This is a genomic window from Streptomyces sp. NPDC060064 (assembly GCF_042736455.1).
In the GTDB taxonomy this organism is placed as follows: domain Bacteria; phylum Actinomycetota; class Actinomycetes; order Streptomycetales; family Streptomycetaceae; genus Streptomyces.
In genome coordinates this window covers 209644-265736 of record NZ_JBHWWF010000001.1, presented here as the reverse complement: position 1 = coordinate 265736, position 56093 = coordinate 209644, and the positions used below count along the sequence as shown (strand labels likewise).

The following is a 56093-nucleotide window of genomic DNA, read 5'->3' as shown; positions in this document are numbered from 1 at the left end:
CTCCTTGGCCGTCGCTGCGGTCGTCTTCTTTTCCAGCTGGTTGCAGAAGCGCCGGACGTCGGTGACGGTCAACGACTCCAGCCTCTTCACCCCGAGCATGGGGGCGAGGTATAGCCGCACGTGTGCCTCGTACTTGTCGTACGTGCTGAGCTTGCGCCGAGGCTTGATGATGTTGTTGAGCCAGTAGGCCAGATACTCAGCGAGTTTGGCCGACCGGGTGGGCACCGGGGTTCCGCTCGCCACCTTGTCGAGCAGGTCGCGGCGCTTGGTGTCGCACTCGGCCCAGGTCTTGCCGTAGGCGAACTTCCGGGCGCGGGTGCCGTCCGGCTGGAGCACATAGACCGCAGCCTGATAGCGGCCATCCTTGCGCTTGGTGATCGTGCCCGCGCCGTTTGGGTTGCGCTTGCGCTGGGAGGCCATCAGGCAGCCTCCTCGATCTCGTGGGTGATGAAGTCCCGTACGGCGTCGGCGGGTACGCGCCGGGCCCGACCGATGGTGATCGACGTCAGGCGGCGCGAACGGATCAGGTCGTAGACCGTGGAGCGTCCGAGTTTGAGCCGCGCCATCACCTCGGGCACGGTCAGCAGTTCGGCGGTGGCGGTGGTCATGTTGCGGCTCCTTCCAGGGCGAGTTGGTCGTGCAGGGCTTCGCGGGCGGTTTCGCGGTTGAGCTGGAGATCGCGGGCGATGGTGGCGGCGAGGGCGGATTCGCCGGGGGTGTGGCCGTGTCCGGCGTATTGCCAGGAGGCGAGGACGAGCACGGTGTCCGGCTCGGCCAAGGCGTCGCGTTCTTGGGCGGCGCGGTAGTCGGCGCGGATCTGCCGTAGTGCGCCGAGGGTGGTGGAGTAGCGGCGGGATTTGGTGGAGAAGTGGCCGCGGAAGCCGAGCATGTGAGCCCAGGCCGTCAGCTTGCGGTCGGGGTAGAGCGGTGCGAGGTCGAGGCAGGCCTCGATGAGTCGGCGGGGGTGGTTGGGCACGCCGAGAAGGTCGAGGACTTCCCGGTTGCCGATGCGGCGGTCCAGGCTGCCGGTCGACTCGGCTGCCTTGGTGGCGTACTTGGCGACGTAGGAGGCGACCGCCTGCTCTGTGATGTCGGAGCCGTCGTCGAAGGCGTGCACGGGTCGGATGTCGAGCTGACTGCCCCAGCGGAAAGGCCGGCACGGCTGGTCCCCGGCGGCGGGCACGGTCACGGTGGTGTACGAGTGGGCGACGGCAGCGCGGATCGAGTCGGTGAGCACGGCGACCGTGGCCCAGGAGGGCGGCGGGGAGTCGGGCCCGTCCGGTCCGTCGAGCCGGATCACGGCATGGAAGTGGATCGCCCCACGCTTCTGAAACTCGGCGACCTTGCCGTACGACAGGCGCAGTTGGGCGGCCAGGGCACGTTGGGAGAGTCCGGCGCAGGCAGCGAGTTCGCGGCGCAGGCGGGTGGTGAAGCGCTGCCACAGTTCGCCCGCGTGGTTGTTGAAGAGGACGGCTCCGGCGTAGTCGTACGTGGACGGGGCAAGCGCGGTGCCGAGGGCGGGGTCGTCGTCCAGGTGGTGGGCGCCGCAGCGGCAGGAGCCGCGGTCGGGGCGGTTGTGCACGGGGCCGAAGGACGGGGCGGTGAGGGTGGCGAAGACGCGGGGGTGATCGCGGACGGTGGCCGGGATGTCCTTGGACTCGTCACCGGCCAGCCCGGCGCGGATCAGGTGATAGGTGTCTCCGGCGTAGGTGTAGGCGCAGGACGGGCAGCGGGAGGCGCGGCGGTTGCCGCAGGCCACGCGGAGCCGTCCGTCCGGTTCGGTGTCGGTCGAGTAGTGGCGCAGGGTCTCGCCGGTGGTCTTGTCCTTGGCGAGGGTCCAGCCGGTCAGGTGGATCGGGTCGGAGCAGCCGCCGGTGCGGCGCACTTGGTCTTGCCAGCGGTCGAAGCCGGTGGACCCGGCCACCCGCAGCGCGTCGCCGAGGGTGGCCGGGTCCAGGCCCGCCAGGGTGGCGGTGTCAGTCACGCGCTCACTCCGGCCAGGACGGGCAGCGGGCGGCGGGCGGCCGCGCGGTTGCCGGTGCCGTGGCAGGCCGGGCAGTGGACGGTGACGGTGCGGAGGTAGCCGCGGCGGTCGCGGCCGCCGAGCGTGACCCTCACGGCGGGGAAGCCGTCGCAGTGCGAGCAGACCCGCGCGGGGGCGGGAGCGTCGTCGGTCATGATGGGTGTTCCTTCCTGTCCTTCGGGATGGGTTGGGGCGCGGCTCCGGGGCGGTGGTGACTTGGCGGTTTCGGCCGCCCCGGGGCCGGTCAGGAGCGCTTGCGCGGGTTGTTGAGGAGCGAGCGGAGGACGACGGCGCAGACAGCGACCGAGGTCGCGGTGACGGCGACCGCGAGGAGCATGGAAACCAGGACCGCCCCGACGACGAGGACCACGGCAGCGCCACCGCCGACGAGGGCGAGGAGCGTGCCCGGGGTCAGCTGCATGGCGGGTCGAGCCGGAGCGGGGGCGGCGGGCGCGGATGCCGGTGCCGGGGTGTGGTGGCAGGTGCAGGCCGGTGCCGGGTGTTCCTGCTCGGCGAGGGTCGGGGCCTGGGTGACCAGCGGGGTGACGATGCCGGTGGGTGTGGGCATGGTGGGGATGCGCGGGCGGAGCATGAGGGTTCTCCTTTCGGTTACTTCTGGGTGCCGTTGACGACGTCGACGCCGGTCCGGGTGCCGGACTCGATGGCGGGGGCGAGGAAGGTGTCGGCGAGGAGGAAGCCGCCGAGGAGGAGCACGACGATCAGCCAGGTCGGCGGGCGCATGAGGCGGATGCCGAAGTAGCCGAAGATGGCGACGACGAGGATCAGGGGCAGTTCGACGTTCATCGGGTGCTCTCCTGTCAGGCGATGCGGCAGCGGTGGGTGCGGGCGGCGAGGGTGGCGGCGGAGCGGCTGGTGTAGTCCGAAGACCAGCCGCAGCGGTCGGCGGTGCAGACAGCGGCGTGCTTGGTACGGCCGTGCCGGTCGCGATGGGTGCCGACCTGGACGGGGCCGATGCTCATCACGGAGTGGAAGAAGTCGCGGGCAGGCATGGTCTGTTGTCCTTTCGGTCAGGTGAGCGGGGCGGTGTACTTCTCGACGGCGGCGGCGTATGCGGTGACGGCGGCCAGGAGCTCACGGGCGAACGTGCGCTGTTCGGCCGGGGGAAGGCAGTCGCGGGCGTGGAGCATCAGCGAGGCGTGCGCGTCCTGCACGGCGAGGATCGGAGTGCGCTCCGTGCCGTAGTCGTGGCACATCACAAACGGCTTCTCGGTCAGGTGAAAGCTGATCGAGGCGCCGATGAGGCTGGACATAAGGAACCTCCGCTAGACGAGTTGGGCGGCGATGGCCTCTGCCATCGGGGCGGGGACGCCGAGGCGGGCGCGCAGGGTGTCGGTGTCGATGGGGTTGCCTGTGGCCGCGTGGTGGGCGTCGGCGAGCTTGCGGGCGTGAGCGACCAGTGGCGGCGGGGCCGGAACGGCAGCCGGTGCGGGTGGCGCAGGCGCGGGCAGGGCGGGCACAGGCTCCGAGGCATCGACGGCGTCCGGCACCGGTTCGGGCTCCGATTCGGCCGGCACGTCGTCCGCCGGTTCCGACTGCTGGTCGGGCACGGGCGGGGAGTGGGCGAGGAGCGTGCCGCCGAGGAAGGCGAGCGCGGGCCATCCGGCGACGCCGAACCGCAGCCAGGCGGGAGGGTCAGCCAGGTCGAGGAAACCGGCGGTGGCGACGTTCGCGCCGAGCGAGGCGATCAGCGCGACAACGAACCAGCACCAGGCCAGCCGGGACGGACCGTCGTTGCGCAGCCGTCGCCAGGCGGCGACCAAGAGCAGGTCGACACTGACCGGGTAGGCCCACGCCTTCCAACCGGTCTGCCCGGCAGCGGCGGCAAGGTCGTGCAGGTGCGCGAAGGACAGGGCGCCAGCGATCACGGCCTGCACGAGGACGGCGTCGATGCGGAGCGAGGGGCGCATTCCTTCGCCTCCTTCCGAGGGGCGGGGAGGGGTCCCGGCCCCGCCGGGCATGGCGGGGGTAGGGACCTGGCGCGAGACGGTCGCGCCGACCGGGGTGCGGAGGTGGATCAGACCGAGGCGGGAGCCTCAGCGGCGGCCGGGATCTTGACCAGCGACACGGTGGGCGCCAGCGGCCGGAAGTCGGCCAGCTCCGGCAGTTGCGGCGTGCGGTAGGCATTCGCGTTGCAGACGTTCACGGCCTGGCGCAGCGACGTGAAGGGCGTACGCATGCGGACCCATCCGCCGGTCGAGTCACCGGCAACGGCGGTACCCGGCCGGTCAGTAGGGATCTGCGTCGCGGCGAGCACGGCATCCGGGGAGATGTCGCCGAACGCCATCTTGGCCGAGGCTTCATCGTTGACGCGGTGCGAGGTGCGGCCGGTCAACTGTGCGCGGAGCATGGTGATTCCATCGCCCAGTTCCGAGCCGAAACGCTGCCCGCAGATCTCTACGTAGATCCCGGCAGCCCGGCCGAGCTGGACGAGCCGGACCAGTGCGGTGATGATCCGCTCCCGGCGCTTCTTCTCCGCCGCGTTGGCGAACAGGGACAGCTCGGCCACCTCGTCGACCAAAAGCACGATGGGGACGGGCCGCAGGTGATCGGGCAGGCCCCAGATGTCGGCGGTGATCTCAGCGTCCGGGACGTCGGAGCTGATGCGCTGTTCGCGGCGGACGATCCGGTACGTCGCGGCCATCCGGTCCACGAGCACATCGAGCAGGTCGGCGGCGGCGCCGGGGTTGTCGGCCAGCGCCGAGAAGCGGCGTGCGAGCGGGTAGAGCTCTACTCCTTCCTTGCAGTCGATGCCGACGAGGGCGACGTGGAGCGCGGCGAGTTCCTTCACCAACTGCCGCTGGTATACGGACTTTCCGGATTCCGTCGCGCCCAGGTTGAGGGCGTGTGGAACCTGCCGGTAGTCGCGGTAGTGGACTTCTCCGTCCTCCCGCAGGGCGACGGGTATGCGCAGGCCTTCCCGCTCGATCTTCGCGGGCATCTGCACCCGCTTGAGCACGTCGTAGCCGGTCATCCGCAGCTCGACGACGCCGGACTTGATCTCACGCGAGTTGACGCCGTGCATGGTGAAGGAGTGCCGCAGGCGGTCGGTGGACGCGGCGAAGTCGAAGGCGTCCTGACCGGGCTGGAGCTTGACCCGCAGGACCAGGCCGGTGCGGGTGGGGCGGATGCTCAGGATGCGCGGCGGCCGGGGGTCGGGGATGGGCCGGTTGGCGATGTGGGCCCAGGTGAGCCGCAGCCGCGACGGGGGGACGGTCAGCCCGCAGGCCTCCATGACGGAGGCGTACCGGATCAGCACGCGCAGGACTGCGAGGGTGACCCCGAAGCCCAGCCAGTACCAGGCGGGGCGCTGCCACTTGAGCAGCAGCGCCAGCCCGACGACGACCAGGAGGCCGATCGTTGCCCCGGTCATGATCAGGCTGCCTTCGGCTTGGCGGCGTCAGCAGCCAGGGAGGTGACGGCCACGGCGCGGAAGCTGATGCCGTGCCGCTTCTGGCCGTTGAACTCGTTCTCCCAGGGCCGGGCCACGACGCCGGTCAGGCCGACCGGGGTACCGGTGGCCAGCTCGCCGGTGAACCCGGTCTCCGGGACGGTCAGGGACAGGATCTCGGCGTTGCCGTTCATGACGAACATGACGTCGATCGTCATCAGCGGCGCGCCGGTGTCGCGGTCGGTGGCGACCTCGCCGGTCTGACGGTTGGCGATCTTCGGCTGCGGAGGCTGGGCCACCATCACGACGGCGCCAGCGGTGTCGACGGGGATCACACGCACAGAGATCACTCCTCTAGAAGTGTTGGACTCTGTCACTCATGTACATGAGTGACATGAAGAAGAGTGCAGCACTCCTGTACATGAGTCAACCCGCCGCGAAGAAGAAATCACGGCGGGTTGTGGGGAGTTGAGTGAGCGTCAGTCGGCAGCCGGGATCCGGTAGCTGAAGACGAACTGGTCAGCGGCCATGAGCGTGTCGCAGACCTCGACGACTCGACCCTCTTCGGTCACCGCTTCGCGGATGAGATGTACGACGGGCGCACCGGGGCTCAGGGCGAGTTCGGAGGCTTCAGCCTTGGCGGCCGGGCGCGCCTGCAGCGTCTCGACAAACTCGGCGAAGACATGACCGTCGTCCTCCAGCCGGGCGTAGATGCCACCGGGGCCGGGGTTCTCGGCGAACAGTTCGGGGATGTCCTTGACCACGTCCCACGGGAGGTACGACGTAGCAGTCTCGACCGGAGTCCCGTTGCGGAAGTAGAGCCGCCTGCGGGCGAGCACTTGGGTGCCGGCCTCAACACCGAGCCGTTCGGCAATGTCCTCGGGGGCCTCCATCGGGCCGATGTAGAGGACGCTCACCTTGGCGGTGGCTCCGGACTGCGCGGACTCAGCGAGATAGGCGGCCTTGCCGCCCCGGCGATGCGATGCCCGGAAGCGGTCCGAGGAGCGCAGCCGTACGGGCGGCCGGTCCTTCACGATCGAGCCCTTGCCGTGGCGTGTGTCCACGAGCCCACTGGCCCGGACCTCCACCATTGCCTTGCGAATCGTTCCGCCAGAGACGCCGTAGCGCTCGACCAGCTCGGACTCACTCGGCATCATCTCACCAGGCTTGAGGACGCCCGCTCTGATCTGCTGAATGATCTCGTCGGCGATCTGCACGTACCGAGGTACGGCCCTCCCACCTCCTACGGCTGTTCCCATAGTCCTTCTCACTCTCCTATGCTCCTGTACATGAGTAACAGCGCCCGCGAAGGTCAGTCAACGCCACTGCACTCCGTGTCTGTAGCCGGGGCCGTAGTGCGTGAGGACGGGCGACTGCTGGCGATCCGCCGGGCGGACAACGGAACGTGGGAACTGCCGGGCGGAATCCTCGAACTTTCCGAGGCACCCGCAGAAGGTGTAGCCCGCGAGGTTTGGGAAGAGACCGGCATCCGCGTTGAAGTCGACGAACTGACCGGGGTCTACAAGAACACGACACGGGGCATCGTCGCCCTGGTCTTCCGCTGCAAGCCCTCGGGTGGCATCGAGCGAACCTCAGCCGAGTCGACGGCAGTTGATTGGCTCACGCCCGCCGAAGTCGCCGAGCGGATGTCCGAGGTCTACGCCGTGCGACTGCTCGATGCCCTGGACGGGGACGGGCCCCATGTCCGCAGCCACGACGGCCGCCGACTGATCACGGCACGGTGATCGTGGAGCCATACCGACGGATGAGCCGCGCCGAAGCGGTACCCCTCGTTCAGCGCCTCTTGGAAGCCGACACAGTCAACGAAGCGGAAGACGACGAGATCCTGGCCACCCTGGAGAGAGGGCTGGGGTGCCCCCACATCAGCGACTACATCTACTGGGACTTCGACCCGGAGTTGAGCGCCGAGAAGATCGTCGATCGAGCCCTGACGTACAAGCCGATCGCCCTCTGAACCCCAGCGGCGCGATAAGAGTTTCCCTACTTCATCAAGGCGGCTCGCTCCGCTCGCCGCGCGCTCCCCGGCTCATCGCCGGGGACCGACGCTCCTGTCTCCGCCCCGCTCCGTCCCCGGCTACGCCGGTCGCGCGGCTAGAGCGAGACGACTTGGCTGAGGAGAAAGGCCGGCGGGGGCGGGGGCGGTCGGCTCCACGGCTTTAGGCAGCCACCATGGGGCGAGCCTCGAAGATCGGGGCCCACATCGGGCTATTGCGGGCAGGTCCAGAGACTGCCCGAGTCGCGGAGAGCTTACGGGCCCCGATCTCTCGCCCCATGGCAGCTCCCGCCCAAAGCCGCTCCACCGACCTCGTGACAAGGCCACCGGCACACGGCGCCTACGTCAGTCAGCGGACCCAGTCGTCCTCACCACCAGGGCCGACCATGATCGAGTCGATTCCGTGTCCGGTCAGATGCCAGGACTCGAACTGTGGGTCCGGTCCCACCCAGAGTCCAGCGCCGTCGTGGAAGTCGATGACCAATGCCCCACGGTCACGCACATCGACCGAAGTGACCGACTGTCCGTAGAGCGCCAGAACAGGTGCGAGGCTCAAACCTGTGCCGGGGTCCAGCTCATGCCATTCACCAGCAGTGTCCCGGAACAGGAACGGCGTCTCGACGACCAACTCGGCATCCAGCCGGTAGCCCTCGTCCGGGTCGAGGGCACACAGGCTCAGCCGCACCTGCTGATCAAATGATGTGCGCTCCACCCGAGAGCCGATCAAGGCCAAGGGAACCCTCACGCCGCCTCCCCACATCCACGGCAAGCCGACAGCCTGACATGACCGACATCGCAAGTGCAGCCACATTCCCCGGCGGCGTGCCCCATGCGTGCCCGATCGTGCGGGGAACCCCGGGGAACGATGGTCGTGACCGGGCACCACACAGCACAACGGCCCCCGACTACTTCACCTGGTCAGGGGCCGTTCATCTGCGGTGGGTGTGGGATTTGAACCCACGGTGACATCGCTGCCACGACGGTTTTCAAGACTGCGTAGCTCAGACAACTGACACCGCGCTGGCCTGCACTTACCTCCGGGGCGTCTCCGCGGGCATATGGCCTGGCCCACACATGCCCACGCTTGGCCGTGTGACTGGCCCGCGCTGCCACTTCGCCAGACCTCCGTCTACACGTCCGCCCACAGCCGAGCCTCGGGAGACGGGAAGAGTGCCACGTCGTGCCCGCCGACGCATAGGGGCGGATGAGTCTTTACTCAAGGGGCATCTTGCCGGCAGCGGTGAATTCATTCCGGATGGATTTTAATCTCCGTCACATGTGACCATACTTCTTCGAGGATCTCATTTTCCCATAGCCCCGTTATGCGCGAATGCACACGAATAGTCCCCAAGGTAAGCGCGTCTTGGACAAGACACACGCCAATAAGCATGTCAATGTCGCCACCGATTGATGGAAATTCCTTTTTGTAGTCTTCTTGAAAGATGAGGGAGGCAGGCCCACCCCATGCAGTCTTGAAATACTTTCGCCAGGCGAAGTCCGCGACTCCCGTCTCGAATTTGAGCCGCCGCAAGGGAGGATCTTCAATGGCAAAGGAACCCGCCATACCGACTGAAGCCATGGCACCCACAAGGAATTGAAAGTGCACCATCATCCAGCGCAATGGGTCGTGACTGAGCTGATCCAACCACTCGTTCGTCAGCTGGTCATAATCGACCTTTTGGCACCTGATTCGGGCTGAGAGACGCCGGTAGGTGAGCGTGGCCTCGTCGCTAGGCAGGGCCGTGTCCTCCGGCACGAAATTCAACGGTGCCAGCTCCTGCACCTTCTGCTCGACCGAACCAAACTCAGATAGCAGTAAGTCCATTCGGGCGAATATCAGGAACTGTTGTGTGAGGTCGTAACGGCTCCAGACTGCAACCGTCAGCTCGGGGTGCCGTTCTTCAAATTCCTGAGCAAGGGCCAGTAAAGAAGGGTGCGCTCCGGGATAGTTGATCACGAAAGTCCACTGCTTCACCTGTTTCGGTATCTGCCAACACTCTTCAAGGCGAGCAAAGTCCGCCTTCATCTTGTTACGGGCTTCGGCGAGCCTGAAATATGGACTCGGCGAGTAGACGGCAAAGAAAACCTTCCGCGACTTCAGGAAGCCATCACAACCAAGGTCGCCCTCATTTCCATACGTAGCTGTGGCGATGTAATCGTCACCGTGGATTGATCGCATGATGCGATCAAATAGGAGCTGAAATGAGGTTCCGTGGGTCCGTCGGTATTCCACTTCTAGCTTGAGCCTGTAGGCGTTCTTTATCCAATCGGATCGGTCTTCCAGCCATTCAAAGTCACTTCTTTTCGGCATGGCGGCTCCCGCTAGTCCGGCCTACGACGTGCTCCCATATTGCCCAACCTGACAGGTGACCACACGGTCCGTTGAGCCGACCGACCCAGCCAACAGAGGACGCTTCCCACGTTCATGCCCGAAACTGCCGAGCACGCCGCCGGGCGTGGCCAGCCGCGGCGCAGACAGGAAGCAGGCCGCGCCGCAGAAGTGGCGCGCACCCGCGCCGCACGAGGGCCTTGACGAGGTGGGGGAAATACTGCCGCCGCTTATACGCTGGCCAAGACCGAACGATGACGAGGGTGACATGAATCTGAAGGGTCCGCCTGTGGCTGGGGCTGCTGTACAGCGGCGTCGTACCGCAACCACAGCAACTGTCTCCGCCCGCCACCGTCTTTCCGGGACATCGCAGCGGCCGGTATGGCCGTAGCTGACCGATCCGGCTAGAGCTACGGATCAGAAGTTCCCCGTGCCACAACCGCCTCGGATGGGGCGGGGACTTACGGGGAACTGCCGCTGTCAGCGGGGGCGTTGGCCAGCAAGCGCCTGCGCCAGCACGTCATGTCCGGGCCGCAGCCGAGCGCTTGGGGACGTACTCCGACTGGATACCGGTGTGCAGCACGAACGTGATCCCTCACAGCACCTGCTGATCCGGAACCGGCTTGCCGCCCGGGTGCTGGAACCGCGGTAGGCACGCGGACTCTGCCACGGCTTTAAGGTCTCTCAGGTGTCTTCCGTGAACTTCACACGCTGCCAACGCCCGGATCCTGAGGCTGAGCGGGGGGTTGTGGCGCCGAACCCAACGAGCGCGCGGTTCGGAAGGAAGCCTTGATCAGAGACAGCGTTCCCTTCTCGCTGATCCGGCCGTCTTGCCGAAGTTGGAGGGCACCAATTGTCACCAAACCAATGAGCGCGCCCAGGATCACTATCGGCAGTACCCATACAGGGACGATGCTGGCTGCGACGAGGAACACCGATGCGAGGACCGTGAGGGCCAGGAGATAAAACAGGCCAGCCCGCCAGGGCCCTCGGCTAGCCAGACGCTGCTTTTCAATCAGTTGGATTACGGTTGCCACTTCAGCGGCATTCGCTCCGCTGACTTCGACTGTCTTGTGGGTAAACGTGGCCTTGCACCATAAACAGAGGTAGCGTACGTCGCCGCTTTCGTCACCGACTACGATGCCTCTTCCGGTACACTGCGGGCACATTGTGCTTGACGGGCGACTGCTACTTGCTTCGCTCATGGGCGCCTCCTCGGGCTCCGCTTCTCACGGACGCAGGGGACGGCACTTGGAGCTCCAATGTGTGTCCCCCGATGCATTGTTGTCAGCAGACTCAAGCAGAAGCTAGACGGCCCGAGCTTAGCCGAGGCAGCGCGCGGCATCACAGCCATCGCGCAGTACCTCCCGCATGCGAGAGGCCAGCCCCGTCGCGCGCGGTCACGCCGAACGGATCGTCGTTTCGACGACCAGGAGCCAGTTCGGAGCGAGGCGGCACAATCGGATTCCGTTTCACTGGGCCCGAGTTTTTATGGTTCTCTATCGCTGATCCAGAGTGAATGGCGAGCGACCGGAGCTCATTTCAGCCCTGCGGAGACTTCTTGACATGAGAGGCGACCGTTTGCGTCGCGGACGACACCGACATCAGCACGCGACTGGACACCAGAGGGGTACCCACGGAAACTGAGCCGCCAGAGGTTGTCGCCGGCAGGGAGTGTCTTGAGCCCACTGTCAGACATGTCAATAACCGCGGAGGCGAGCATTTCATGCGTTCGTTTATCGACGTCGACGGCCGCAAGCGTATAGGCGGTTCCAGCCGGGTCTTCACCGCCCACGTTAAGATTGTCCGCACGCCACTTCCCGTTGCGCATGATCGCCTCACGTGCGAAGACAGTGCGAACTTTCCCAGACTTCTTTGGAAATTCCACAGAAATCCACAGGTGGTGTCCGTGTTGCAGCTTTCCACTCCCTCGCAGCACCTTCAGGCAACGGGGAATCGCTTCCCCCTTACTATCATTGAGGGAAGTGATGCGGATGTCGTCTCCGTGCTTCCAATCCTGGTAGGGAAACATATACGCCGGAATCAGACCCGCCACCCCAACTGCAAGCCCGATCAGTCCCCACTTAATACGATTCCTGAAAGCCACTTTGATTGATGCGACCAAGCTGAACCAGGATTGTCTCTGTAAGGCCCAGAAGCCGGGCGGAGTTGGCGGAGTCGGGCCGGGCGGAGGATTAGCGGCCATGGCGTCCCTGCAGGTTGATCTATCGCTACTCATGTTGCGGTGTCAGGAAAGCTAGCGGCTCAGCACAGCGCACACACCCTCTGTTACGCGTTGGTTACTAACCAAGCGCGTCGGCCTGCATATGTAGCACTTCACTGCCGTCACTGGGGACGCAACTAGCGCGACCTGACCCGCGACAAGACCACCGGTCAGGTCCACACCTACTCGACTCAGGATGAGCCCGTGGCCGACTGCGATGAGGCCGCGCAGGCCGTATGACCAGGGCGATCTCATCAGAGATGATCGCCAGGCTTACAAAGCTGCGGTACCCGGTCTGCCGCTGGGACTCACGGGGCAGCCAGTACTCTGCGGCCAACTGTCCGCCGAGTTTGGAGGTTCCGTGGCCCATGCCGCTCTCACCGCGCCGGACCGGCTGTGGTCGGCTCAGGAGGTTTTGAGGCGTCCCAGCCCGGTGCCGGCGGCGGCCGGGGTCTACGGGTGGCACTTCGAACAGGCGCCCTGTGCGGATCTCACTGCCGGGCGCCTGCTCTACGTCGGCATAGCCCCGCGCTACATGGCGAACCGGAGCAGCACGCAGAACATGCGCAAGCGCGTGCAGTATCACTACCGGGGCAACGCGGCCGGATCGACGCTCCGCTTCACGCTCGGTTGCCTGCTCGGGATCGAGCTGCGTCGAGTAGGCAGAAGTGGGACGCGCATGACCTTCGGCAAGGCCGGGGAATCCGCCCTCAGCCAGTGGATGGCGGAGAACGCTCGCGTGTGCTGGATCGGGCACTACGAACCATGGACCCTGGAGTCGGAACTCATCTCTCAGCTCGACCTGCCGCTGAACCTCGACCAGAACCGCCATAACCCGTTTTACGGCCGTCTCAAGGAACTGAGATCCCAAGCACGGCAGCGAGCCCGGGAGTTGGCCGTGAGCGCATAGCCCAGTGGGCTGACATCACCAGCTGACATCAACGGCTGCGAACGATGGTGCACCGAGGCGGTCGCAACCGGATCGGCGAGCGCCCTGCGGGCCCTGTTCCGGCACGCCGCACCGCACTGCGATCGAACTCCTAAAGCGGGTGTCGCAGGTTCGAATCCTGCCGGGGGCACATCGCATTACGCCGCTGACCTGGGGTTCCCTCCCCAGGGAGGCGCTCTATTCGGCCTCGGACTCCCCGTCCGGGGCCGTTTGCGTGAGCGGACGGGTCGCCAGGCCCCGATATTTCCCCCGATGGATCAGCACCATCCGACACGGGCCCCGGGCCGGGCTCCTCCGCCTCGGCGGGCTCGGGCTCCGCTTCGGGGACCGTTTCCGCACGCCTGTGGGTGCCGGAAACGGTGTCACCCTATGCAACCTGTTTTGTGCTCCCGCTGCGCTGACCTACTACCGGAGGAAATGAACCTTACGCCGTTCCGTTCGATGCAGGTCCAGAGATTGGAGTTCGTGGATCGTCGATGTCAACTGCGATCTCGACCCCCGAAGTCGAGCTAAAGGTAGCAACGTTGTCGGACAGCTGGATCCGATTAAATGGATTGGATTCCGTGAAGAAGATCGCCCAGATCAGCGCACGATCAGCAGTCAAACGTGCGACGAATCCGTCTGACCCGTACGAGCCCTCGCCGCCCCACAGTAGTCCCCTGCTCCCCAGGTCTACGACGGCCCGCCCGTCGACCGAAGACGTCCATGACGGATCGCCTTGGAGCATCTCATCCAGGTCGAAGGCGGCGAGCACCCTGAAACCGCCCGGCGCGTCGGAGTCGAGGGCGACATCACAGGAGTGCCCGTCGGCGACGTGTAGTGCATCTCTGATGGGAAGCTCAAAGTCTTCCCATAGGCGTTCAATCGCGGTCATTTCTTGGTTGGCCGTCTACTTCCGTGTCCTTCAACGCTGTTCCGGGGCGTCGGGCTGCCCGAGTCACGCGAAGCTTACGGGCCCCGATGTCTCGCCCCATGGCAGCTCCCGCCCAAACCCGCTCCGCCGACCGCGCTGTACGGGCACGCGCAACAACGTCACCACCTGCGGACTCATTCGACACTACTGCGGCAAGATCACCAACCGGACTCGCTGGTGAGGGGGACGCGATGGTGGCTTACTGGTGGTGAGGGCCAAAGCGACAGCTGACGCACGACTCGCTACGGCGTTCGCCGAGAGGCTGCGATCACGTGGCGTGGTTGCTAAAAGCAATGAGTTGGCCGGCCCGCCGATTCTGACGGTCTTGGCCGACCACGCCACGTATGTGTCTTTCCGAGGGCCCCTCGAAAGGTTGCCGCCTGTCGGAGCCCTGCGAGGGTTCCAGCGCGATAGATCAAGGGACGCACGCACATGACCTTTGTCGAGAAGCATCGATTCGCCGGCGGCCGGACTGAGCGCGATCTGATGAAGATCGCCTGGGAGGGCGAGCTTTTCGGTGTGGGGCTTTTTGAAACCTTGACCGAGATGTACCCCGATCATGCCGAGCAGTTCACGGCCTGCGCGACGATGGAATGGTTCAACGTCCACTACTGCGAGCCCTTCGGCCACGACGCCGGCGTGCACGTCACCCTGGAGCAGGCCGAGAAGCTGGGAAGGGAAGGAGCGGCGCTCGCGCGACGCCTCCACTCCTTCGAAAAGGTGGCCAAGCTGACGGCCGAAGAGACCCGAGAGGTCGATCCGCTGTACAAGCAGCTGGCCAAGGGTGCCCACACCCCTGAACTCAAGGCTCTCGCAGAGGACTTGCTCGAGCACGAGAACGCGATGCGGGACTGGCTCAAGTCCGAGTTGGACGGGAAATCCGACGGCGGCGCGAAGATATTCGACTACCTCGAACGTCACGGGATCTCGCGGGAAGAGGCTGTGACTCCGCGGAAGCTCAGGGAAGACGTGGGGGGAGACAAGCAGCACCTCGTACTCGCGTTCTTCCCTGACGAGGACGCCGCCGACCAGGCAGCTCATGCGCTGAGGAACTGGGAAAAGGCCAGCGAGTACATGAAAGTCGATGCGATCGGCGTTCTCGTCAAGGACACGCACGGCAACATCAAGGAGCACAAGCTGGGACGGAGGGCCGGGAAGAAGGGCATGGGGGTCGGCGTAGCCCTCGGCGTGATCGCGGCGATACCCACAGGCGGCCTCTCCCTGGTCGGGGGTGCGCTCGCGAGCGGGGTCGGAGGCGGGGTCATCGGCGAGTTCTTCCACAAAGGCCTCAAGATGACCGACGAGGACGTGGAGCGCATCGGCCGCGAGCTCGACGAAGGCCACGCAGCTGTTGGTGTGCTCACCTGGGACTTCGAGACGGAGGCCGTGGCAGAAAAGCTCAAGGAGCTGGGCGGAACACGCCAGATTCTTGAGGTGGCCAAGGTGGAGGCTGAGGACCAAGAGCCCACTGCAACCGCGACTCGACACGAGGCCTGAGGCGGCTGTCGGCCGCGCCGATCATCGATGCGGGCGCGGCTGGTGGGCTCCAGAGACCGGGCGACGTCTTTACGCGCGGCCCTGGGCCTCGGCGTCGGCGTCGGCGACGGCAATCGCGATGCCGAGCGCCTTGGCGATGTTGCCGGCTGCCATCATGACGCGAGCCGTGCCCACGATGGGGGCGATGGCGACCAGGACATCCTGCACCTTGTCAGCGGTCAGGCCGGCCTGGATGGCGGGGTCGATGTGGGCGACGTAGGAGATCGGCGGAGCGTCCGAGGCGGCGAGGGCCGCGATGCGGGTGACCATGAACATGTCCGGGGTCAGCCCGCACCGCTCAATCGAGTCGACCGTCATCGCGGCGAGGGTGTCCAGTACCGGGGTTTCAGATGCTGTGGCCATGGCGGGTCGTCTCCTGTTGGTGTCGTGACAAGGTCAGCGGCGGTAGTAGGGCTCCGCATCTCGGTGCAGCGTGTACTGCTCGACCGTAAGCCTGTTTCCCGCGGGTTGCCTGTCCAGGGGATCGTCGACGGTGGGGGCAAGCTCAGCGAGCCGCTCCCCGGGGCCCGACCGCGGACGCACACTGACAGGTCACCAGCGCCCCCACGAGAGCGGGATGCTGCACGAGCCCTCCCGGGCAGGTCGGACGGCACCCGGACCGGTCGTCGGTTGTTCCGGTTCCTCACCCGGCCATGCGGATGTCCGATCCGGTGCATGGCATCAGAATTGGCGTTATCTACCGTTTTTGCCGGATCGGAGACAGTCCATGAAGGACCTCAAGTTTGAGCAGAAGCGCTCGCTGTCACGCCTTGAGGCGGCTGATCAGCTCATGGCGCTCGCGGCCGCGCTGAGGGAAGGTGGGGAGGCCGAACTGGAAGTCGGCCCTGGGAAGTTGAGCCTGCGGATCCCCGACGACCTTCGCAGCGAGATAGAGGTCGAGGTCGGTAACGGGGAGATCGAGCTGGAGATCGAGTTCAAGTGGCCGACCGCACCGACCCGGACAGCGCCATCGCAGGCGGTGGCAGGCACACAAGAGGCCGCGAGGAGGCGGAAGAGCGTGCCTGCCAAGCCCGGGCGGAGCAGCACCGCCACCAGCAGGAGCAAGAGCACGAAGCGGTCCACCACAAAAACGCCCTGAGCCGCGTCAGGGCCCTCGGGCCAGCCACCACCGCCGAGCGGCAGGCCCGCGCCCAGGGCGATGAGGCTCGGCGGGTCACCCGGCGGTGATTCACCACCAGCTGATTACGGTGCTGATACCGAGACACATGAGCGCGAGGCAGACGATCAGGCCCGCCATGCATCCCAGCCCGAAGAGCGAGTCATGGACGGATCCCGGCTCGGTAGGTTCGTCAGCCCCGGAGCCCGCTTGATCCCAGTCCGCCGGTTTCCCCGAGGACTGCGATGCAGCGAGGCGTATCGCGGCCAGTTGCGCACGAGCGAAGGGAGTCTCCGCTGCCGCTTCCGAGCCACGCCAAGCCAGTGCCCGCATACGGTCGGCCGGGTGTCGGTAACGGGCTTCGAAGGCCGCCACCTCCTCGGGAGAGCGCCCGGCGTCGAGGTAACTCCAGCGGCCGGCTTGCGCCGACTCCCCGAACAGGCGATAGACGTCCGCGAGCCTGACGCGAAGGGAGAGGTCTGCGGGGAAAGAGGACACCAGCCCACGCAAACGCTGCCGTGCCACAGGAAGGCGGCCCGCCGCGAGGTCGGTGTCCACCTTGGCCAAGGTGTTCTCGATAGTCACGATTGGCCATGATTGCTTCCAACCACGGTGCGCGCCAAGGGTTTCCCGTGCAGGCCGGCCGATGGGCCCCGCCGTCCGCAGGAGGGGTAAGCGGGGCCCAGGGTGTCACCCGGGGAAGTCCAACCACTTGAGGCAGACCGTGGAGGACTTCGCCTCGTTCGTCACCCCGTTGACGGCGAACCGCACGGTGCCTCCGTAGGGGCCGCCGACGTATCCGGCTCCCCAGTCGTAGCAGTCCGGGACGGCCGCCGTGGGTCCGTAGCAGGCCCGCTGGGTGCCGGTGCTCAGCGTCATCTGCTCGCAGGAGGCGTTACCGAAGTCGCTGGAGATGGCACCGGAGACGGTGACGGCCTTGCCGGAATGGTTGTTTGCGACCAGGACGACCTGGGCGCGGCCCAAGTCGCTGACGACGAGACAGCCTTGGAAGGCCACCCCGCTGACCGCGGTGTGCGCCACGCTCTTCCCGCAGCTGGTGACCTTACCGACCAGCTGCCACTGCGGCGCGGCCACGGCCGTGCCGGAGCCCAGGATCACGCTGCCGAGCACGGCAGCCCCCGCCGCGACTGTCTTCAACACCTGACGCATGGCATCCCCCATCTGCATTACCGGTCATGAGATTCGAACTCTAGATCAATTCGGGGAGGGACGTGTCCCCTTTTGGGCAGGAACGGGGGCGGGATTCACGACCAACCTTGGGCCACGATTCCTCAGGTGGACACGTCCGCCCTTCGCTCACGGACTCTGTAGCGCGGCCATTTGCGCTGTGAACGTCGGGGCATCCAGATCAGGAGGACACTGGACGTATGGCCCTACCCAAAACGCATCGTTGCTCGACCTGCTCGGACGGTGCCGCGCAGGACACAGTCCTTCACGAGGACCTCGTCGTCGGAGCACCGCTGTCCATGGAGGATCTCACCGACGCGCAGCGCCTCGACCGGTTCGCCCGCAAGTATGCCCACGACGGTTGCCTTGTCAGAGAAGTCCGGCGGGTGCCGCACGACGGCTTGAGCGGCTACGCCTGGTCCGTCCGCTTCACCGAGAGTCCGTAACAAGTGGATCACCGGCCGCTCCCGGAACAAGCCTGTATCCACCGCTGACATCAACAACGGCGGAGCGGGTGTCGCCGGTTCGAATCCTGCCGGGAGCGCCAGCGAAAAGGCCACCTACCAACCTTGGTAGGTGGCCTTTGACATGTCTGACATCTATGACGGCGGTCACTCACGGCCGGACGCCTCTTGAGCAGCCGTTCCATGTGGTTGATGGCCCCGCGCTCCGTGTCCTGGCACCGCCCCGCCGCTCGGTCGTCTGTTGGCTGCCGACTGGGTGCCAAACGCATCCGAGAAGGAGAAAATCAGGGCCCAATCGGAGGACCTGCTTTCACCTCATCGGCTGCCATGGAGGCTTACCGGTAGGCCTATCGGCTTACCCGACAGGCCAGGCCCTTCCCAAGCTTGTAGCGTCAGTTCACAGACGCCGAGCTGCGCCGAATCGCCAAACCGATACTTACCAAACTTTACTGCGGATCAGATCGGGACAGGTCTACTGCCGTGTCCGGACCGATGGGCCGGAATTACAGAAAGGGAAGAATTGACTCTCAGCAAGATAGCTCCAAAAGTGACTTTAGGGCTATTTGTCGTAGCGGTCTCCGCTTCGGCCGTCGCTCCTGTTTCCACGGCAACCGTCTCCCATAAACCGCGGAATATACAACCCTCCCACGGGGCAGGGAGCATAAAATCCTCCCATGAGGCGCGGAGCATAAAATTCACATCCAAGCGGCTCAAGGGCGGGCTGATTGAATGCGCGTCCGAAAACCCCGGACTGGCAGCTTTCCTCACTCGAGACATAGCGAAGTCGCTGAAAAATCGTGCCAGTAAAGCCTCGGTGGTGCTGTACGACCGGACCACCCATACCTTCTGCACGTACGGCGCGGACAAGCACTACGACTCCGCGAGCATAGTCAAGCCGATAATATTGGGGGCTCTGCTCCTGGACAGAGGCGTCCACCTGTCCGAGGAAAAGCAGGACCTGGCGAGGCAGATGATCGTGAGCTCGGACAACGACGCGACGTACACCCTGTGGGACATCGTAGGCCCCAAAAATATCCAGAATTTCCTGGACAGGGCCGGAATGAAGAACACCGTCCTCGACGAAGCAGGCTTCATGGGCCTGACCCAGGTCACTGCACGAGACCAGGCCAAACTGCTTGAGCTGCTCACCGCCAAGGACAACTCGGTCCTGAACGCCGAAGAGCGCAGCTACATCCTGGGCCTCATGCGTGATGTGCAGGAGGATCAGCGGTGGGGAACTCCCGCCGCGGCTCCTTCGGATGCTGCCGTACAGGTCAAGAACGGGTGGCTTCAGCGTTCCGAGACCGGGCTCAAGAACCCCTGGGACCGCGGAGATTGGAAGGTCAACAGCATGAGTGCGATCACCGGCCGTGCCTACGACTACGGCCTCGTGGTCCTCACCGAGAACAACAGAGTTCCTGAAGGCGAGTCGCCGGAGGTGGGGTGGGACTACGGCATGGATACGGTTGAGGGCGTGGCAAAGGCCATCCACCATGACCTGTACCCGGACCACACTCCCCCGGCTACCGGCAATCCCAGCCTATGAGCAGTGCGCAGCAGGTAACTGCACCCGCGATTCAGACCGGGCGTTCGAAGATCAGTGACTGCGGAGAAAGCTGACGAACTCCTCGAACTCCACCTTGTTGGTGCGGGATACCCTCCGTTTGTCCCGGAGCGTCATGGGAATGTCCCCCACTTCCGCTCCGGCCAGCATCAAGGGGACGGCGACGCGGGACGAATCGCCGCTGAACTCGGCGTTGAGGATGGCCCCGTACTCGTTCTTGGTCCAGCCCCCCTTGGTCAGATTCTTGCTGATGCATGGAATAACAAAGTGGCTCGCCTGGAGGCCCGCATCGATCTTCTGGGTCACAAAGTCCCCAAAGCTTATCTGCTCACTGTCCAGCCAGTAGCTGATTCCCTTCTCGGCGAGGGCCGCCGCGATTCTCCCAACCTCCACAGCGTCCTCCTTCGAATGGCAGAGGAAGACGTCGTAAACGAATTCCCTTCCGCCAGGCTCGGCGACGGCCGGAGCGACGAAGGGCAACTGTGTACGCTCCACCACCACGGATTTCGCCAGCACGCCGGCGCTGTAGAGCCTGACCAATCCCGCATAGCCGGGGAAGGGCACGTGCGGGCAGTTGGCCAGCAGTTCGTACGTCCGCTCCCCGGTCCGGATCTCGCCACGCACCCGGCCGGAGAAGAACTCCAGCGAGAAGTGGTTGTAACCACGTGCCAGCACAACCGGCTCCGACAACTGGGCGACCGGGGTCAGCATGCCTTCCCGGAACACGCCAATCCGGGCAACGGTGGTGGCGGTGCCGGCCGTAACCTGCGGTGCCGTGTAGAAGGCCACGAAGGTCCAGTCCCGGTCCGCCCGACAGACCAGTCCCGCGCCTGTTCCCCAGCGCTCCGTGAGCCGTATGTCGGCGGACACACGCCCGTTGAGTACTGGCCCGGGCGCGAGGTCGGTGACGTAGGAAGCGGCGTATTCGCCTATACCACCGCCGTGACCGGTGAGCATTGTGGAAAGAGCCGTCCAGTCCCCGCTATGCGAGGGATGCCAGTCGTTCACGGAGCCTCTCGCGCTTCGTCTCCAGGTCGGCCCGGTTCGCGGGGAATCGTGGGATCAGCGCGTCGGCGACCCCGAGCGCACTCACCAGCAGGGTGATCTCCACGTCCTCGTCTGCCTCGCTCACAGCGTGCCAGCGCTGCTGTTTGCGTGCCCCCTCATGCATACGGCCCTTGCGCCAGACGTTGACCAGCCTCTTGACCTCGGGCTCGTCGAGATACTCCGCCACCAAGTCCCCGATCAGCAGTGACGTCTCGTTCATCTGACGCTGCTGGCGGAGGTTGCCCATCTCCACCCCCATACGCCCGATGCCGATCGCGGCGGCCTGGTCCCCGACCGCGAACTCGGCTTGCCGCATGCGAGCGATCTCGGCCGTCAGCATCTGCTTCATGCCGCTCAGGTCGCCCAACTCAAGGTCGTCGAGCAGCTTCTCGTCCGTGGTCTCGGCCCGGTACTGCTCCACCACGCTCTGTACCAGCGCGTGGACGGGAGTGGCGACCACCTCCGCCAGCGGGGCCAGTGCGACGACCTGGTCAGCGGCGGCGACCTGGCGGCTGTCGTCGTACAGGACCGCGCCGATGGTGAACTCCTCGCCGTCCAGCCGCGTCGGGTCGATCTGCAGCCGGACCGCGAAATTGAACGTGTCCTGCCCCTTCAGGGGGCGCAGAGCGTAGCGCGAGCGACGAGGGACCTTGCGCAGGGAGTTCAGTTCCTGACTCATGCTCACGCCGGGTGGCAGGGTCAGCTCGACCCTGGGGCGGTCGACCACGACGCTGAGGGCACCGCGGAACTCCTCCTCCAGGATGTTGTCGATGCCGGTTTCGCTGATGTACCAGAACCGGCCGCCGGAGGCGCTGGCGATCGCCTCCAGCAGGTCCTCCTGAAAGTCGTTGCCGATCCCGATCGTCGAAGTGCTGATGCCTTCGTCGCGGGCGCGTGAGGCCACCACGGCAAGGGCGGCCTTCTTGGTCTCCCCCGCGTTCGCCATGCCGTCCGAGAGCAGGATCAGTCGGCCGTAGTGTTTCTCCGTCATATAGCTCTGGAGCTCCAACAGCCCCTGGTACCACCCCAAGGACAGATTGGTGGAACCTCTCGGCTGAATCGCGTTGAGCCGCTCCTCCACCTCGGCCTTGGGCGTCTGTGGATTGATGACCACCAGGGTTTCGTAGTCGAACACGACTACGGTGAAAAGATCGTCGCCGGTGATTCGCCGGAAGATGTCGCCACAGCTCCGCTTGGCGATTTCCAGCTTGCCCTGGTCGGCCATGCTGCCGCTGCGGTCGATGACCAGGCACAGGTTCATCGCGCCGCCGGTCCGGTCGGCGTCCTCGGCGGCGCGGCACCTGACCTCGACCACGATGTCGAACTCGGTGACCTCGTCGTTCCGGGCGGCGGGCCGCTCCGGTAACACCAGGATTTCGATGGGTTGATCGTTCATATCCTCCCCCTTCGCGGCGCCAGGGAATCACATCCGAGAACCGGCGGGGGCATTATCGGACGTATCTTTACCCAAGCGGGTGTCGCTGGTTCGAATCCTGCCGGGGCGCCAGCGCAAGGACCCTCAGCCGATCACGGCCGAGGGTCTTTGACATTCGCTCAGGACTTGCCGAGCGCGAGTCGCGGACCCCCCGATCCGGATGCCCAACCATGGATAGGTGTGATTGGAGAACACATTGTCCTGCGATTGCAGTCCTACCGCCGAGGGCCACAACTGGAAGGCCGCAGCATTGGAGATCCCGCCGTGCAATCGCCGCCGGACCCGCCCGAAGTCCCGTCCGGACGGAGCATCTGTGATCGTGTCGGTCCACTCGACCGCGTAACTGCCCTGGTCGAGAGTGCCCCACGGCGAGGTCGTCCTCGCCTGGCCGACCGTGCCGAGGCTGCCCTGGTAGATCTCGGGGTAGGTGATGGGGTCCAGGCCGAACGGATTGACGGTGGAACAGACGTCGGGCTGGACCTGATGATCACAACAACGGCTGACGCCACACGAGCACCGCCCACTTCTCTCCGCTTCCGTACGATCACGGGATCTGGGCGCACGAACACTGCGAACAGCCACACTGTCCCGCCGGTACAGGCCTATGGTCGGCCGCATGAGTCAGTACGCCACAGCGATTCAGGACGCGGCACAGGAACAGGACCACTTCGGCCCGAGCGGCCATGACATCCGTCAGCCCGTCCGCGTGCACGCGGTTCACTGGCCCGACCCCGGCGGCACCGGCTGGGAAGAGGCCAGGACGATGTGCGGACGGCCCACGGTCGGTATGGAGAAGGCCGTGCACACGGCTCCCTATCCCACCATCTGGCATGCGCCCAGATGGGATCAGTTGAAGTGCGGCACCTGCGACGAAGCAGTGCGGAACGCCACGCACGACTGATGCCCACGACTGATGCCCACGAGTGCGGACTGCGGGCCCCGACTCACCTGTCAGGCCCGGCAGTCCGCTCTCATCTGGGCCGCCGCGTGGTGTGCGCCCCCGCGTTGGTCGCTGCCCCAGTCCTTGCCGCGGTCCACGAGCTGCACCGTGAGCTGCTGATTGAGGACCGGGATCTTCTCCACGATCAGGCCGCGGCCCCGCAGTGACGTCTGGTCGATCTCGAAGGACTTGATCGCGCTGTCCTGGTCGGCGGGATCGGCCAGCACCGTGTACGTCGTCGGATCGCCCGCCACATCGCGGTCGCGCTCGCTCTCGGGGATGGCGACGGACACCGAGCAGGTCGCGTATCCACTGCCCACGTACCAGGACCAGGTCGCCGTGCCCCCGCTGTCCTTGGTCGGACTGCCCGACATGGGGACTGCACTGAAGCTGCCGTCGCAGCCGTCACCCTTGTGACCGCCGGTGTACACCGTGTACCAGCCGTCGTCGCCGTCGCTGAAGCGGCCGCGCTCCTGGTAGCCGCCGCCGCCGGTGCAGCCGGGCCCCGCCCAGGCGGAGTACGAAGGGCGGTGGACGTTCTGCGGGGGCTTCGGCTTCTTCTCGCCCTGGGAACCGCCGGGGCTCGGCGACGGCGAGCCCGTCGGTGACTCGGAGGGGGCGCCGGGCAGCGCCGTGGGCTCGATGCGCTGCGGGGCGCCGCCGAAGTCGCCGCGGTCGAAGTCGGAGTCGGAGGCACCGCCGGACGCGTCCGCCCCGGCTTGTTCCGAGTCGCCTCCGTACAGCGAGACCGCCGTGACCACCAGGGTGAGTGCCATCAGCACAACTCCGCCGACCAGCAGGATCTTTCCGGTTCGGGAGAGGAGGGAGACGCGTCCTGCCAGCGTGTCGCGGGCCTCCCGCGCCCCGCTCAGGGTCCGGCCTCTGGCACCAGCCACTCTGCCTCCTGTGCACTCCGGGCATGGCATCCCGGGCTGCGACATCCTGCCGTCGTCGCCGCCGCATCGTTCGCATGCCGTGTCACACCTGCACCACTGGACCAACCGCGCGGTATGACAAGGGTGTCCACTATGCATCAGCGGAACGGGACGAGGTAGGTGTTAACGGCGGTAAGGGGTCAGCGGAGTTCGTCGGGACAGGCCGTACCGCGCGGTAGCTGGTACGGAGCAGCCAGGCGGTACAAACCCGGTGCGGGCGCGAGCAGTTCGGTCCACTCGTCGCCGTCCACGTCCTTCTGCGCCTTCAGCAGACAGCCGTTGGGATTGACGAAGGTCTTGCGCCCGCTCGAACGCGCCTTCGACTCGTCCGTCTCCTGCGGGCCCTTCACCTTCTTGCCCTGCTCGTCGACGATGCTCAGCCACGGCGAGTAGGGGACCCGGATCAGCACCCGGCCCGCCGTCCTCACCTGGATCGTGAGCTCACCCGCGCCCGCGTGTTCCACGGCGGCCGGCGGGTCGGCCAGCGGCATCGGGTTCTTCACCGCGAACAGCTGCCAGTTCCCGTCACCCCAGAGCCGCGTCAGATACGGCTGGCCCGCACGCACCAGTTCCGCCTCCTGCTTCGCGCCGCTGGAGTCCGGCGCCCCCTTCGGCAGCACGACATAGTGGACCGCCCACCGGTCCAGCCAGGCGCGGTAGCCGGCCGAGGTCAGCGTCTTCTCCTCGTCGTAGAAGAGCGGATTGCGCTTCATGTCCGCCTGCCGGTTCCAGCCGCGGGCCAGATTGACGTACGGAGCGAGGGCGGACGCCTCCCGGTGGCTGCTGGCGGGCACGACCTCGACCCGGCCACGCTCCGCGCGGAGCCCCTGGAGCCGGTCGACCAGCGGCGCGAGCTCACGGTTCCAGGACGCCGTCGGGGCCGTACGCACCATGTCGTCGACGCCCTTGAAGCCGATCCAGAAGTTCAGGCCCAGGAAGGCGATCACGAGCGCGTACCACTTGCGGGAGCTCGGCACGGTGTACGGCAGCGCAGCAAGCAGCACCACGCCCGCGAAGAGCATCGGGAGCCGGGACACGTTCGACCCGATCTGGGACTCGAACACCCAGGTGAGCAGGGTGCCGACGCTGTAGACGGCCGCGCCGGTGCGTACGGTGCGCCACTCCTTCGGTACGAGGACGAGGACAAGGACTCCGAAGAGGAACGGCAACGAGGTCGACCAGAACGACATCGGCTGCGTACCGGAGAAGGGGAACAACCAGGCGGAGAGCGCCACGACCAGGACCGGGGCGACGCCGACGGCGTACGCACCGGGGCGGCGCTTGTTCAGGAACAGCGCCGCCGCGACGACGCCGAGGAAAAGCCCGGCGACCGGGCTCGACGCGGTGGCGAGCCCGGCGAGCGGGGCCGCGACGGCCGCCTTCGCCCAGCGTTTGTGGCGCCAGCGGTACGGCCAGCAGAAGACCGCGGCGACCGCGCCGAGGGCGAACATCATGCCGAGACCGAAAGTCACCCGGCCCGAGAGCGCGTTGCAGAAGAAGGCGAAGATTCCGGCGAGCGAGCAGGCAACGGGATTACGGACGGCGCGGACGCGGACCAGGATGAGCGCGGTCAGGGCGGCCGAGACCGTACCGGCGATCATCATCGTCGAGCGGACGCCGAGCAGCGACATCAGATACGGCGAGACGACGCTGTACGAGACCGGGTGCATTCCGCCGTACCAGGCGAGGTTGTACGCGGAGTCGGGGTGCCGGCCGACGAACTCGGCCCAGGCGTCCTGGGCCGCGATGTCGCCGCCGCTGTTCGCCAGGAAGAAGAACCAGAGCAGATGGGTGAGCGCGGCGAGTGCGGTCGTGAGGAGCACGGGGTGACGCGTGAGCCGGTCGCGGAGATCGGCGATGGGACCGGGGTCGGCAGCGGATTCCGGACCGGGGCCGGGCAGGGGCGGGCGTATTCGCAGCCCGGTGTCGGGGCTGCTGCCGTCCGCCTGTGTCGGCTCAGCGGTGGTCACTGCGGCTCTCCCCGTCTTCCCCGGCTGTGCGGTTGTCCCCCGGCCTGCCAACCTCCGACGTGCTCCAGCTGACGTTCCGTGCAGACGTCCGTCCGGACTTCCGTCCTGACGTTCCATGCTCAAGGACGCTGTCCCGGCGCCCAGAAGTTGCCCCGGGACGCTAACACGCGGGCGTCCCGGGATCCCGGGACGCCCGCGCGCCCGGTGCAGCCCTAGCCGAGGCGGGTCAGCTTGTCGCCCAATCCAGGCTCCACCAGGTCCTGCTGGAGCGCGACCGGTGCGGTGACCTTGCCCGTGCCGGAGCCGACGGAGACCTGGCCGACGACGTCGCCCGCCTTCGCGGAGTGCGGGAGCGCCTTGCCGCTGTCGCTGATCGCGATCTGGACCTTGAGGCCGCCCCAGCCGACCGCCTTGAGCTCCTTGGTGGCGACGACGGCCGTCCGGCCGCCGAGGCCGTTGTCGACGTAACCGACGACATCGCCCTTCTTGACGACGGTCGCGGAGGTGACGCCCTTCTGGGCGGCCTTGATCATGGCGATGCTGTAGTCGATCGCCAGGTTCAGCTTGTCGTCGAGAATGGTGGCCTTCTGGGCGCCCATGGCGACACCGACGATGCGGCGTACCTTGCCGTCGACCTCGACGTTGGCGGACCAGAGCAGATTGCCGCCCGCCGGGGTGGAGGAGCCGGTCTTGATGCCGCCCACTCCCTCCTCCAGCAGGGCCTTGTCGTTGTTGTTGCGGATCGTCCCGTCGATGCCGGGGACCGTGGTCAGCGTCGTGTCCACGATCCCCCGGAACACATCGTTCTGCATGACCGCCTTGGCGAGCTTGAGCTGGTCCTGCGGGGTGGACACGGTGGTGGCCTTCAGGCCGCTCGGGTCCGTGTAGGTCGAGTTGGTCATGCCGAGGTCCTTGGCCGCGTCGTTCATCTTCTTGACGAACTCGGCCTCGGTCTTTGCGTCCCAGCGGGCGAGCAGGCGCGCGGCGTTGTTGCTGGAGGGAATCATCAGCAACTGCAGCATCTGCTTCTCGGTGAACTGCTGTCCCTTCGAGAAGTTCGCCCGCGACTCGTCGTGGTTGTTCGACTCGTCCGCCGCCTGCTGGTCGACGGTGATCTTCGGACCGACCTCTTCGCCCTTGAGCGGGTGGTCCCGGAGGATCACGTACGCCGTCATCGTCTTCGCAACGCTCGCGAGCGGTGCGGGTTTCTGGGCGCCGTATGTGCCGATGCTGCCGACGCCCTCGACCTCGACGGCGCCCTGACCCTCGTCCGGGAACGGCAGGCTGAGCGGGCCGCCCTTGAAGGTGAACGTGGGCTCCGCGGAGAGCGCGAGTGACGGCTCCGGGAGCGGACGTACGGCCTGTACGACCGCAAAGACGATCAGGAGCAGCAGAACCAGCGGCGTCCAGATCTTGACCCGCCGCACGACGGTACGGACCGGGGTCTGTGGCGGGGGCGGGGTGTTCGTCAGCTCGGCGAGCAGATCGAGCGGCGGCAGCGGGGGCATGGGCTGCTGCCTGGTCCGCTCGGCCTCGGTGAGCGCGGCGGGTGCGGCCGGGGTGGTTGACGCGGGGTTGGTTGCGGCGGGAGCGGCTGCCTGGGGCTTGGCCGCGGCGGGATCCCGTACGTCATCGGCCCGCAGGGGTACGAACGTGCTGGAGCGCGGGACATCGGCCTCGGGCTTGGGCTTGGGCTTGGGCCTGGCCGCCGGTGGCACCTTGAGCGCGGTGGTGGGCTGATCGACGACAGGCCGACGGGGTGTCTTGAACACGGCGGTGGGCTGATCGACCGTGCGCTTGGGGGCGGCGGGGGCGGCCTGGTCCGCGGGCGTGGCGCCCTTTGCTTCCGCAGATCCGGCGCCCTTGGCGGGTGCCGGCTCGGCAGCGCCGCCGGTACCGGTGTCCGTGCCTGACGGGACCTCGACTTCGCCGGCAGGCGCGGGCACGGCCTCCGACTTCGCGGCCTCGGAGCCCGAGCCTTCGGAGCCCGCGCCTTCGGAGCCCGCGGGCTCCGGCTCGGCCGTCGCGTCCGAACCGGTCTCGTCGTCGGAGGTCTCCGCGTCGCCCTGACCCGACGGCGCCGAAGCGGCAGCCTCGTCGGACGGTGCGGCCTGCGATGCAGGCTTCGCAGCGTCGGAGGCCGAGCCTTCGGCGCCCGAGTCTTCGGCGCCCGCGGGCTCCGGCTCCGTGGACGTGCTCGAACCCGGTTCGTCCTCCGAGGCCTCCCCGTCGTCCTGACCCGACGGCACCGAGGCCGCAGCCTCGTCAGCAGGCTCGGACTCGGACACGGACGTGTCCTCGTCCCGCGCCTCCACCTCCGCATCGGCATCCGCTTCGGCGGCGTCATCGTCGGCCTCGGAGGCCGAGCCTTCGGCGCCCGCACGCTCCGGCTCGGCGGACGCGCCCGAACCCGCCTCGCCGTCCTGACCCGACGAACCCGAGAGGGCAGCCTCGTCCTGGCCCTCGTCCTCCGCCGGAGACTCGGCCTCGTCCGCGGCCGCAGGCTCCCGCTCCGCAGCCGCGCCGGAACCCGCCTGCTCGCCCGAGAGCCCCTCAGACGCATCGCCCGACCCCGGAGCCGGAACCGGCGCCTCCGCGGCCTCAGAGGGCGCCTCCGCGTCCGCCGACGCACCCTCGTCGTCCGCGCTCGCCACCCACGCCGCCACCGCGGCCCGCAGCCTCGCGTCGTTCTCCGCCGAGCCCGACTCCGTGCCCCGCTCCGTGTTCGCCGGCGCAGACGGTTCGGGCGGCATCTTGAAGACCGCCGTCGGCTGGTCCGCTCCGGGAGCGGCAGCCCCCGGGGACGCCTGGCGGAACACGGCAAGCCGCGGGTCACGTTCACCCGAAGTCGTCTCCCCCGACGACTTCCGCTGCTCCGACTTGTCGGGGGACTCGCCCGCCACCGTGCCTCCTCCATGAGTCATGCGTCATGTGTCATGCGTATGCCATGCGTACGCATTGTCGGGCGCCGTTCAGGCGACAGCCCGTGTTGTCCGAACCATCTACCAGTGTCCTGTGTGAGAGGACAGCCCCCGCGCATAGACGAGAACGACATACCTGCCGGTTCCCGTACGAAGTGCCCAGGCGCTCTCGACAGACCAATGTGAGAGGGGTCACCCTGTCATTCATCCACGCGGGGAGGCATGGATGGGCAGGAGCCGCAGAACACTTCCGGAAGAGCTTCTGCTGCTCGCTCTGGACCCGACCACGGGTACCACAGCGCAGCCGCAGTCGCTCGACCTCGGCCTGGCCGGAGCCCAGCTAGTAGAGCTGGCTCTGGCAGGACGGATAGCCCCGGACGGGGATCGTATCGCCGTGGTGATGCCACGGCCGACCGGAGATCCGACTCTGGACTCCGCACTGGAGTTGCTGCGCCGACGCGGCAGTCCGGTACGGGCGGTCCATTGGATTGGCGGGCCCCGACTGGGGCTGCGCCAGATTTACCTCTCGCATCTGGAGCGGTGCGGCATGGTGCATGCCGTGGCGGGCCAGATGTGCGGAGTGCTGCCGACAACTCGCTACCAAGCGACGGACACGGCGATCAGCCGGGACATCAGGGCCCGGCTGGACAGTGCGATCCGCACCGGTGTACCGCCGGACCCGCGGACCGCGGCGCTCGCTGCGCTGGCCCACGCGGTCGGACTCGGCAAGCACTTGTACCCCGGGAACGAAGGGCGTTCCTCGAGGTCCCGTCTGCGGGATCTCATCAGGCACGACCCCATGGGCGGACTCGTGGCGCACGCCGTGATGGACGTCCAGAACGGTGCGGCCGCTCAGCCCCGCCGCAATCCCGCCGCCCCGGGCGGCAGTCGCCAGCCGGCGGCCGTATCGATGCAACCGCGCCACGGGAGCATGGACCGCGTCGCCGCGCACTAACCGCACCACAAACCGCACTACAAACCGCACTACAAACCGCACTACAAACCGCACCAAAAGTCGCACCGTGCACACCGCACAGCCGCCGCATCGACGTCCCCAAGACCCGGTCCGGGAGCCGCACAAGACGCGCGGGGCAGCAGAAACGCTGCCCCGCGCGTTCCCGCGTGTAGCCATTTGCCAGCGCAGCCACGACCATTGGTGGCAGTCTGCTGAGCGGTAGATACGCACAGCTACGCAGCCGGAGGTGCAGTTTCCGTGGCGTCCAACGTCAACCCCACCGTCAGGCGACGCCGTTTGGGCCAGGAGCTGCGCCGGCTCCGGGAACTCAAGGGCATGACGGCCGAAGAGGTGGCGGAGCGCCTGCTCGTCTCCCAGTCGAAGATCAGCCGTCTCGAGAACGGCCGCCGCTCGATCAGCCAGCGCGATGTCCGCGATCTGTGCGGCGTGTACGAGGTCGAGGACCACCGGATCGTCGACTCGCTGATGCAAATGGCCAAGGACTCGCGTCAGCAGGGCTGGTGGCACGCCTTCGGCGACATCCCGTACAGCGTCTACATCGGCCTGGAGACCGACGCGGCGAGCCTGCGGGTGTACGAGCCCCAGGTCGTCCCGGGACTTCTGCAGACCCGGCAGTACGCCGAGGCACTGATCGCCGGTGCGCTGCCCGAGAGCGGGACCACCGATATCGAGAAGCGGGTCAGCGTCCGGCTGCGCCGCCAGGAGCGGATCAACGACGCCGAGCATCCGCTGCGCCTGTGGGTGGTGGTCGACGAGGCCGCGCTGCGCCGTCTGGTCGGCGACAAGCAGCTGATGCGCGAGCAGCTCGAGTATCTGGTGGAGCTGTCCCAGCTGCCGCATGTCACCGTGCAGGTGCTGCCCTTCGAGATGGGCGCCCACCCCGGCATCAACGGCCAGTACGCGATCCTCGAGTTCCCCGACGCCTCCGATTCGAGCGTCGTCTACATCGAGGGCGTGACCAGTGACTTGTACCTGGAGAAGGCCAACGATGTGCAGAAGTACAGCGTCATGTACGAGCATCTGCGCGCGCAGGCCCTGAATGTGGACCAGACCCGACAGTTCATCGCGGACATCGCGAAGGACTACGCCCGCTGAGTGGCTTCGCAAGGCGCTTCGGCGGCGAGGGGGACCGCACAGTACACCCCCACCACCTCGCGGCGGAAGAGTCGCCTGGGATATGCCATCCGGTCGAGTGAATGGCCGCCTCGCGCACCCACTGCGGCGAGTAGCGTCGATCACGCCAGCAAGAACGTTGGCGCGAATCACACCACTTGCTGAAGCGGAGCAGACATGGCAATCACTCAGGGCGCCACGGAGACCTGGACGAAGTCCTCGTACTCCACGGGAAACGGCGCATGCGTAGAGGTCAAGTCCCCCATCGTGCAGGCGATTGCCGTGCGGGACTCCAAGGTGCCCGCCGGCCCGACGATCACCTTCGTCCCCGAATCCTGGAACGCGTTCGTGAACGAAGTGGGTCAGGGCGCGTTCGATCTCGGCCGATAACCGCGCCGAGGCGCGCCCCGAGCAGGACAGCACCCCAACGCACCACAGAGCACCACGGACATGAGCCCTCTCGACTGGTCCGCCGTCCCGGCCGAGGGGGCTCGGCCATGCCCCCACTGCCATCCCCTCCCCCACCGGCTGCTGTCTCGGCGCGGTTGCCTCAGCCACCGGCTGCCGTCTCAGCGCGGTTGCCTCAGCGCAGTTGATCGACGTAGCGGTCGGTACCCGGGACCGTCGGAATGAAGGGAGCCACCAACTCCACCCGCCCCAGCCCCGATTCGACGACCGCTGCGTCGAGACCGGCGAACGCAGGCTCCCAGCGCTCCCTCGGGTCCTCCTCGAGGAACCACAGCAGCGTCAGCCGGGTGTCCACACCCTCCACCTGCTTCACATAGGTCATCCGGTCGCCCGGCAGTGGTGTCGGCCGGAAGACGGTCACCATCGCCGCGGGAGAGCCCGCCAGCCGCTTCGGCAGATGCTTGGCACGCAGCCACTCCAGCAGCTCCGCCCGCTGCTCGGGCCCGTCCGCATCGATCACCTCGACCACCAGGCCGGCGTACGGGTGGTCCAGCGCGTGGTAGTCGCGCGGCCCCGCCGCCCCGTCCCGGTAGACGGTCGCCTCATGGTCCTGGAAGGCCGTGAAGACATGCGTACGGTCCTGGTGGACCCTTCCGTCGCGGTTCAGCCGCTTGTTGATCCCCACGGTCCACTTCATATGGTCCGCGTAGCGGCCGTCGGTGATCCAGTACGTGGAGATGTAGCAGCCCGCGGTCACCGGCTGGGCCACCGCCGACTTCTCCGGGTAGCGCAGCCGCTGCAGCTCCCTGGTGGCGACCCAGCGCCGCCCGGCGTACATCCAGGGCATCGCCATCGCGCCCGCGTAGTAGTGGTCGTCCTCGTACCAGCGGTTGTACGCGTACTCATGGCCTGGATGCGGTTCGACCATGGTGATCAGGGCGTGGCCGGGGCGCACCCCGTACGGGCCGACGCCCGCCAGTTCCGCGTACACCTCACTGCGCGTGCCTTCGCCGCGCGTGCCTTCGCCGTGCGTGTCCTCGCTCACGATGCCCTCTCCCCTTCCTTCCTCTTCCTTCCGCCGACGCAGGGACCTACTCTGACGCCCCGTCAGAAGAACTGCCATAGCCGGGAGGGCCTTGATGTTGCTCAAGGGGAAGACCGTCATCGTCTCCGGGGTAGGAGCCGGTCTCGGCCATCAGATCGCCGCGACGGTCGTACGGGACGGGGGCAACGCGGTCCTCGGTGCGCGCACCGCGGCGAATCTCGTGAAGTCGGCCGAGGAGATCGACCCCGGCGGCACACACACCGCGTACCGCGCCACGGACATCACCGACGAGGCGCAGTGCGACGCGCTGGCCGCGCTCGCCGTCGAGCGCTTCGGGCGGATCGACGCCGTCATCCATGTCGCCGCCTGGGACAGCTACTTCGGGGGTCTGGCGGACGCGGACTTCGAGACCTGGCACGGAGTCATCGACGTGAACCTGCTGGGCACACTGCGGATGACCCGCGCCTGTCTGCCGGCGCTCAAGGAGCGGGGCGGCTCGGTCGTCATCATCGGTACGCAGTCGGCGGTGGCCGCGCCCTCACAGGTGTGGCAGGCGGCGTACGCGGCGTCAAAGGGGGCGCTCACCTCGGCGATGTACTCGCTGGCGCGCGAGCTCGGCCCGGACCGGATCCGGGTGAACACAGTGCTGCCGGGCTGGATGTGGGGGCCGCCGGTGCAGGCGTACGTCCAGTTCACGGCACACACCGAGGGGGTGCCGGAGCCCGAGGTGCTCGGGCGGCTCACCGAGCGGATGGCACTGCCCGAACTGGCCACCGACGGGGACGTGGCGGAGGCCGCGACCTTCCTCGCCTCCGACCGGGCCCGGGCGATCACGGGCCAGTCGCTTCTGGTCAACGCGGGCGAGCTGATGCGGTGACGATGCGATAGCGCCGTCGGCGCTCAACCCCCTTCCCCTCCAGGACCCTTCGACCGGCCGCACGGGCAAATCACCGCCGTGCGGCCTTTTTCACCCCTCTCAGATTCATGAATATGAACAGAGGTCATTAACTCGAACGTTTTTACTTGCCTTTGACTCGTCGAGTCGTTGTCGTGGCCGCGCCCATGGACACACCATGAACGGCGTTCACAAGGCGGACCCCAGGAGGGGGCACATGAACAGTCTCGACTGGACCGTGCTCATCGGTTACTTCGGTGTGATGGTCGCGATCGGCCTCTGGTCGCACAAGCGCGTTGACAACGTCAGCGACTTCTTCACCGCCGGCGGCAAGATGCCGTGGTGGCTCTCGGGCATCTCGCACCACATGTCCGGCTACAGCGCGGTGATGTTCACCGGCTACGCGGGCATCGCCTACAAGTACGGTGTCACGTCCTTCGTGACCTGGTCCCTCCCGATCGCCATCGGCATTTTCATCGGCGCCAAGCTCTTCGCGCCGCGCCTGAACCGGCTGCGGTCCAAGCTCCATGTCGCCTCGCCGCTCGAATACCTGAAGAACCGGTACAACCTGAAGACGCAGCAGGCCCTGGCCTGGTCCGGCCTGCTGCTGAAGATCGTGGACGTCGGCGCCAAATGGGCCGCCATCGCCACCCTGCTCTCCGTCTTCACCGGCATCTCGCTACACCAGGGCATCCTGATCACCGGCATCATCACCGGCATCTACTGCACGATCGGCGGCCTCTGGGCCGACGCCCTGACCGAGCTGGGGCAGTTCATCATCCAGCTGCTGGCCGGTCTCGCGATGCTCATCGCGGTCATGGGCAAGCTCGACGGCTTCAGCACGCTGTGGACGGTCTGGGACAAGCCGGAGCTCCAGGGCCACGCCGACGCGACCGCCGGACCGTACACGGTCACGTTCCTGCTGGCGTTCCTCTTCATCAAGACCTTCGAGTACAACGGCGGCATGTGGAACCAGGCGCAGCGCTACATGGCGACCGCCAACGCCCGCGAGGCCACCCGCTCGGCGCGGCTCTCCGCCATCCTGTGGTTCGTCTGGCCGCTGGTCCTCTTCTTCCCCATGTGGTGCGCGCCGCTGCTCATCGAGGCGAAGAAGCCGGACGCCTCCGACTCGTATGCGCTGATGACCGAGCAGCTGCTGCCGCACGGTCTGCTGGGCCTGGTCATCGTGGGCTTCTTCTCGCACACCATGGCCATGTGCTCCTCCGATGCCAACGCCATCTCCGCGGTCTTCACCCGGGACATCGCACCGGTGCTCTCCAAGAAGGCCAGGAGCTGGTCGGATCGGGCCGGGCTGATCGCGGCCCGGCTGTCGACGATCTCCTTCCTGGCGCTGTCGATGGCCATCGCGACGCAGGTCAACTCGCCCACGTTCAAGGACATCATCACCGTCGTGATCAAGTGGGTGGCGGGTCTGATGGGCCCGATCGCGATTCCGTTCATGCTGGGTCTGCTGCGTCCGTTCCGTAAGTCGGGACCGACCGCGGCGCTCACCAGCTGGGCGGCGGGCCTGATCGCCTTCTTCTTCCTCAACTACGAGATCGACGGTACGGCCAGGACCGATGTGGCCCTGCAGTACCAGGTCTCCGTACCGCTCGCGATCTCGCTGGTGCTCTACATCTCGATCGGCTTCCTCAAGCCGGAGGACACCCCCGAGCGGGACGCGGTCATCGCCCGGATCAACACGGACGACGACGGTCCGGACGCGGGGCTCACCGCCCGGGCCGTGCCGGCGCCGGCGGAGCCCGCCGACGCGAAGGTGCTGGGCCGCGAGGGCGCGGACGGCTGACGTACACCGGTACGCAGGAGGGCCCGGCTCCCGTGGGGGACTCGGGCCCTCCTGCGTACTCGGGCCGTCCTGCGTACGGGCCGTCCCGCGTACCGAGGTCAGGTTCGCGGGTAGCGGGCCAGCCAGCCGGGTGCGGTCACCGTGGGGCCGTGCAGGGCCGGGCCCTGCGTCATCTCCATCGCGAAGTCGTCGGCGAGCTCCAGGATGGTGGCGCGGCCCTCCAGTTCGGAGAGCCAGGCGGGCGGCAGTGCGGTCTCGCCGTGCAGCGCTCCGAGCAGTGAGCCGGTCAGCGCGCCGGTGGTCTCCGAAGGGCCGTCGTGGTTCACGGCCAGGCGCAGGCCGTGCCGGATGTCCTCGCCGACAAGAGCGCAGTAGACGGCGATGGCGAGGGCGTCCTCGGCGTTGTGGCCGTCGCCGATGGAGGCGATCCTGGCGGGGCTCGGTATGCCCTGGCGTACGGCGCCGAGCGCGTGCTTGAGGCCGTCCGTGACGGGCTGGTGGCCGGGGCGCGAGGCCAGCTGGGCCATGGCGCGCTGCACGGAGCCGTCGAGGGTCTCGCCGCGGGCCAGACCGTGCACGATGACGGCGAGCGCGCCGGCGGAGAGATACGCGGTCGGATGGCCGTGGGTCTGGGCCGCGCACTCCACGGCGAGCTGGCACACCAGCTGCGGCTCCCAGCCGACGAGCAGTCCGAACGGCGCGGAGCGCACCAGCGCGCCGGCGTCGCGCGCGGAGGGGTTCTTGGGTGCTTCGAGCGTGCCCATGTTCTCGTCGCCGAGCCCGGTGAGACAGGCCGCCGCGGGTACGCGGCGGGTGTAGAGCCACTCCTCGCGGGCGAGCCAGCCATTGTCCTTGCGGCGCTCGTCCGGGCCCCAGTGGCGCTGGGTGGCCGCCCATCTCAGATGTGCGCGGTGCACATCGGTGGGCGGGTGCCAGGCGCCGGTGTCACGGCGCACCTGGGCGCGTATCAGCCCGTCGACGGTGAAGAGGGTCAGCTGGGTGGCGGAGGTGACGGCGCCGCGGCGGCCGTGGGCGGGCACGAAGTCGCTGACGGCCTCCGGGCCGTGAGCTTCGCGTATCTCCTCGATGGTGAGCGCGGAGACTCCCGCGCCGAGCGCGTCGCCGATGGCGCCGCCGAGCAGGGCCCCGCGCACCCGCGCACGGAAGTCCTGCTGCTCGGCACGGCCCCAGACGGCCGTGGCTGCTGCGCTCACCGCGCGTTCCTCCCTGGGCTCCCCAACGTCGAACATATGCCTGGCGCAGCACTGTAATCGACCCGGATCGGTCGGTTCAGAGGCCGGAACGGGATCGCCACGGTATGTGGACAGAAGGGCTTCTGGTCTGCTTTGCACCCTTTGTCCGGCGGGTGTTACCACTCAGTCGGTGGATGTCACCGTTTCGTCGGTGGACGTCACCGCACCCTGTGTCTCGATGAGGCCGCGCAGCGGCGGCGCCAGCCCGGCGGTGTCCCCGCCCAGTTCCCGGTACCGCTCGAGATCGGCGAGGGCCTGTTCCCGGCGGCCGGTGGCCAGATGCACCGCGGCCCGGCGTCCGTACGCCCAGCTGTACGCCGGATCGAGCGCGATCGCCCGGTCCAGCTCCGTCCGTGCCTCTTCCAACCGCTCCAGGTCCTGGAGGGTCGCGCCGCGCTCGGCGGCGATCCATGCCTTGTCCGGCTGGAGTCCCGCCGCCTGCGCCAGGTCCGCCAGCGCCTCCTCGAACCGGCCGAGCCCGCGCATTGCCTGGCCACGGCTGCCGACGACCCAGCCGTCGTCGGGGGTCAGCACGGCCGCGCGGTCGTAGTCCGCGATCGCCTCGTCGTACCGCTCCGCGCGCCGGTGGGCCTCCCCGCGCAGCGTGAGATGGACCGCGTGATCCGGCGCGAGGGTCACCGCCCTGTCGAGGTCGGCGAGTTCACCGTCGAGATCTCCGAGCGCCCGCCGCACCCCGGCCCGTACCGACAGGGCGAAGGTGTCGTCGGGATCCAGCTCGAGCCCGCGGTCCAGGTCGGCCAGCGCCTCCTCGTAGCGGTGCATCCGCTCGTAGGCCCGGCCCCGGGAGACATGGGCATAGCCGTAGTCCGGGGCGAGTACGAGGGCCTGGCCGTAGTCCGCGAGCGCCTCCTCGTACCGCTCCGCCAGCTGGTGCGCGTAGCCCCGCTGCGCCAGCGCCCACTCCTTGAACCGCGCGCTCGCGACCGCCCGGTCCAGGGCCGCGAACTCCCCTGCGCTGTCGCCGCGTTCCCGGTGGATCTCGGCCAGCCTGATCAGCGCCCACACATACTCCGGAGTCAGCTCCACCGCACGGTCCAGGTCCGCCAGCGCCTCCTCGGTCCTGCCCAGCGCCTGCTTGGCCATGGCGCGGCTGCCCAGCGCCCAGGAGTAGGCCGGGTCGAGCGCGAACGCCCGGTCGAACTCCGCGATCGCCTCCTCGGACCGCCCGTCGTGCCGCAGGATCTCGCCGCGCTCGCCGACGATCCACGGATTGTCCGGATCGAGCGCCCCGGCCCGGTCGACGTCCGCGAGCGCTCCGTCGGTGTCCGCGAGCGCGCGCCGCACCTGCGCCCGCCGCACCAGCGACCACACATGACCGGGCTTGATCTCGAGGGCCCGGTCCAGATCCGCCAGTGCTTCCTCGTCGCGCCCCATCGCATGCCTGGTCAGGGCGCGACTGGAGAGCGCCCAGGTGTCGTCGGGGTCGAGTGCGAGCGCCCGGTCGAACTCGGCGACGGCCTCCTCGGATCGCCCAGCGAGGCGGTAGGTCTCACCCCGTCCGTAGTACGCCCGCCGGCACTGCCCGTCCAGGGTGACCGCCTGCTGGTAGTCGCGCAGCGCCTCGTCGTACCGGCCGGTGTTGCGGCGGTCCCGCCCCCGGATCACCAGGGCCGCCACCCGCCCCTCGTCGTCCAGTTCGCCCCGGGCCAGCATCAGCCCCAGCACTTCCGCACTGCGGTGCTGCTCGTCCTCGAGCGCGGCGAGGCAGTCCCTGCCCCAGGTGCGCAGTACGCCGCTGTCGCCGTCGCCGCCCGCGTCCGCGACGGTCTGCGCCCAGAGGCGGGCCGGCACCGTCCCTGCGTCGCAGGCGTCGATCCCCTCCCGCAGCACCATCGGCAGCGCCGTCCGCGGCTGCGCGCACAGCAGGTGGTACGTCTCCTCCAGCTTCAGCTCGCGCCAGGCGTCCTGCCGCCAGCGCTCGTCCGGCTCCAGACCCTCCCCGGCGGCCGCCCGCCACCCGGCGAACGCCTCCGCCAGCCGGGTGTGCCCGGTGCGCCAGCGCTGCGGTGAACTGTTGCGCTGCAGCCGCAGCATCGGCTCCCGTACGACGTCGTGGTACTGGGCCCGGCCGCCGCGGTCGCTCACGAACGGCATCTCGCGCAGCCAGCGGAAGAGTCCCGCCCCGTCCCCTTCGACTCCGACGTCGACGGCCGCCCGGAAGACGTCCTCGTTCAGGCGGCGCGGCAGCGCGCCCTCGAGCGCCGCGGACCGGCGGACCGGATCGCTCTCCCACTTGAGGAAACGCTCCACGGCGGTGGCGCTGGGGTCGTCCACGCGGCCAAGGTTCCCGGCGCTGCCGGCGTTCTCGGCGAGGCCGGCGGCGAGGGTGGAGACAAGAACCGGAAGCCGGCCGGAGAGCATCAGCACCTCCCGTACCACCTTCTCGTCCTCCACGCCCTTCGCGGTGAGGAACTGGCGGGCCTCGGACTCGGTGAAGGGGGCGAGCGGGAGATCCGTCACGAAGTCCACGCAGTCGGCCCAGCAGTTGGGGTCGAGCGGCCGCTGCCCGGCCGTGGTGACGACGACCTGGGCGGGCGGTGAGCCGTACCGGTCGGTGGTCATCAGATCGCGCAGCCAGGTGTCGAGGAACGGCCCGGTGCGTTCGTACGTGTCGAAGAAGAGCGTGAACCACGGGACGTCGGCCGCCACCCGCTTCAGCTCGGCGACCAGGACGGGGGTGAGTGCCTTGAGCGGTTCGAGGACCAGCTGTACGTCCTCCTGCTTGCCGAAGCGCGCGCTGAGGGCGGCGCGTAAGTGGTCGGCGCCCCGGGCCAGTTGGGCGGGGTCGACAGCCCCCGCGAGCGAGCCGATGCCCGGCACCGTGCCCAGTGCGACGAGGCCGGCCTGGGCTGCGACCATGCTGCCCGCGGAGGGCGGCTGCGGCTGACCGTCCGACACCGCGGTGGACAGGGCCTCCGCCTCGTAGCGCCGCTGACGGTAGGTCGCGAGGAGCCGGTCCAGCGCCTTCAACTCATGGCCCTGCTGGGCGAATTGGGCACTGAGCGCGGCCAGCGCCTCCGGCACGCTGTTCACGGTCTCGTCCAGGGTGGCGGTGAGCGCGCGGCGCTCGCGGGCCGTCTCCACCAGTTCGCGTACGAGGGAGGACTTGCCGACGCCCGCGTTGCCGTGGATATGGAAGAGGAAGCGATGCCGGACGTCCAGCGGCGAAACGTCGAAGTTCTCCCGGAACAACGCGATTTCACCGCGGCGTCCCACGAATCCCGCGCGCCTGCGCATCTTGATCAGCTCGTGCATCGACGGGCGTGCCGACCCCATGGTCCCCCTCCGAATAGTCCCCCTCCACGGTCCGGGACCAGTCTGTCAGTCCAGCGCGACATGCGGAGCGAAGTCCACGGGCGGCTGGGGCCGCTTGATGGAGGATCGCTCCGGGGCGGGCCCGGCGGTCTCACCACCGAGGGTTCAGCCGTACCAGGTGACGTTGCAGACGTAGACGCATTCGTGGCGTGGCACGGCAAGGAAGCTGATGAATCCACGGCCGCCCAAGAGGTCGAACTCCCGCAGTCCGCCTTCCCTGTCGATGGGCCTGCCGACCTTCACCGCATCGCGGCCGAGCGCGGCAAGCCCGGTGGCGAGCCGTTCCACCTCGGCCACGACCCCGGGCGGCAGCCCGTCGGTGATGTACTCCGCGCTTGGGTTGTAGTCCTATGCCCAGTCCGTCACAGGCCTGCCTCCGCCTCCGCCGCCTCCCGAATCCGGGAGATCTCGGCGATCGCCTCCGACGGGTCCTGCTCGCCCGCGTCCACGATCTGCTCCAGGCCACGCAAGCGGGCGGCGCGCTCCGGGTGCCGCTCGATCGCGACGAACACACCCCATGAGTGGACGAAGGCTCGCAGGGGGGCGAGGCTTTGCGTCTGCTGCGCGTTCGTCGTCGCCTCGAACAGGTGCTGGGTGAGCGCGGGAATCCGGCTGGGAGCGATGCGTGCGACCGCCGCCCGCAGGGCGTCGGGAGTGAGTTCGGGCATGGGGATCAGCCGTCCGTACGGGCCGTCGGGCTGGGCGCTCACGGTGACCTCCGGTGCGGGTGGTTCGGTCTTCGTACGGTACAGGCGGAGGGCTTGTCACTCCGGCAGGAGTGGCAGCAGCTCGGGCAGGTGCCCGTCGGACGCGGTGGCCGCCTGCTGTCGCTCCTGCGGCACCTCGCCGTACAGCGTCGTACGCGGCTTCGCCGGGCGGCCCGCCTCCTCCGCGATGGCGATCAGGTCCTTGATGGAGCGGTACGAGCCGTAACTCGAGCCCGCCATCCGGGAGATGGTCTCCTCCATCAGCGTGCCGCCGAGGTCGTTGGCGCCGGAGCGGAGCATCTCGGCCGCGCCCTCCTGCCCCAGCTTCACCCAGCTGGTCTGGATGTTGGTGATGTGCGGGTGCAACAGCAGACGGGCCATCGCCGTCACAGCGCGGTTGTCGCGGCTCGTCGGCCCCGGCCGGGCGATGCCCGCCAGATAGACGGGCGCATTGGTGTGGATGAAGGGCAGCGTCACGAACTCCGTGAAGCCACCGGTCTCCTGCTGGATCCGCGCGAGGGTACGGAGGTGGCCGAGCCAGTGCCGGGGCTGGTCCACATGTCCGTACATCATGGTCGAGCTGGACCGGATACCCAGCTCGTGCGCGGTCTTGACGACCTCGATCCAGGTGGCCGTGGGCAGCTTGCCCTTGGTGAGGATCCAGCGGACCTCGTCGTCCAGGATCTCCGCGGCCGTCCCCGGGATCGAGTCCAGGCCCGCCTCCTTGGCGGCGGTGAGCCACTCGCGGATGGAAAGACCGGTCCTGGTGGCGCCGTTGACGACCTCCATCGGCGAGAAGGCGTGCACATGCATGCCGGGGACACGCTCCTTCACGGCGCGCGCGATGTCGAAGTACGCCGTACCGGGCAGGTCGGGGTGGATACCGCCCTGCATGCACACCTCGACCGCGCCGACCTCCCACGCCTGCTCGGCGCGGTCGGCGACCTGGTCGAGGGAGAGGGTGTACGCGTCCGCGTCCGTACGCCGCTGGGCGAAGGCGCAGAAACGGCAGCCCGTGTAGCAGACATTGGTGAAGTTGATGTTGCGCGTGACGATGTAGGTGACGTCGTCGCCGACCACGTCACGGCGCAGCTCGTCCGCGATCCGGGTGAGCGCGTCCAGCGCCGGCCCGTCCGCGTGCAGCAGCGCGAGCGCCTCGTCGTCGGTGAGCCTGGTCGGGTCGTCGGCGGCCGTCGCGAGCGCGGCGCGTACATCCGTATCAATACGGGACGGCACCATGCCGGGCACGGCTGCCTCCCGCAGCGCCTCCCAGTCCCCGTACACCTCGTCGAAGTCGTCGCGCCGGTCGGAGGTTCGGCCTTCCGTATCGATCGTGCGGTGCAGATCGGTCCGCCCGGTGGAGGTGAACCCTTCGTCGGGCTCCTGCCACGGGTGCCCCTCGACACGGGCGTCCTGGTTCGCCAGCCCGGTCTCCGGATCGGCGAGCGCGCGGACATGCGGCAGCAGCCGCGGGTCCAGCCAGGGCTCACCGCGCTGAATGAACTCCGGGTACACGCAGAGGCGCTCTTCGAGCCGGAATCCCGCCGCCGCCGACCGCTCGGCCAGCTCGTCGATCTGCGGCCAGGGCCGCTCGGGGTTCACATGGTCGGGCGTCAGCGGCGAAACCCCTCCCCAGTCGTCGATGCCGGCGCCGATGAGGCGTGCGTACTCGCCCGCCACCAGGTTCGGCGGCGCCTGGAGGCAGGCGGAGGGCCCCATGATGTGCCGGGCGACGGCGACGGTGGCGACGAGCTCGTCCAGCTCGGCGTCCGGCATGCCGCGCATCGCCGTGTCCGGCTTGGCGCGGAAGTTCTGCATGATCAGTTCCTGGATGCCGTGGTAGGCACGGGCGACGCGCCGCAGCGCGAACAGCGAATCGGCGCGCTCCTCGTATGTCTCGCCGATCCCGATCAGCAGCCCGCTGGTGAAGGGCACGGAGCTGCGCCCGGCATCCTCCAGCACCCGCAGCCGGACGGCGGGCTCCTTGTCCGGCGACCCGTGGTGCGGCCCGCCCGGCTCGCTCCACAGCCGGGTCGCGGTGGTCTCCAGCATCATGCCCATGGAGGGCGCGACCGGCTTGAGCCGCTGGAAGTCCGTCCACGACATGACGCCGGGGTTGAGATGCGGCAGCAGCCCGGTCTCCTCCAGGATGCGGATCGCCATGGCCCGTACGTACGCGATGGTGTCGTCGTAGCCGTGCGCGTCGAGCCACTCCCGGGCCTCGGGCCAGCGGTCCTCGGGCTTGTCCCCGAGCGTGATCAGCGCTTCCTTGCAGCCCAGTTCGGCCCCGCGCCGGGCGATGTCGAGAACCTCGTCCGGCGACATGAACATCCCGTGGCCCGCGCGGCGCAGCTTGCCGGGGACGGTGACGAAGGTGCAGTAGTGGCACTTGTCGCGGCACAGCCGGGTGAGCGGGATGAACACGCTCTTCGAGTACGTGATGACACCGGCGCGGCCCGCAGCCTCGAGCCCGGCGTCCCGCACCCGCGCGGCGGACGCGGTGAGGTCTTCGAGATCGTCTCCCCTCGCCTGCAGCAGCACGGCGGCCTCGGTGACGTCCAGCGCTACCCCGTCCCTGGCTCGCTTGAGGGCGCGGCGCATGGCGTTCTCGGTGGGGCGTCCGGGGCGTACGGGCTGGTGATCCGTCATGGATGGAGCATACGAGCGCGGGGGGAGGGGACGAAGCTGACCTCGGGCGGAGGGGCACCGCCGAGAGGTAATGACCTGAGTGACCTGAGTACCTACGCCTAGGCATGCTGGGCACAACCACGCATGTCCGGGCCGTGCGACGGGCCGTAGCTTCGGTCTCATGATCGACGACCTTGAGATGTCCGAATCCCCCGCGAGGGCGGTGGTCCGCCGGGCTCTCGACGTGGCGTGGTGGGCGTTCATCGTGCTGATTTCCGCGCCGCTGCTGCTTGTGCTCGGCCTGGTCATCACGTACCAGGTGGAGCGCGCCACACCGGAGGACTACCCCCGCGTCGCCCCCGAGGAGATGATGCGCCGCGCCACCAGCCGCTCCCAGGACGCGTACGAGGTGCTGGGCTTCGACCGCGTTGTGCCGCCGGGCGTGGTGGAGCCCGGGGCAGGCACGGAGAACTACCTCTCGACCGACTTCTGCCACCCGGGCGGGCTCGAGGGCATGGCCGATGAGCCGGTGGACGGGGCGTACGGGCTGCACCACAGCTGGGCCCTGGACAAGGTCTCCGAGAAGGAGGCCCTGCCTGCGCTGCGGAGGTTGCACGACCATTTGAAGGACAAGGGCTGGCATATCAGCGAGTACGGGGAGTTCCAGACCGGCGACGAGTGGAACCTACGGGCAGAGCGGGACGGCCGGGCGGGAGACGGCGGGAACGAGACGCTGTCCTTCACCTGGCGTGCGAAGGACCAGCGGTTCTCCGGGGGCAGCGGGATGCCCTGTGCGTACGACCCCAAGGAGGCGTACGGCGATTCGCTGACCGGCGTCCGTCCTCCGGAGCTCCGTCCGGGCGGGGGCCAGGGCTGATGTCACGGGCGTCACCGAGGTAACTGGATGGCGTCTCACGAAGCGTCGGCGGTATCCAGTGATGTGGCCGGGAGCCCGGGACGGCGTCGGCCTTGGAGGGGAGCGTCATTCATGCCCTCCAGCTCGCCACAACCGCACCACCCGTGGTCCGTCCGGCTGCTCATCCGCGTACTCAACCCGCACGGAATTCAGGCAGCGTAGTCCTTGAGTTTCTGCGTCTCCAGAGTGATCCCGACCGGGTCGGGGAGCTCGACGACGGCGCCGAAGGGGCGCGTGGTGATGCTTCGGTACGAGCCGCCCTCGGGCTCGGCGTGGACGGTGACCGCATGGGCCTCACGGTCGACGAGTAGATAGACCGGGATACCGGCTGCCGCGTAGCCGTCGGGCTTCTCGACGCGGTCGCGCATGTCGGTGTCCGGGTCGCGCGAGGTGACCTCGACCGTCATCAGGACGCCGTCGGGCGCCGCCCATTCGCCCTGCGGAACGAAGTGGTCGATGGGCGCGAGAGCGCCGTCCGGACGGGCCCGCCCCCTGCGATACTTCTCGACCTTCAGGCCTTGCTCGGGGTAGAGACGATGATCCGGCAGGTGCTGCATGCACTGTTCGAGGAGCCACATCACGATGGCTCCGTGGACGCCGTCCGGCACGGGCTTGACCTGGACCTTTCCCAAGATGAACTCCAGCCGCACCATCTCTGGCGAACGGCGGGCGAGTTCCTCGAACTCCTCGACCGACATCTGGGGCCGGGACGGCCGGGGGGTGGTCCTGGGGGTCATGGCGTCGCCTCCTCCCCTCCATGGTGCCCTGACCGGCGCATCCCGCACGCTCATGCACGACTCCTCGGGGGCAGCCCGGCAGCGATGCGTGCGGCGTCGGCGTGCGCGGCCACGTCCGCCGGGCGCGGGCCGGGGCGGAAGGTGGCCGGGATGTCGTCCTCGTCCTCACTGCGGCAGGCCTCGCACATCCCGTTGATAAGCGGCTCGTCCTCCTCGGTCGTGTCGCAGAACATGCAGACCATGACGCTGCGCAGCACGGTCTCGGGCTCGCGGGCGGGCTTGGGCGGCATCTTGTCCTCCAGTCGTCGTTTCGCGATCCCCGCCGGGTTGTGGATCGCGTCGGGCAGTCCGTAAGTGAGCGCATGGATCAGGTGCTTCACGCTCGCGCCGTACTCCAGCCAGGTCGCGGCAAGGGGTTCCAGCCGCTCGCAGTCGGCGGCGGAGAGAGTCATCCGGGGGTCGGTACGGCCGAGGGCGGCGAGGTTCGGTAGGCAGTGGTGCGCTGCGGTGCAGGCTCGACGGCGGCCGGCTCGGTAGCGGCCGGCTCCGTGGTGGCCGGCGCATCGTCCGGGGCGTCGTCCGGGGCGTCGAGCATCACGCCCCGTACGCTCCGGCAGAACTCCTGCCACCAGGCGGCACTGCGGGCGGTACGCGACCAGTACGTACGCGTCACCCAGCGCACCCCGTCGTCGCGGACCACCTGCTCCTTGATCCGGCGCAGGTGGCCCGCGTTTGTGAGTGCCTTGAGTGCGCTGCGGATCGCCGCCTGGCCGTAGTCGGCGATGTGTTTAGCAAGGGTCTTGTGGTCCATCGCCGCGCCCTCGGGGAGGCAGTCGATGAACGCGGCAACGGCCGCTTCCCGCTTGAGCAGATGTGCGAAGTCGCCTCTGCGACGCGGGGATTGACCGGGCGCGGGACGCTTGCCGTAGCCCGGACTGGCCATGGGGTGTGCGGGCGTGGGCAGGGCACGGCTAAAGTTGAGAGAAGCCACGAGATCGGCCTTCTTCGATCTTGGAGGTCAGACCCCGGCTGGTGCTGCGAACACCGGTCGGGGTTGTTTATTGCTGCGAACGCTAGAGGCATATGACAGCGCGTGGCAAGTTGAACACCGAAAGTCAACTCTTGTGGACATCGGGGCAGTTGGGGAGGGTGGGTGGGTTCAATCCACCAACCATTCCTCACAAAGAGGGCTCGGAGCTCGGAGCTCGAAGCCTGCGGCTCGATGACCTCTGAGTAGCAGGATGAGTAGCCGCGCGGATCCTTCCGGACGCCGACCGTGGCCTACTTGCGGCATGCACGACGCCCCTCTCCCACCGCACCTGGCTGACGATCGGCGATGGCGGCTACGAGCCCGAATCGGGCTTGCAGGCCTCATGCCCGCCGTCCTCATTGCGTGTGTGTTCATGCTCGAGTGGTGCATCAAGAGCGACTGCACCGGCCTCAATTACTCCCTTGTCGTCGCCTGGTGGGCCTTCTGGGTCAGCGCCGCATCCGGTACGGTCGCCGCGTTCTCGCCTCAGCGGCCGAACTGGAGCCGGCGGTGGCGCCCGCTGCTGGCCCGGGTACATCTGACGTCGCTGACGACGTCGGTCGTCGGGATCCTGGTCTGGGGGAATTGAGGTCTGCGGCTTGCGCGATTGATATGACCCGACTCTCCCTTGTACTCCGTTGCTTACGAAAAAACGTTCGTGGCAACATGCCGGGCATGACCAGTAACGGGGACGGCACAGCGGAGCCCGACCAGCCACTGAGACTTACCGATTTGGCCGCTTCATCGACGGTTTCTGCTCCCGCGACGACTGCGCCGGCAGTGGCCCCGGAGGAGCAACTCAAATCGGCCCGCCGGGAGTTTGCGGTGTTGCTGGGGGAATTCCGGCGTACTGCGGTGCTGGTGCCGTTCGACGCGTACGGGAGCCTGTGGACCGCGGACCAGGGCGGGGTTCGCTGGATCTGCGCGTTCTCGGACGAAGAGGCGCTGGCACGGTTTGCAGGTGCGCAGGGGGACGCCGAGCGGGAGTGGACGTACCAGACGATCCTGGGCGCGCGGCTGCTGGATGTGATGGTGCCGATGGTGCCGGGGCCGGCAGGGGTGGCGCTCGACGCGGGCAGTGACGAAGGCATGTTGTTCCCGCCGGTCGAGGGCATCGTGCCCGACGCCGCGGCGGTCGATCTCGGGGGGATGGAATGAGCGGGAGCGATCCTGATCTCGCGGCGCCGGCAGCGGCGCTGGCCGAGATCGCGAAGGGCATCGATCTGGCGCACGCCGAGTTGAAGGACCTCGGGATGATCGGCGAGGCATCGACCGGTCGGGGGTTCTCAGATCTTGCGTTGTCGGGGCTGGAGTTGGGGCACAGCGGGCTGACCGCGGAGTTCCAGACGTTCTGTGATCGCTGGGAGTGGGGCGTACGGACGCTGACCTTGCGAGGGAATGGCTTTGCGCACGGTGTGGGCCTGTCGGCCGGCTCGTTCGCCGAGCAGGAGCAGTACATCAAGGACTCGATCAAGATCGGCGTGAACTCGGTGAACGGCAACCCGCACTTGAGCGAGGACGACGTCAAGGGCATGAGCTGGGACAAGATCAGCACCCAGTCCGCGTACGACGGTGCGGACTGGAGCGCCGAGTCCTTCTCCAAGGCCCAGAAAGAGGTCAACCAGACCTGGAAGAACACCGGGTACGACGTGATGGACGCGCAGATGGACTCGATGGAACGCTCGGGAATGATCGATCCGAAGGCCCGTGACGCCATGGACAAGCAGATGCGCGAGACGTTCGATCCGTCGGAAGAAACGATCGCGCAGGCTGAGCAGCCGCGGTGGGGGGAGCACGGCTGATGCCGGACTGGGGGAAACTGGTCGATGAGGGAATCGACGCCGTAGGCGACGGGATCGACAAGGCCAAGGAGAAGGCCGGCGAAGGTGTCGACTGGGCGACGGACAAGGTCGGTGACGGTCTTGACCACATGGGCCAGCACACGATGGCGGACGTGGTCGAGGACTGGGGCGATCGCACCGCCTCATCCCTGGGCGCGGAAGTCGGTGAGCAGCAGCTCGGCGAGACCGACGAAGCGAACGAGCTGATCCACGGCAACCCCGGGAAGATCGCCGAGTCGGTGAAGAACCTGCGGGACTTCCAGAAGGCGTTCGACCTGGTCGGCGGCGGGATGAAGAAGCTCGACTCCAGTCACTGGAAGGGCGAGGCGGCCGACGCCTTCCGGAAGAAGTTTCAGACTCTGCCCACCGACTGGCTGCACGCGGCGGACGCGTTCGAGGACGCCGCAAAGGCGCTCGAGACGTACTCCAAGTCGATCACCAGCGCGCAGGACAAGGCCAGGGAAGCGATCGCCCTGTACAAGGAGGGCGACGAGTCCTCGAAGACGGCAACCGACGAGCACAACAAGAAGGTCGACGCCTACAACGCCGCCCGCAACGGCGACCACCCGCTACCCAAGCCCGGTGAATTCTCCGACCCGGGCGAGGCCAAGCGGGAGCGGGCGCGCGAGATCCTCAAGGAAGCCCGCCACCACCGCAACGAAGCCGCCGAGACCGCGAAGACGGCTGTCACGGCAGCGATGGCGCATGCTCCGAAAGAACCCACCGGCCGCGAAAAGCTCAACCTCGAGCTCATGGACTACAGCCTGGGCCAGAGCTTCGAGCTGACGCACTTCGCTGGCGGCGTCGTCAAGGGCACGGCCGGGCTGCTCAACTTCGTCCGCTCGGTGGACCCGATGGACCCGTACAACCTGACGCACCCGGCCGAGTACTACAAGGGCCTCAACATGACGCTCGCCGGGCTGGCCTCGACCGCCGCCAACCCGGACCGGGCGCTGAAGAACGCGTGGGATGCGGCGAAGGGCGACCCCTCCGAGTTCCTCGGCAGACTGGTCCCCGAACTCATCGGCACCAAAGGCGCGGGCACCCTCAAGGGGCTGCTGCGAACCGGCGCGAAGGACTTTGCTGAGCACCCGCGCGGGAAGGGCCGCCACGGCCACGACAAGGAGCCCAACGACACCAGCCGCGAGGAAGGGGAGAAGAAGTGCAAGAAGGACCCGGTCGATGTCGCGACAGGCCGGATGATCCTCCCGCAGACGGACATCGCCCTGCCCGGCTCGCTCCCGCTTGTCTTCCGGCGCACCTTTGAGTCCTCGTACCGCGCGGGCGGCTGGTTCGGCCCGACCTGGGCGAGCACGGTCGACCAGCGTCTGGAGATCGACTCCGAGGGTGTGGTGTTCGTCTGCGAGGACGGAAGCCTGCTGGCGTATCCGCATCCAGCACCGGGCGTCTCGGTCATGCCCACGCACGGCCGGCGCTGGCCCCTGGACCGCGACACCGATGGGGACTACACGGTCACGGACCCCGACACCGGTCAGCTCTGGCACTTCGCGGCCAATACGGACGAGCTGGCGCTGCTGGTCCAGATCGACGATCGCAACGGCCGCTGGATCGCCTTCGAGTACGACGAGATCGGCACGCCGACCGCGATCGCGCACCATGGCGGCTACCACCTGAAGCTCACTACCGATGAGGGCCGCATCACCGCCCTCCACCTGGCTTCGGCGGCTCCCGACGGCACCGACCAGGAGATCCTGCGCTACGGCTACGCCGACGGCCACCTCACCGACGTCACCAACTCCTCCGGCCATCCCCTGCGCTTCGGCTACGACGAGCACGGCCGCATCACGTCCTGGACCGACACGAACGGCAGCCACTTCGACTACGTCTACGACGACCGCGACCGATGCGTCTTCCAGTCCGGGGCAAACGGGCACCTCGAATCCCGCTTCACCTGGGACGACACCGACCCGGACAGCGGCCTTCGCATCACATCGGTGACTGACGGGCTCGGCCACACTGAGCGATTCCTCATCAATGACCGGGTCCAGGTCGTCGCCGAGATCGACGCGAACGGCGCCGTCACGCGGTTCGAGCGCGACCGCTACAACCGGCTGCTGTCCGTCACAGATCCGCTCGGCCACACCAGCCGCTCCACGTACGACGAGTCGGGCCGAGTGACCTCCGTCGTGCGCCCGGACGGACGGCAACTGTCGGCCGAGTACGACGATTTCGCGCTCCCCGCGCGCGTGACAGCCGCGGGCGGCACCGTGACGCGCCAGACGTACGACGAGCGCGGCAACCGCACGTCGGTGACCGATGCTTCGGGGGCGACGACGCGGTTCGCGTACGACGATGCCGGACACCTCAGGTCCGTCACGGAGCCCCTGGGCCACACCACCGCCGTGCGCTGCGACAGGGCCGGGCTCCCGGTGGAACTCACCGACCCGCTGGGTGGGACGACGTGGTACGAGCGGGACGCCTTCGGCCGCCCGGTCACCGTCACCGATGCGCTCGGAGCGAGCACGCGCCTGGAATGGACCGTCGCGGGCAAACTGGCCCGGCGCATCGAGCCGGACGGCACTGAGCAAACCTGGGTCTACGACGGTGAAGGCAACTGCCTGTCCCATACCGATGCCGTGGGCGGTGCTTCCACCTTCGAATACACGGACTTCGACCTGTTGGTGGCGCGCACAGGGCCGGACGGCGTGCGCTACGAGTTCGACCACGACAGCAGTCTCCGGCTCACGCGGGTCACGAACCCGCAGGGGCTCACCTGGGAGTACGAGTACGACGCGGCCAGCCGGCTCATATTCGAGACGGACTTCGATGGCCGGACGCTCACATACACATATGACGCCGCGGGACGCCTGAGCTCACGCTCGAACGGGCCAGGCCAAGCGGTCAACTTCGAGCTCAACGAGCTCGGCCAGGTTCTCCGCAAGGATGCGGAGGGCGCAGTCACCACATTCGAGTACGACATTTTCGACGAGCTCGCTGTGGCAACGGGTCCGGACGCGACACTCATTCGGCTGCGCGATCGGTTCGGACGCCTCAAGTCCGAGACGGTGAACGGCCGCAGGATGTCTTTCGACCACGACGCTGTGGGCCGTCGAATTGCCAGGACGACACCGAGCGGGGCCGTCAGCACCTGGACGTATGACGCCGCTGGCCGCCGCAACGAACTCACAACGTCCGGCCGGACGATTACCTTCGAGCACGACGCCGTCGGCCAGGAGCTGACCCGCCGTATGGGCGAGACGGTCACGCTCAACAACACCTTCGATGCAATGGGCCGCGTCACCGACCAGCACGTCATCGGCCAGGGTCGCGACCTTCAGCGCCGCGGCTACACCTACCGGGCGGACGGCAACCTCGCCGGCATCGACGATCAGCTGTCAGGCGCCAGAACCTTCGACCTGGACGCAGCCGGACGGGTGACGGCGGTCCACGCAGCGAACTGGACCGAGCGGTACGCGTACGACGCGGCGGGCAACCAGACGGAGGCGTCGTGGCCCGCGTCGCACCCGGGAGAGGAGGCGACCGGCCCTCGCACCTACATGGGCACCCACATAACGCGCGCCGGAAACGTCCGCTACGAGCACGACGCACAGGGCCGCATCGTCCTGCGCCAGAAGGCCCGCCTCTCCCGCAAGCCCGACACATGGCGGTACGAGTGGGACGCGGAAGACCGACTAGCCTCGGTGACCACGCCGGACGGCACGGTATGGCTCTACCAGTACGACGCGCTGGGCCGCCGTATCGCCAAGCAACGCCTCGGCGATGACGGCCAGACGGTGGTGGAACAGGTCTGCTTCACCTGGGACGGCGCAACGCTCTGCGAGCAAACCGCCGAGGGCGAGACGCTGCCCAACCTGGTCACGCTTACATGGGATCACGACGGTCTGCGTCCCCTCGCCCAGACGGAACGTATCCTCGCGGCGGACGCCTCGCAGAAGACGATCGCCGAGCGGTTCTTCTCAATCGTCACGGACCTGGTCGGCACCCCGAGCGAATTGATCGACGAGTCTGGGACCCTGGCATGGCGCTCGCGCAGCACACTGTGGGGTACGACAACGTGGGCAACGGCGAGTACGGCGTACACACCCTTACGTTTCCCAGGGCAGTACTTTGACCCGGAAACCGGCCTCCACTACAACTTCTTCCGCCACTACGATCCTGAGACCGCCCGCTACACCACCCCGGATCCGCTTGGCCTCGAACCCGCCCCGAATGCAGCCACATACATCCATAACCCTCACACGTGGGCCGACCCTCTCGGTCTGGGGCCGTGTCGCGCTCCCGCCGGCCACGTCTACCGCGGAGGACTGTACAAGTGGCAGAAGGATCCGGCTACGGACTATAGATTGAATGTCCCCGGCACAGAGATCAATCACATGCCGCCAAACTCGATTAACGGAATCCCTCGAGACCGCGGACCGGCGATCCAGATGGACAAAGCGGATCACTACGAAACGGCAAGCTGGGGAAGGAGTCGCGAGGCAATTGAATATCGCAAAACGCAACAGGAGCTAATCAATCAGGGAAGGTACCGAGAAGCCATAGACATGGACATAGCAGACATAAGGTCGAAGTTTGGCAGCAAGTACGACAACGCAATAAAAGAAATGCTATACATGCTCCCGGAAGGATTGTAGCTTCATGGCCTTCTCGATCAATCCCCACACAGGCCTTGACGGAATTGAATTTGGCGAGTCACAGGAGGATTTGCGTTCACGACTCGGCAATCCCAAATCCTTCAAGAGAAACCCGTCCACAGAAACGGTAACGGATCATTTCGTAGAGTTGGGACTGCTACTTAGCTACAACAGCGAAGGGCGACTCGAATTCATCGAAGTCACGCCAGCTGCCGAAGTCACCTTCAACGGAGTTGGGCTGATCGGACGTCCTCTCAATGAAGTCGTCACTGAGCTCGCAAGTCATGGCGCGTACGGCGAGTCGGATTCATTCGGCGCGGAATTTACGCAGAGTGGATTTTCCCTTTTCGCCCCAAATGTCGATGCCGACGAGACCGCCATCGTCGAGGGCGTCTCAGTGTTCCCTCGCGGATACTACGGATAGCAATGAGTTCTACCCGCTTCCTGGCAGACCCAATTGCCCTCGCATCCACCGTGCCTCCGTTTCAGGCCGGCGCGCAGGACCACCTTCCTTTGCCCAAGCGGCAGTTCGGCCCAGACCGTCTTGCCAATGACACGGTCGGCGACACCCCAGTCCGTCGACAGTGCGTCGACAAGGAGGAGGCCGCGGCCCGTCTCCGAGTCGGGTGTCGGCGGTTTCGGGGCCGGTTCGCGGTCACCTCGGGCGTCCGAAACCTCGATGCGGAGCGTCGTCGGGCAGAGCGCAAGGCGCAACTCGAAGTCACGGCCCGGGACGCGGGCATGGGTGACTGCGTTCGCCGCGAGTTCGGCCACGATCAGCGCGGCCGAGTCGGAGAGGTAACTGTACGGGTACGGGCGGCGGGCTGTACGGGACGTCGGCCGTGACCGAGAAAGCGGTACGGCATGACAGAAGAGCGGCCGGATCACGCTGCTCGCCGCCCCTGTCCGCAGCCGCCCTCGTTCCCGTCTTCGGGCAGCCGCGGGCCGGGGCGCCGACGGTTCAGACGCCCCGGGCTCCACGGACTGCGTGTACCCGTCCAGCACCCGCAGCGCCTCCGACTCCCCCGCCGGCGGGAGCTGCGACACGACCTCCTCCAGGCCTTCGAACGACCGCTCCCGAAGGTCACATATCGTGTAGCCATGGCCATGCCACCTCCCCGCCAGTCCCCCGGTCCGTACGGACCTCCGCAGCCCAACCCCTACGCTCAGCAGCCCTACCCGCACCCGCCCTACCCGCAGCAGGGCTACCCGCAGCAGGGCTACCCGGAACCACAGGGATACCCGGGGCAGCCGGGCCAGCCCGGGCAGGGCGGGTGGGGACAACCGCCGGCGGGGCCGCCGCGGCGCAAGAATCACACCTGGCTGATCGTCGGTATCACCCTTGGGGCGGTGGCCCTGGTTCTCGCCCTCTCCTACATCGGCAACCTGGGCAGCGACTCCGGGCGCCCCGCCAAGACGTTTCCCGAGGCCAAGTACCGGCTCACGGTCCCAAGGACCCTCCTGGCCAACGAGTACAAGCTGGTCAAGGACGGGTCGGCGGACGCCGACGCCGAGGCTCAGAAGAAGGGTTACGGGGCCGGTCCGGACGCCCGCAATGTCAAGGCGGTCATCGGCTCGTACACCGGTACCGCCACCGACGCCGCTCGCGGCCTCGTACTGACCGGCATGTACGGACAGTTCAACGATCCGGATCAGGCACGCGACAGTCTGCTCGACGGCATGAGAAAAGCCGATGGGATGGACGAACCCAACCCGCCAAAGACCATCACGCCGCCCGGCTCGGACGTCGACATGACCTGCACGGTCATGCTTTCCACGGACAAAGACGGGACTTCCACCGTCCCGGTGTGTGCCTGGGGCGACGACAACACGGCGGCCTATGTCGCTTTCCTCACCCCGGCCTCCGCAAAGCAGGACCCCGACACAGTCGACCTCAACGCGACCGCGCAGCAGGCTCTGAAGGTGCGCGGCGAAGTACGGCTGCCCATCGGCTGATCCGACGCCCGGAGCGGGGCCCGTCCCGGCCCGCCTCCGCCGCCACCGCCCCGGAGGGCGGCCGCTGGCCGGGACGCCCACCGTGCGGCCCCAGCAAGCGCCTTCGTGACTACCGCAAGGCGGGTCTTACCACGCCGTCGCGAACGCGCCCCGAGACGGCCGAGCCGCTCGGGCGCCGCACGGCGAAACTCCGCCTGGCGGCCGACGGCGACACGGTCGTCGAGCGCGTGACCTTCACCTGGGACGGCATGATGCTGTGCGAACAGACCTTCGTCACAGGAGTTACCGCATCCTGTCACCCTGACCTGGGACAGCTCCGCCGCCGCACGCTCGGAAGCCCAGCCGTCGGAGTCGGTCACCGAGCGGATCATCTTGCCCTCGCTGCCAGGCAAGACCATGGCCCGCAGCTCAGTCGGCCCGACATAGCGATAGCTCCGCCCCGTTTTCACACAGGCCAACCCAGCCACGTCTACGAATGGGCTGCCGTCGACCTGTCCGACCCCGCCCCTGGCAGTCGTCAGCTTCTGATCCGCCGCAACCGCACGACCGGCGAACTCGCCTACTGCCGCTGTTACTCAGTATTCGGTCCGGTCACCGCGCGCGGCGACCGTTTACCCGGCGGCGCCCAGGCGGCGGTGAAGCTCCTCCTGCGAGACGTCTTCCTTATGGGTCAGAAATACCCACATGTGGCCCGAAGGGTCCTTGAGGATGACGGTGCGGTCACCGTGGAACATGTCCTTCGGAGGCTGGAGGATCTCGGCGCCGGCGGCTTCTGCGCGTTCCGCCAGGCTGTCGACGTCCGGCACGAAGACATGCAGCGTGACGGACGTGCCTCCGCCGAGCGAGGTCGGCGCGGCGAAGGAGGCGGCCTCCGCCTCGTCCACGCTGGCGTCGCCCAGCATCAGGGCCGACCGTCCGATGGTGATCTCGGCGTGCAGGATCCCGCCGCCCGGAGCGTCGATCCTGAAGTCCTCACGGGCGCCGTACGCCCGACGGCGCCGTCACCGACGCCACCAACTGGAACCCGTCCTGGGGCTGGGCCGCCGGCGCAATCATCTCCAACCTCAACGACCTGCACACCTGGGCCCCAGCCGTGGTGGATGGTCGGCTGCTGACCAAGAAAACGCATGCCGAACGGCTACGGACCCTCCCGACCGGGTTCCCCGGAATCTCCTACGGCCTCGGCATCCTCAACACCAACGGCTGGCTCCGCCACAACGGGGACATACCCGGCTACGAGTCCATCGCCGCCCAGCTCCCCCCCGAGAAGGCGTCTCTCGTCGTGCTCATCAATTCCAACATCGACTACAACGGCAAAAACCTGTCCTCCATCGTCGGGAACGTAGTCACCTCCATCGTGACCCCCGACCACCTCTGGCCCGCCCCAGTGCCCGCCAAGCCGGAGTAGCCCCCCTTGACCGCACACTCCTGGCGGACGAGGCGTCGTGCCTCACCCTGCCCGCTCGGCCTCGCGTACCTCGATGGGCGGTGCGCAGTACACGGGCTTCTGCGTACGTATCAGGGGACGGAAGGCGTCCCATCCAGGCATGCCGATTAGTCCGATTTAATGACAATCCGAGTGTTTCGATCGACCGTGACGACCGATGAGCTGTGCACGGGTCAAGCTCGCCCTTGGGTTCGACTTTGACGCCCCAAAACGATCGGAACAAGGAGCAAGTACATGAGTCCTGACAACAGGACAGGGTCCTGGCTGGGGCCGCTGCCGCGTAGAGACAAGTGGAGGGCCGGCGGCACAATCGTCTCGCTCGCGCTGGTCCTGGCAGCCGGGGTGGTCAGCCCGGTCGTGGTCGCGGCTCAGAGCATGGGCGAGCGCGTGAGCGCGTCGAGCGG

55 protein-coding genes, 1 tRNA gene and 2 pseudogenes (1 of these 58 running past the window's edge) are annotated in these 56093 nt (G+C 67.5%); 22 read left to right on the top strand and 36 right to left on the bottom strand.

Annotated elements, in window-relative coordinates; all coding sequences use genetic code 11:
• The 12 genes from ACFWDI_RS01310 to ACFWDI_RS01255 form a co-directional block, all read right to left on the bottom strand.
• On the bottom strand, nucleotides 1-420 hold the 5' portion of the coding sequence (locus ACFWDI_RS01310) for a tyrosine-type recombinase/integrase (RefSeq protein WP_385300615.1). It extends 732 nt beyond the left edge of the window; 420 of the gene's 1152 nt are visible here — the first part of the coding sequence; the start codon lies at nucleotides 418-420; its stop codon lies beyond the left edge, outside the window.
• Nucleotides 420-608, bottom strand: coding sequence for a helix-turn-helix domain-containing protein (locus tag ACFWDI_RS01305; RefSeq protein ID WP_385300614.1), 189 nt, complete (start codon nucleotides 606-608; stop codon nucleotides 420-422). Before ACFWDI_RS01305 ends, ACFWDI_RS01310 begins: the two co-directional genes overlap by 1 nt.
• The gene (repSA, locus tag ACFWDI_RS01300) at nucleotides 605-1984 is read right to left on the bottom strand and encodes a replication initiator protein RepSA (protein ID WP_385300613.1); all 1380 of its coding nucleotides are present in this window, start codon (nucleotides 1982-1984) and stop codon (nucleotides 605-607) included. Before repSA ends, ACFWDI_RS01305 begins: the two co-directional genes overlap by 4 nt.
• Nucleotides 1981-2178: a hypothetical protein gene (locus tag ACFWDI_RS01295; RefSeq protein WP_385300612.1), complete on the bottom strand. Its 198-nt coding sequence runs from the start codon at nucleotides 2176-2178 to the stop codon at nucleotides 1981-1983. Before ACFWDI_RS01295 ends, repSA begins: the two co-directional genes overlap by 4 nt.
• Before the next feature lie 89 nt (nucleotides 2179-2267).
• On the bottom strand, nucleotides 2268-2615 hold the full coding sequence (locus tag ACFWDI_RS01290; RefSeq protein WP_385300611.1) for a SpdD-like protein: 348 nt from the start codon (nucleotides 2613-2615) through the stop codon (nucleotides 2268-2270).
• Nucleotides 2616-2632: 17 nt separating this feature from the next.
• Nucleotides 2633-2827, bottom strand: a complete 195-nt coding sequence (locus tag ACFWDI_RS01285) for a hypothetical protein (RefSeq protein WP_366730682.1) — start codon at nucleotides 2825-2827, stop codon at nucleotides 2633-2635.
• Between the two features lie 14 nt (nucleotides 2828-2841).
• Complete coding sequence (locus ACFWDI_RS01280; protein ID WP_366730681.1) at nucleotides 2842-3033, bottom strand: mobile element transfer protein; 192 nt, start codon at nucleotides 3031-3033, stop codon at nucleotides 2842-2844.
• Nucleotides 3034-3051: 18 nt separating this feature from the next.
• Nucleotides 3052-3294: a hypothetical protein gene (locus ACFWDI_RS01275; protein ID WP_385300610.1), complete on the bottom strand. Its 243-nt coding sequence runs from the start codon at nucleotides 3292-3294 to the stop codon at nucleotides 3052-3054.
• A 12-nt stretch (nucleotides 3295-3306) separates the two neighbouring features.
• Nucleotides 3307-3951, bottom strand: a complete 645-nt coding sequence (locus tag ACFWDI_RS01270) for a DUF2637 domain-containing protein (RefSeq protein WP_385300609.1) — start codon at nucleotides 3949-3951, stop codon at nucleotides 3307-3309.
• Nucleotides 3952-4058: 107 nt separating this feature from the next.
• A complete protein-coding gene (locus tag ACFWDI_RS01265) occupies nucleotides 4059-5414 on the bottom strand; it encodes an FtsK/SpoIIIE domain-containing protein (RefSeq protein WP_385300608.1) in 1356 nt (451 codons plus the stop codon).
• 2 nt (nucleotides 5415-5416) lie between these two features.
• Nucleotides 5417-5773, bottom strand: a complete 357-nt coding sequence (locus tag ACFWDI_RS01260) for a hypothetical protein (protein WP_385300607.1) — start codon at nucleotides 5771-5773, stop codon at nucleotides 5417-5419.
• 138 nt (nucleotides 5774-5911) lie between these two features.
• Entirely contained in the window at nucleotides 5912-6691 is a 780-nt protein-coding gene (locus tag ACFWDI_RS01255) for a GntR family transcriptional regulator (protein WP_385300606.1), read from the bottom strand.
• A gap of 18 nt (nucleotides 6692-6709) precedes the next feature.
• On the opposite strand from ACFWDI_RS01255, the gene ACFWDI_RS01250 reads away from it, so the two are divergent.
• Entirely contained in the window at nucleotides 6710-7177 is a 468-nt protein-coding gene (locus tag ACFWDI_RS01250) for an NUDIX hydrolase (RefSeq protein ID WP_385300605.1), read from the top strand.
• A gap of 20 nt (nucleotides 7178-7197) precedes the next feature.
• Nucleotides 7198-7407, top strand: a complete 210-nt coding sequence (locus ACFWDI_RS01245) for an e9imm peptide (protein ID WP_385300604.1) — start codon at nucleotides 7198-7200, stop codon at nucleotides 7405-7407.
• A gap of 388 nt (nucleotides 7408-7795) precedes the next feature.
• Here ACFWDI_RS01245 and ACFWDI_RS01240 read toward each other — a convergent pair whose 3' ends face one another.
• The 4 genes from ACFWDI_RS01240 to ACFWDI_RS01225 all read right to left on the bottom strand — a co-directional run bounded on the left by ACFWDI_RS01240 (nucleotide 7796) and on the right by ACFWDI_RS01225 (nucleotide 11900).
• Nucleotides 7796-8191, bottom strand: a complete 396-nt coding sequence (locus tag ACFWDI_RS01240) for a DUF6188 family protein (protein WP_385300603.1) — start codon at nucleotides 8189-8191, stop codon at nucleotides 7796-7798.
• Between the two features lie 501 nt (nucleotides 8192-8692).
• Entirely contained in the window at nucleotides 8693-9757 is a 1065-nt protein-coding gene (locus ACFWDI_RS01235) for a hypothetical protein (protein ID WP_385300602.1), read from the bottom strand.
• Between the two features lie 722 nt (nucleotides 9758-10479).
• Nucleotides 10480-10980, bottom strand: coding sequence for a hypothetical protein (locus ACFWDI_RS01230; RefSeq protein ID WP_385300601.1), 501 nt, complete (start codon nucleotides 10978-10980; stop codon nucleotides 10480-10482).
• A gap of 332 nt (nucleotides 10981-11312) precedes the next feature.
• On the bottom strand, nucleotides 11313-11900 hold the full coding sequence (locus tag ACFWDI_RS01225) for a hypothetical protein (RefSeq protein ID WP_385300600.1): 588 nt from the start codon (nucleotides 11898-11900) through the stop codon (nucleotides 11313-11315).
• Between the two features lie 460 nt (nucleotides 11901-12360).
• Between ACFWDI_RS01225 and ACFWDI_RS01220 the strand changes: the two genes are divergently transcribed.
• Entirely contained in the window at nucleotides 12361-12909 is a 549-nt protein-coding gene (locus tag ACFWDI_RS01220; RefSeq protein WP_385300599.1) for a GIY-YIG nuclease family protein, read from the top strand.
• Between the two features lie 463 nt (nucleotides 12910-13372).
• Here the strand turns inward: ACFWDI_RS01220 and ACFWDI_RS01215 are convergent, their stop codons facing one another.
• Nucleotides 13373-13822, bottom strand: a complete 450-nt coding sequence (locus ACFWDI_RS01215; RefSeq protein ID WP_385300598.1) for a hypothetical protein — start codon at nucleotides 13820-13822, stop codon at nucleotides 13373-13375.
• A gap of 471 nt (nucleotides 13823-14293) precedes the next feature.
• On the opposite strand from ACFWDI_RS01215, the gene ACFWDI_RS01210 reads away from it, so the two are divergent.
• A complete protein-coding gene (locus ACFWDI_RS01210; RefSeq protein ID WP_385300597.1) occupies nucleotides 14294-15358 on the top strand; it encodes a DUF1269 domain-containing protein in 1065 nt (354 codons plus the stop codon).
• A gap of 69 nt (nucleotides 15359-15427) precedes the next feature.
• Here ACFWDI_RS01210 and ACFWDI_RS01205 read toward each other — a convergent pair whose 3' ends face one another.
• Nucleotides 15428-15760, bottom strand: coding sequence for a carboxymuconolactone decarboxylase family protein (locus tag ACFWDI_RS01205; RefSeq protein ID WP_385300596.1), 333 nt, complete (start codon nucleotides 15758-15760; stop codon nucleotides 15428-15430).
• A gap of 364 nt (nucleotides 15761-16124) precedes the next feature.
• Here ACFWDI_RS01205 and ACFWDI_RS01200 point away from each other — a divergent pair, with 364 nt between their 5' ends.
• Nucleotides 16125-16496 carry an amphi-Trp domain-containing protein gene (locus ACFWDI_RS01200; protein WP_385300595.1) on the top strand — a complete coding sequence of 124 codons (372 nt, stop codon included), beginning with the start codon at nucleotides 16125-16127 and terminating at the stop codon, nucleotides 16494-16496.
• A gap of 90 nt (nucleotides 16497-16586) precedes the next feature.
• On the opposite strand, the gene ACFWDI_RS01195 is transcribed toward ACFWDI_RS01200, so the two are convergent.
• Both ACFWDI_RS01195 and ACFWDI_RS01190 read right to left on the bottom strand, forming a co-directional pair.
• A complete protein-coding gene (locus tag ACFWDI_RS01195) occupies nucleotides 16587-17099 on the bottom strand; it encodes a DUF6584 family protein (RefSeq protein ID WP_385300594.1) in 513 nt (170 codons plus the stop codon).
• Nucleotides 17100-17204: 105 nt separating this feature from the next.
• A complete protein-coding gene (locus ACFWDI_RS01190; protein WP_385300592.1) occupies nucleotides 17205-17684 on the bottom strand; it encodes a hypothetical protein in 480 nt (159 codons plus the stop codon).
• Nucleotides 17685-17902: 218 nt separating this feature from the next.
• Here ACFWDI_RS01190 and ACFWDI_RS01185 point away from each other — a divergent pair, with 218 nt between their 5' ends.
• The 3 genes from ACFWDI_RS01185 (at nucleotide 17903) to ACFWDI_RS01175 (ending at nucleotide 19712) form a co-directional block, all read left to right on the top strand.
• Nucleotides 17903-18148, top strand: a complete 246-nt coding sequence (locus tag ACFWDI_RS01185; protein ID WP_385300590.1) for a hypothetical protein — start codon at nucleotides 17903-17905, stop codon at nucleotides 18146-18148.
• 17 nt (nucleotides 18149-18165) lie between these two features.
• Nucleotides 18166-18249, top strand: a tRNA-Ser gene (locus ACFWDI_RS01180).
• Between the two features lie 731 nt (nucleotides 18250-18980).
• Entirely contained in the window at nucleotides 18981-19712 is a 732-nt protein-coding gene (locus ACFWDI_RS01175) for a serine hydrolase (RefSeq protein WP_385300589.1), read from the top strand.
• A 51-nt stretch (nucleotides 19713-19763) separates the two neighbouring features.
• On the opposite strand, the gene ACFWDI_RS01170 is transcribed toward ACFWDI_RS01175, so the two are convergent.
• Together ACFWDI_RS01170 and ACFWDI_RS01165 are read right to left on the bottom strand one after the other, a co-directional pair.
• Nucleotides 19764-20738, bottom strand: coding sequence for a toll/interleukin-1 receptor domain-containing protein (locus ACFWDI_RS01170; RefSeq protein WP_385300587.1), 975 nt, complete (start codon nucleotides 20736-20738; stop codon nucleotides 19764-19766).
• Complete coding sequence (locus tag ACFWDI_RS01165; RefSeq protein WP_385300586.1) at nucleotides 20713-22173, bottom strand: VWA domain-containing protein; 1461 nt, start codon at nucleotides 22171-22173, stop codon at nucleotides 20713-20715. Before ACFWDI_RS01165 ends, ACFWDI_RS01170 begins: the two co-directional genes overlap by 26 nt.
• A gap of 655 nt (nucleotides 22174-22828) precedes the next feature.
• On the opposite strand from ACFWDI_RS01165, the gene ACFWDI_RS01160 reads away from it, so the two are divergent.
• Nucleotides 22829-23113 (top strand): hypothetical protein, encoded by a 285-nt coding sequence (locus tag ACFWDI_RS01160; RefSeq protein ID WP_385300585.1) that lies wholly within the window; start codon nucleotides 22829-22831, stop codon nucleotides 23111-23113.
• Nucleotides 23114-23163: 50 nt separating this feature from the next.
• Here the strand turns inward: ACFWDI_RS01160 and ACFWDI_RS01155 are convergent, their stop codons facing one another.
• The 3 genes from ACFWDI_RS01155 to ACFWDI_RS01145 all read right to left on the bottom strand — a co-directional run bounded on the left by ACFWDI_RS01155 (nucleotide 23164) and on the right by ACFWDI_RS01145 (nucleotide 28981).
• Complete coding sequence (locus ACFWDI_RS01155) at nucleotides 23164-24048, bottom strand: adhesin (RefSeq protein WP_385300584.1); 885 nt, start codon at nucleotides 24046-24048, stop codon at nucleotides 23164-23166.
• 179 nt (nucleotides 24049-24227) lie between these two features.
• Complete coding sequence (locus ACFWDI_RS01150; protein WP_385300583.1) at nucleotides 24228-26057, bottom strand: MFS transporter; 1830 nt, start codon at nucleotides 26055-26057, stop codon at nucleotides 24228-24230.
• 212 nt (nucleotides 26058-26269) lie between these two features.
• Entirely contained in the window at nucleotides 26270-28981 is a 2712-nt protein-coding gene (locus ACFWDI_RS01145; protein WP_385300582.1) for a serine hydrolase, read from the bottom strand.
• A gap of 223 nt (nucleotides 28982-29204) precedes the next feature.
• Here ACFWDI_RS01145 and ACFWDI_RS01140 point away from each other — a divergent pair, with 223 nt between their 5' ends.
• From ACFWDI_RS01140 to ACFWDI_RS01130, 3 genes are all read left to right on the top strand, one after another.
• Nucleotides 29205-29933 (top strand): GPP34 family phosphoprotein, encoded by a 729-nt coding sequence (locus ACFWDI_RS01140; RefSeq protein ID WP_327324260.1) that lies wholly within the window; start codon nucleotides 29205-29207, stop codon nucleotides 29931-29933.
• 258 nt (nucleotides 29934-30191) lie between these two features.
• The gene (locus ACFWDI_RS01135) at nucleotides 30192-31049 is read left to right on the top strand and encodes a helix-turn-helix domain-containing protein (RefSeq protein WP_385300581.1); all 858 of its coding nucleotides are present in this window, start codon (nucleotides 30192-30194) and stop codon (nucleotides 31047-31049) included.
• A 195-nt stretch (nucleotides 31050-31244) separates the two neighbouring features.
• On the top strand, nucleotides 31245-31457 hold the full coding sequence (locus ACFWDI_RS01130; RefSeq protein WP_362681390.1) for a DUF397 domain-containing protein: 213 nt from the start codon (nucleotides 31245-31247) through the stop codon (nucleotides 31455-31457).
• Nucleotides 31458-31650: 193 nt separating this feature from the next.
• On the opposite strand, the gene ACFWDI_RS01125 is transcribed toward ACFWDI_RS01130, so the two are convergent.
• Nucleotides 31651-32520 (bottom strand): hypothetical protein, encoded by an 870-nt coding sequence (locus tag ACFWDI_RS01125; RefSeq protein ID WP_385300580.1) that lies wholly within the window; start codon nucleotides 32518-32520, stop codon nucleotides 31651-31653.
• 94 nt (nucleotides 32521-32614) lie between these two features.
• Between ACFWDI_RS01125 and ACFWDI_RS01120 the strand changes: the two genes are divergently transcribed.
• Complete coding sequence (locus ACFWDI_RS01120; RefSeq protein ID WP_385300578.1) at nucleotides 32615-33397, top strand: SDR family oxidoreductase; 783 nt, start codon at nucleotides 32615-32617, stop codon at nucleotides 33395-33397.
• 235 nt (nucleotides 33398-33632) lie between these two features.
• Nucleotides 33633-35222 (top strand): sodium:solute symporter family protein, encoded by a 1590-nt coding sequence (locus ACFWDI_RS01115; protein ID WP_385300577.1) that lies wholly within the window; start codon nucleotides 33633-33635, stop codon nucleotides 35220-35222.
• A 98-nt stretch (nucleotides 35223-35320) separates the two neighbouring features.
• Here ACFWDI_RS01115 and ACFWDI_RS01110 read toward each other — a convergent pair whose 3' ends face one another.
• The 5 genes from ACFWDI_RS01110 to ACFWDI_RS01090 form a co-directional block, all read right to left on the bottom strand.
• Complete coding sequence (locus ACFWDI_RS01110) at nucleotides 35321-36436, bottom strand: ADP-ribosylglycohydrolase family protein (protein WP_385300575.1); 1116 nt, start codon at nucleotides 36434-36436, stop codon at nucleotides 35321-35323.
• A 162-nt stretch (nucleotides 36437-36598) separates the two neighbouring features.
• A complete protein-coding gene (locus ACFWDI_RS01105) occupies nucleotides 36599-39772 on the bottom strand; it encodes a tetratricopeptide repeat protein (protein ID WP_385300574.1) in 3174 nt (1057 codons plus the stop codon).
• 144 nt (nucleotides 39773-39916) lie between these two features.
• Nucleotides 39917-40108: a hypothetical protein gene (locus ACFWDI_RS01100; protein WP_385300573.1), complete on the bottom strand. Its 192-nt coding sequence runs from the start codon at nucleotides 40106-40108 to the stop codon at nucleotides 39917-39919.
• A 65-nt stretch (nucleotides 40109-40173) separates the two neighbouring features.
• On the bottom strand, nucleotides 40174-40521 hold the full coding sequence (locus ACFWDI_RS01095; protein ID WP_385300572.1) for a DUF6247 family protein: 348 nt from the start codon (nucleotides 40519-40521) through the stop codon (nucleotides 40174-40176).
• Between the two features lie 54 nt (nucleotides 40522-40575).
• Nucleotides 40576-43167, bottom strand: coding sequence for a bifunctional FO biosynthesis protein CofGH (locus tag ACFWDI_RS01090; RefSeq protein WP_385300571.1), 2592 nt, complete (start codon nucleotides 43165-43167; stop codon nucleotides 40576-40578).
• A gap of 160 nt (nucleotides 43168-43327) precedes the next feature.
• Between ACFWDI_RS01090 and ACFWDI_RS01085 the strand changes: the two genes are divergently transcribed.
• Nucleotides 43328-44023 (top strand): hypothetical protein, encoded by a 696-nt coding sequence (locus tag ACFWDI_RS01085; protein WP_385300570.1) that lies wholly within the window; start codon nucleotides 43328-43330, stop codon nucleotides 44021-44023.
• A gap of 188 nt (nucleotides 44024-44211) precedes the next feature.
• On the opposite strand, the gene ACFWDI_RS01080 is transcribed toward ACFWDI_RS01085, so the two are convergent.
• Genes ACFWDI_RS01080 through ACFWDI_RS01070 form a run of 3 tightly spaced genes read right to left on the bottom strand, consistent with a single transcriptional unit; the run spans nucleotide 44212 to nucleotide 45790 of the window.
• Complete coding sequence (locus tag ACFWDI_RS01080; RefSeq protein ID WP_385300569.1) at nucleotides 44212-44799, bottom strand: Uma2 family endonuclease; 588 nt, start codon at nucleotides 44797-44799, stop codon at nucleotides 44212-44214.
• Between the two features lie 50 nt (nucleotides 44800-44849).
• Nucleotides 44850-45251: a hypothetical protein gene (locus ACFWDI_RS01075; protein WP_385300567.1), complete on the bottom strand. Its 402-nt coding sequence runs from the start codon at nucleotides 45249-45251 to the stop codon at nucleotides 44850-44852.
• Nucleotides 45248-45790, bottom strand: a complete 543-nt coding sequence (locus ACFWDI_RS01070; protein WP_385300566.1) for a hypothetical protein — start codon at nucleotides 45788-45790, stop codon at nucleotides 45248-45250. Before ACFWDI_RS01070 ends, ACFWDI_RS01075 begins: the two co-directional genes overlap by 4 nt.
• A gap of 406 nt (nucleotides 45791-46196) precedes the next feature.
• Here ACFWDI_RS01070 and ACFWDI_RS01065 point away from each other — a divergent pair, with 406 nt between their 5' ends.
• From ACFWDI_RS01065 to ACFWDI_RS01045, 5 genes are all read left to right on the top strand, one after another.
• Nucleotides 46197-46418 (top strand): hypothetical protein, encoded by a 222-nt coding sequence (locus ACFWDI_RS01065; RefSeq protein WP_385300565.1) that lies wholly within the window; start codon nucleotides 46197-46199, stop codon nucleotides 46416-46418.
• Between the two features lie 86 nt (nucleotides 46419-46504).
• Entirely contained in the window at nucleotides 46505-46987 is a 483-nt protein-coding gene (locus ACFWDI_RS01060; protein ID WP_385300564.1) for an SseB family protein, read from the top strand.
• Nucleotides 46984-47631 carry a hypothetical protein gene (locus ACFWDI_RS01055; protein ID WP_385300563.1) on the top strand — a complete coding sequence of 216 codons (648 nt, stop codon included), beginning with the start codon at nucleotides 46984-46986 and terminating at the stop codon, nucleotides 47629-47631. Before ACFWDI_RS01060 ends, ACFWDI_RS01055 begins: the two co-directional genes overlap by 4 nt.
• The gene (locus ACFWDI_RS01050) at nucleotides 47631-52286 is read left to right on the top strand and encodes a putative T7SS-secreted protein (RefSeq protein ID WP_385300562.1); all 4656 of its coding nucleotides are present in this window, start codon (nucleotides 47631-47633) and stop codon (nucleotides 52284-52286) included. The genes ACFWDI_RS01055 and ACFWDI_RS01050 overlap by 1 nt, the downstream gene beginning before the upstream one ends.
• A 4-nt stretch (nucleotides 52287-52290) precedes the next feature.
• Nucleotides 52291-52710 carry a hypothetical protein gene (locus tag ACFWDI_RS01045; RefSeq protein ID WP_385300561.1) on the top strand — a complete coding sequence of 140 codons (420 nt, stop codon included), beginning with the start codon at nucleotides 52291-52293 and terminating at the stop codon, nucleotides 52708-52710.
• Here the strand turns inward: ACFWDI_RS01045 and ACFWDI_RS01040 are convergent.
• A complete protein-coding gene (locus ACFWDI_RS01040) occupies nucleotides 52701-53174 on the bottom strand; it encodes an ATP-binding protein (RefSeq protein WP_385300560.1) in 474 nt (157 codons plus the stop codon). The genes ACFWDI_RS01045 and ACFWDI_RS01040 overlap by 10 nt on opposite strands.
• 213 nt (nucleotides 53175-53387) lie before the next feature.
• Between ACFWDI_RS01040 and ACFWDI_RS01035 the strand changes: the two genes are divergently transcribed.
• A complete protein-coding gene (locus ACFWDI_RS01035; protein WP_385300559.1) occupies nucleotides 53388-54242 on the top strand; it encodes a hypothetical protein in 855 nt (284 codons plus the stop codon).
• Nucleotides 54243-54853: 611 nt separating this feature from the next.
• On the opposite strand, the pseudogene ACFWDI_RS01030 reads toward ACFWDI_RS01035, so the two are convergent.
• Nucleotides 54854-55213, bottom strand: a pseudogene (locus ACFWDI_RS01030) (VOC family protein); the annotation flags it as partial.
• Between the two features lie 71 nt (nucleotides 55214-55284).
• Between ACFWDI_RS01030 and ACFWDI_RS01025 the strand changes: the two are divergent.
• Nucleotides 55285-55650 (top strand): annotated as a pseudogene (locus ACFWDI_RS01025) (serine hydrolase); the annotation flags it as partial.
• Nucleotides 55651-56093 lie beyond the last annotated feature (443 nt).

Coding starts and splice junctions, on each gene's coding strand:
- ACFWDI_RS01190 (WP_385300592.1), bottom strand. CDS start 17,684: ATGCGTCAGGTGTTGAAGACAGTCGCGGCGGGGGCTGCCGTGCTCGGC.
- ACFWDI_RS01165 (WP_385300586.1), bottom strand. CDS start 22,173: ATGAACGATCAACCCATCGAAATCCTGGTGTTACCGGAGCGGCCCGCC.
- ACFWDI_RS01045 (WP_385300561.1), top strand. CDS start 52,291: ATGGCCTTCTCGATCAATCCCCACACAGGCCTTGACGGAATTGAATTT.
- ACFWDI_RS01115 (WP_385300577.1), top strand. CDS start 33,633: ATGAACAGTCTCGACTGGACCGTGCTCATCGGTTACTTCGGTGTGATG.
- ACFWDI_RS01290 (WP_385300611.1), bottom strand. CDS start 2,615: ATGCTCCGCCCGCGCATCCCCACCATGCCCACACCCACCGGCATCGTC.
- ACFWDI_RS01085 (WP_385300570.1), top strand. CDS start 43,328: ATGATCGACGACCTTGAGATGTCCGAATCCCCCGCGAGGGCGGTGGTC.
- ACFWDI_RS01200 (WP_385300595.1), top strand. CDS start 16,125: ATGAAGGACCTCAAGTTTGAGCAGAAGCGCTCGCTGTCACGCCTTGAG.
- ACFWDI_RS01080 (WP_385300569.1), bottom strand. CDS start 44,799: ATGACCCCCAGGACCACCCCCCGGCCGTCCCGGCCCCAGATGTCGGTC.
- ACFWDI_RS01275 (WP_385300610.1), bottom strand. CDS start 3,294: ATGTCCAGCCTCATCGGCGCCTCGATCAGCTTTCACCTGACCGAGAAG.
- ACFWDI_RS01140 (WP_327324260.1), top strand. CDS start 29,205: ATGGGCAGGAGCCGCAGAACACTTCCGGAAGAGCTTCTGCTGCTCGCT.
- ACFWDI_RS01215 (WP_385300598.1), bottom strand. CDS start 13,822: ATGACCGCGATTGAACGCCTATGGGAAGACTTTGAGCTTCCCATCAGA.
- ACFWDI_RS01035 (WP_385300559.1), top strand. CDS start 53,388: ATGGCCATGCCACCTCCCCGCCAGTCCCCCGGTCCGTACGGACCTCCG.
- ACFWDI_RS01160 (WP_385300585.1), top strand. CDS start 22,829: ATGAGTCAGTACGCCACAGCGATTCAGGACGCGGCACAGGAACAGGAC.
- ACFWDI_RS01295 (WP_385300612.1), bottom strand. CDS start 2,178: ATGACCGACGACGCTCCCGCCCCCGCGCGGGTCTGCTCGCACTGCGAC.
- ACFWDI_RS01250 (WP_385300605.1), top strand. CDS start 6,710: ATGCTCCTGTACATGAGTAACAGCGCCCGCGAAGGTCAGTCAACGCCA.
- ACFWDI_RS01265 (WP_385300608.1), bottom strand. CDS start 5,414: ATGACCGGGGCAACGATCGGCCTCCTGGTCGTCGTCGGGCTGGCGCTG.
- ACFWDI_RS01055 (WP_385300563.1), top strand. CDS start 46,984: ATGAGCGGGAGCGATCCTGATCTCGCGGCGCCGGCAGCGGCGCTGGCC.
- ACFWDI_RS01210 (WP_385300597.1), top strand. CDS start 14,294: ATGACCTTTGTCGAGAAGCATCGATTCGCCGGCGGCCGGACTGAGCGC.
- ACFWDI_RS01205 (WP_385300596.1), bottom strand. CDS start 15,760: ATGGCCACAGCATCTGAAACCCCGGTACTGGACACCCTCGCCGCGATG.
- ACFWDI_RS01090 (WP_385300571.1), bottom strand. CDS start 43,167: ATGACGGATCACCAGCCCGTACGCCCCGGACGCCCCACCGAGAACGCC.
- ACFWDI_RS01280 (WP_366730681.1), bottom strand. CDS start 3,033: ATGCCTGCCCGCGACTTCTTCCACTCCGTGATGAGCATCGGCCCCGTC.
- ACFWDI_RS01255 (WP_385300606.1), bottom strand. CDS start 6,691: ATGGGAACAGCCGTAGGAGGTGGGAGGGCCGTACCTCGGTACGTGCAG.
- ACFWDI_RS01285 (WP_366730682.1), bottom strand. CDS start 2,827: ATGAACGTCGAACTGCCCCTGATCCTCGTCGTCGCCATCTTCGGCTAC.
- ACFWDI_RS01270 (WP_385300609.1), bottom strand. CDS start 3,951: ATGCGCCCCTCGCTCCGCATCGACGCCGTCCTCGTGCAGGCCGTGATC.
- ACFWDI_RS01060 (WP_385300564.1), top strand. CDS start 46,505: ATGACCAGTAACGGGGACGGCACAGCGGAGCCCGACCAGCCACTGAGA.
- ACFWDI_RS01245 (WP_385300604.1), top strand. CDS start 7,198: ATGAGCCGCGCCGAAGCGGTACCCCTCGTTCAGCGCCTCTTGGAAGCC.
- ACFWDI_RS01050 (WP_385300562.1), top strand. CDS start 47,631: ATGCCGGACTGGGGGAAACTGGTCGATGAGGGAATCGACGCCGTAGGC.
- ACFWDI_RS01185 (WP_385300590.1), top strand. CDS start 17,903: ATGGCCCTACCCAAAACGCATCGTTGCTCGACCTGCTCGGACGGTGCC.
- ACFWDI_RS01235 (WP_385300602.1), bottom strand. CDS start 9,757: ATGCCGAAAAGAAGTGACTTTGAATGGCTGGAAGACCGATCCGATTGG.
- ACFWDI_RS01120 (WP_385300578.1), top strand. CDS start 32,615: ATGTTGCTCAAGGGGAAGACCGTCATCGTCTCCGGGGTAGGAGCCGGT.
- ACFWDI_RS01145 (WP_385300582.1), bottom strand. CDS start 28,981: ATGACTCATGGAGGAGGCACGGTGGCGGGCGAGTCCCCCGACAAGTCG.
- ACFWDI_RS01130 (WP_362681390.1), top strand. CDS start 31,245: ATGGCAATCACTCAGGGCGCCACGGAGACCTGGACGAAGTCCTCGTAC.
- ACFWDI_RS01075 (WP_385300567.1), bottom strand. CDS start 45,251: ATGACTCTCTCCGCCGCCGACTGCGAGCGGCTGGAACCCCTTGCCGCG.
- ACFWDI_RS01230 (WP_385300601.1), bottom strand. CDS start 10,980: ATGAGCGAAGCAAGTAGCAGTCGCCCGTCAAGCACAATGTGCCCGCAG.
- ACFWDI_RS01305 (WP_385300614.1), bottom strand. CDS start 608: ATGACCACCGCCACCGCCGAACTGCTGACCGTGCCCGAGGTGATGGCG.
- ACFWDI_RS01105 (WP_385300574.1), bottom strand. CDS start 39,772: ATGGGGTCGGCACGCCCGTCGATGCACGAGCTGATCAAGATGCGCAGG.